Genomic DNA, 57,671 nt, shown 5'->3' with positions numbered 1-57,671 from the left:
GCCGAGGCCGACCACGAAACCGACCACGACCTGGTTGTTGTCCATGTGATACAGGAACGAGCCGCCGTAGGTATCGGACTTCAGCGGCCAGCCGGCCGTGTGGATCACGAGGCCCGGCTTGTGCTTCGCGGGATCGATTTCCCACAGTTCCTTGATGCCGATCCCGTACGCCTGCGGCTCGGCGTTCGCGTCGAGCTTGAACGTCGAGATCAGCTGGCGGCCGAGGTGGCCGCGGCAGCCTTCAGCGAACAGCGTGTACTTCGCGTGCAGCTCCATGCCGAGCTGGAAGTTCTCGGTCGGCTCGCCGTCCTTGCCCACGCCCATGTTGCCGGTCGCGACACCCTTCACGGAGCCGTCGTCGTTGTAGAGAATCTCGGCGGCCGGGAAGCCCGGGAAGATCTCGACGCCCAGCGCTTCGGCCTGCTGGCCGAGCCAGCGCGTGACGTTGCCCAGCGAAATGACGTAGTTGCCGTGGTTCTTGAAGTTCTCGGGCAGCGCCCAGTTCGGCGTCGTCACCGCGCTCTTCTCGGACAGGAACAGGAACCGGTCTTCCGTCACCTCGACGTTGAGCGGCGCGCCCTGTTCCTTCCAGTCGGGGAACAGTTCGGTGATCGCGCGCGGGTCCATCACCGCGCCCGACAGGATGTGCGCGCCGATCTCGGAACCCTTCTCGAGCACGCACACGCCGATCTCGGTGCCTTTCTCGGCGGCCAGCTGCTTGAGCCGGATCGCCGCCGACAACCCGGCGGGGCCGCCGCCGACGATCACGACGTCGTATTCCATCGATTCGCGCGGGCCGTATTGCGCGAGCAAGTCCTGTGTGGTCAAAATCCTGTCTCCTCCAGCGTCCCGACCGTCAACCGGTCAGAACTGGTCTTCCGTCAACGCGAGCACGCTCTCGTTGCCCTTCGCGCCGACGATCGACGCTTCGAGCCCGCCTGCCTGCACCAGAACGTGTTCCGCATAGCATTGCGCGATCGCGATCTTCGCATCGAAGAACGCCGGATCGCTCGCGCGGTTCGCCTGCGCCGCCACCAGCGCGCGCCCCATCTGCCATCCGCACAGCACCACGCCCGCCAGCTTCAGGTACGGCACGCTGCCCGCGAACACCGCGTTCGGGTCCTGCTTCACGTTCGCCACCACGTAGTCCACCACCGACGACAGCGCACGCGCGCCCTTCTCCAGCTGCGCCTTCATCGATGCCGCCGCCGCGCCGTCCAGCTTGCCCAGCGACGCCACCGTCGCGTCGATCTCCGCGATCAGCGCCTTCGCCACCGCGCCGCCGTCGCGCATCGTCTTGCGGCCGACCAGATCGTTCGCCTGGATCGCCGTCGTCCCTTCGTAGATCGCCAGGATCCGCGCATCGCGGTAGTACTGCGCCGCGCCCGTCTCCTCGATGAAGCCCATCCCGCCGTGCACCTGCACGCCCAGGCTCGCCACGTCGTTCACCATCTCCGTGCTCCAGCCCTTCACGACCGGCACCAGATACTCGTAGATTGCCTGATGACGGCCACGCGTCGCCTCGTCCGAATGGCGGTGGGCAACGTCGCTGTGCGCGGCTGCCACGTACGCCAGCGCCCGCGCGCCTTCGGTCAGCGCGCGCATCGTGCCGAGCATGCGGCGCACGTCCGGGTGATGGATGATCGTCACCGACTGCTTGGCCGACCCGTCCACCGGGCGGCTCTGCACGCGTTCCTTCGCGAATTCGGCCGCCTTCTGGTAGGCCCGGTCGGCCACGCCGATCCCCTGCATCCCGACGCCGAAGCGCGCCGCGTTCATCATGATGAACATGTATTCGAGGCCGCGGTTCTCCTCGCCGATCAGGTAGCCGATCGCGCCGCCGTGGTCGCCGTACTGCAGCACAGCCGTCGGGCTCGCCTTGATCCCGAGCTTGTGCTCGATCGACACGCAGTGCACGTCGTTGCGCGCGCCCAGCGAGCCGTCGTCGTTGACCATGAACTTCGGCACGATGAACAGCGAGATGCCCTTCACGCCTTCCGGCGCGTTCGGCGTGCGGGCCAGCACCAGGTGGACAATGTTGTCCGCCATGTCGTGCTCACCCCACGTGATGAAGATCTTCGTGCCGAACACCTTGTACGTGCCGTCGCCCTGCGGCTCGGCGCGCGAGCGCACCAGCGCCAGATCGGAGCCGGCCTGCGGCTCGGTCAGGTTCATCGTGCCGGTCCATTCGCCCGAGATCAGCTTCGGCACGTAGCGCTGCTTCTGCTCGTCGGTGCCGGCCGTCAGCAGCGCCTCGATCGCGCCGTCGGTCAGCAGCGGACACAGTGCGAACGACAGGTTCGACGCGTTCAGCATCTCGATGCACGGCGTCGCGATCAGCTTCGGCAGGCCCTGGCCATCGTACTCGGCCGGATGCTGCAGCCCCTGCCAGCCGCCTTCGACGAACTGGCGGAACGCCTCCTTGAAACCCGGCGTCGCGGTCACGACGCCGTCCTTCCAGCTGCTCGGGTTGCGGTCGCCTTCGACGTTCAGCGGCGCCAGCACCTCGCCGCAGAATTTCGCGGACTCGTCGAGCACGGCCTGCGCCGTGTCGTAACCCGCATCCTCGAAGCCCGGCAACTGCGCAACGGCGTCGATGCCCGCGAGTTCCTTCAGCACGAACAGCATGTCCTTGACGGGGGCGTTATAGCTCATGGTCGATGTTCCAAATCAGGCGGTGAATGGGGCGCGCTGCTGGATCGATGCGGCAAAACCGGTCGACCCAGGCGACGACGTGACCCATCGTAATGCCGGGACGGTCGATTCCCGTTGTCATATCCGGCCCACATAGTGACAAAATCGGCCACGCGATGAGCGGGTGTTGCCGGAAACGGCAGGCCGGATAAGGGTTTGGCCGGAGCCGGTTTCGACGAAAACGGCCAACAATCGGTGTGCCGGCCTATGGGGCCAAAGCGGCGCGGCATGCCGGCGGCGGCTACGGGAGCCGGTTATGGGAATCGCCTATGGGAGCCGGCCATGGGAGCGAACGAAAGGAGCCGGTTATGGGAGAGGTTTGAAAAAAACGCTACGCCTGCCGCCGATACGTCCCCGGCGTACTCCCCGTCCAGTGCCGGAACGCACGATGAAACGCGCTCGGATCGTCGAAGCCAATATCGGCGCCGATCGCCGCGATCGTATCGGGCGTATCGGTCAGCCGCTGGATCGCGATGTCGCGCCGCAGTTCGTCCTTGAGCACCTGGAACGTCGTCCCTTCGGCGGCCAGGTGGCGGCTCAGCGTACGCACCGAGCAATGCAGGTGCTCGGCCGCCTGGTCGATCGCCGGCAGGTCGGGCAGCGCCGCCGACAGGTACTGCCGCACGCGATGGCACACGAGCTGTTCGCTGAACGATTCGAAGATCCAGTCGCCGGGCGCACGCGCGAGAAATTTGCGCAGGTTGCGCTTGCTCTGCCGGATCGGCGCGTCGAGGTAGTCGGCGCTGAAGCGCATCAGCGTGCGCTCGCAGTCGAACTGCACGGAGCCAGTGAAGAAGTACAGATGGTCGACCGCATGCCGCGGCCGCGGGCATGCGAACTCGATCTGCAGCAGCGGGATCTTCTGCCCGATCAGCCAGGAGCACACGCCGTGCACGAGCTTGAGCATCAACTCCTGGCCGAGCGCGCCGATCGGGCCGATGGCATCGTTCGGACGCAACAGCACCTGCGCGACGAGGCCGTCGCGCTTCGATTCGACGAAGAAATCGTCGAGCAGGATATGGAAGAATTGCCCGAAACGATGCAACGTCGTTTCGAGGTTGCGCGCATCGAGCAGGCTCAGGCACAGGTACTTCAGCGTGCCGCCGCGCAGCGGGCGCGAGAAGATGCCGGGCATCTCGTCGTCGAGGTCGATCGCGAGCGTGCGGTACAGCGTCGAGAACTGCTCCTCCGTCACGCGCGCATGCGGCTCGCCGAGCAGCTCGAGCGGGATGCCGGCCCCGCGCAGGTAGCGCTCGACCACGTCGCGCTGCGCGCCCGCGCTCGCGAGGAAACCGTTGACGAGCGAGATCGGCACCGTCGCGCTCGGCGACGGCAGCGCACGCCCGGGCTGGGCGGAAAGTGAATCTGAGCCGGTCATCGCGTCCCCGTCGATCGAACCGCTCGCATTGTACTTGAGCGGCCCTCGCGGAAGCTTCGGGGCCTTCGGCGCGCCGGGCCGCGCAGCCGCGGCCGCGCGGCGCTTCGGCGCCATCAGTCGGTGCGGCTGAGTTCCCGGCGCAGGATCTTGCCGACCGTCGACTTCGGCAGCCGATCGACGAAACGAACGATCTTCGGCACCTTGTACGCCGCGAGGCTTGCGCGGCAATGCGCGACGAGTTGTTCCTCCGTCACGTCGGCCTCCTGCGCCAGCACCACGAACAGCTTGACGGCCTCGCCGGTGCGCGCGTCCGGCACGCCGATGCACGCGCATTCGGCCACGCCCGGCAGCGCGGTCGCGACGGCTTCCACCTCGTTCGGGTACACGTTGAAGCCCGACACGATGATCATGTCCTTCTTGCGGTCGACGATCCGCAGGAAGCCGGCTGCGTCGAACACGCCAACGTCGCCGGTGCGGAAATAACCGTCCACCGTGAACGCGGCCGCGTTCGCGTCCGGCTTCTGCCAGTAGCCGGCCATCACCTGCGGCCCCTTCACGCAGATCTCGCCCGCTTCACCAATTGCCGCCTCGCGATCCTGGTCGTCGAGCAGTTTCACGTCGGTCGACGGCAGCGGCAGGCCGGTGGTGCCCGTGAACGCATCGATCGACTGCGGGTTGAACGACACGACCGGCGACGTTTCCGACAGCCCGTAACCCTCGCGGATGAAATTGCCCGTCACCGCCTTCCAGCGCGACGAGATCACGTCGATCACCGCCGCGCCGCCGCCGGCCGACAGCTTCAGCCGCGACCAGTCGACTTCCTTCAGCCGCGGATGGCCCGCGAGCCCCGCGTACAGCGTGTTCACACCGACGAATATCGTCGGCCGCGCGGCCTTCAGCACGTCGATGAACCCGTCCATGTCGCGCGGATTCGCGACGAGCCAGTTTTGCGCGCCGATCGCGAAGTAGGACAGGAAGTTCACCGTCAGCGCGAAGATGTGATACAGCGGGATCGCCGTGACGACGACTTCCTCGCCCGGCTCCCGTGCAGCCGGCACGATCGCCGCGAACTGTTCGATGTTCGCGACGAGGTTGCGGTGCGACAGCGCCGCGCCCTTCGACAATCCGGTCGTGCCGCCCGTGTACTGCAACAGCAGCAGGTCCGCGCCGCCCAGCGCGACCGGCTCGCACGCGAGCGATTCGCCTGCTGCAATCGCATCCGCGAGCGGGATCGAACCGGGCGGCAGCGCGTCGCATGTGCCGGCCGGCGCATCGACGACGCCGAGATCGCCGCGCCCCACGCTCAGCACGGTACGCACGCCCGTGCCGCCGACCACGTCGGCGAACGTGCCCATCGACCCGCCGCATACGACGGCGACCTCGACGCCCGCGTCGTTGAGCTGATGCTCGAGCTCGCGCGCGGTGTAGTGCGGGTTCACGTTGACCTGGATCGCGCCGATCCTCGCGACGGCGACGAACACGACCGGAAACGCGAGCACGTTGGGCAGCATCACGGCCACGCGATCGCCCTTGCGGACGCCGACGACCTGCTGCAGATACGCGGCCAGCGCGGTCGACAGGCGGTCGACGTCGGCATAGCTGAGCGTGCGGCCAAACGCATGGAATGCCGGACGATCGGCGAAGCGGCGCATTGCGTCGTCCAGCAGCGCGCTTACGGAAGGATAGAGATCGGCGTCGATCTCGGCGGGGATCGAGCCATACGACCCGGTCCAGTGTCTCTTCGTCATGTCTCACTCCTCGGGGGACGGCACGCGCGGAGCGCGCCGTTCGCACGGCGGCCTGCACGCCGAAGGGCGCGGGCCGTCGCCTGACTGGCGACTATCGCCCGCGCGACGCACTTTGAAAATGATCCGGGCGGCCGAAAAGATGATCGAAACGGACACGGACGCATGCGCTTGTCTAGGCAACTTCGTGCCGCGATGGATCACACAGGGCCCGGGCGGCAGCGGATTCGTCGAGTTCGCCGACGCGATTCTGCGCACCGATCCGGACAATCGCGGCTGACCACTCCGGCGTATCGACTATCGGCCCATCAACATGAACAACATACGGATTCCGGCGATTCCTGCCGACGGTCGCGCCTGATACGATCGCTTCGCTTCCGGTTCGCCGCAGCCGAACCTGCCGCGCACCACCGCGAATGAAGCCGACACACACGCATCCGCACGACGGATCATGTGTGCAACGTTGTCTGGACACACCGGTTGATCCTGCCACCCATTAATCAGGATTACTTCCGATATGCCGCCGATCGCGGCAGCACGCCGAACCGGTACAAGCAACACCACCCATCCACCCAACGATCCTATCCCGCTCTCTCAAAGGTCAGTCGCCATGCCAGAACGCATCTCGTTTGGACAACTTCCCGCCCGGCTGCTCGACGTCGTGCTCAATGTCGAGGAATACGCGAACAACACCGGCCACGATTTCAGGCTCGTCGAACTGGTGCGCGCACGCGTCTCGCAGTTGAACGGCTGCGCGTACTGTCTCGACCGTCATATCAAGGAAGGCATCCACGCGGGCGAGGATCCGCTGCGCTACCACTTGCTGCCCGTGTGGCACGAAACGCCCGATCTCTACAGCCCGAAGGAACAGGCCGCGCTGCGCTGGGCCGAAGCGCTGACGCTGATCAGCGAAAACGCGATCGGCGATGAACTCGTCGACGCGACGCGTGCGCATTTCGATCGCGACGAACTCGCGACGCTCACGTTGATCGTCGCGCAGATCAACACCTGGAACCGGCTCGCGAAACCGTTCGCGTGGCAGGCCGGCGTATTCCAGGCCGGTTGAAACCGGTCGAAGCCGGCTGACGCAGGCCGTCGGGCCGGCCACGCCGGGCGGCGCCGGCGCGCGTATCAGGGTGAACCCTGTGGCGCATGGGACCGATCCCGATCAGAATTGCGTGCCGTAAACGATATCGATTCGGACGCAGGATCCAGCCATGCCGCGCAGTGCGCTCTTGAACCCGACGGCCGCCCGCGCAGCCCGCCTGCCGGACGCCACGCCCATCCACACGTTGCGCGAACAGCGTTTCTCGCCGGCCAAGCTGGCCGTGCTGGTCGACGTGGCGACGCAAGCCGGCCTCGATCCGGCCGCGGTGCTCGACGGCACCGGCCTCACGCCGGCCGCCGTCGCGGACCCGTTTACGCTCACGTCGCCGCTGCAGTTCCTGACGGCCGCGCGCAATGCGATCGGCCGGTACGACGGTTCCGATCTCGGCGTGCGCGTCGGCCGCCTGCTGCATGCGTCGAGCTACGGGATGTACGGTTACGCGATGCTGTGCTCGGCATCGCTCGCGCACGCGTTCGATTCGGCCGTCAAATATCACCGGCTCGCGAACGGCATGCTCCCGATCCGCTGGGTCGTACAGGGCGATACCGCGTCATGGCTGTTTCCGGACCGGCACGAAGTCGCGCTGCCCGATCTCGACGTGCCGCTGTACCGTTTCCTGATCGACATGCAGTTCGCGCTGCACGTGACGATCATCAAGGACGTAATGGGTGCGTGGTGCGTGCCGGCGCGCGCGCAGTTCGCGCAGCCGCAGCCGGCACACGCGGGATCGCTGGCCGACGCACTTGAATGCCCGATCGCGTTCGACCAGCCGCATCATGTGCTCAGCTATCCGGCCGCGTGGCTCACGCGCGCGCCGCAGCTCGCGAATCCGATTACCGCCGCGCAGGTGTCGTCGCACTGCGCGCAATTGCTCGACGAACTGCGCAGCCAGCCGGGCATCACGCGACGCGTCTACCAGGAGCTCACGCGCACGCCGGGACACTTCCCGGACATCGACGCGATCGCGGACATCCTCTGCATCACGTCGCGCACGCTGCGCCGCAAGCTCGAAGCCGAAGGCACGTCGTACAGCGAACTGCTGACGAGCGTGCGCAAGGCGCTCGCGATCGATTACCTCAGCACGACGACGCTCAGCACCGAGGACATCGCGCTGACGCTCGGCTTCAGCGATGCGGTCGGGTTCCGTCACGCGTTCAAACGCTGGACCGGCACGACGCCGAGCGACGTGCGGCGCAAGCGCGGCGGGTAAACACAGCGCGGCGAGTGGCCGACCCGACCGGCTTCAGCGCGCGTCGCCGGCCGCCGGCGCCGCGACCGCCAGCGCAAACTCGAATACCGCACCACGCCCGGCCCGGTCGACGAGCCGGATGCCGCTGCCGTTGAGCGCCAACATCCGGTGCACGATCAGCAGGCCGAGCCCGCCGCTCGTCGCCGCGCCGCCGCTCATCGGCCGCTGCGGCCGCTGGAACAGCCCTTCGCGGCGCGCCACTGGAATCCCTTCCCCGGTATCCGACACCCTCACGAGCACGCAGTCGCCCTGCGGCTCCAGCGCGACCTCGACTTCGCCGTGCGACGGCGTGTGCCGCAGCGCGTTGTCGAGCAGGTTGGTCAGCACGCGCTCGATCATCCCGAGATCGGCCCACACGACCGGCACGCGCGGCGGAATCCGCGCATGCAGTGCGACGCCGCGCGCCTGCGCAGTCAGCTCGAATTTCTGGAACACGTCCTGCACGAGATCGACGAGCGAGAACGGCTCGCGCTCGGCCTGCACGCCGCCCGATTCGAGCCGCGCGAGCTCGAACAGCGCCTGCGCGAGGCGGCCGACCTTCGCGCTCTGCGCGAGCGCGATCGACAGGTAGCGCCGGCGTTCGGGCTCGGCGAGCGAGTCGGACTTCAGCGACAGCGTCTCCAGATAGCCGTGCAGCGACGTGAGCGGCGTACGCAGGTCGTGCGAGATGTTCGTGATCAGTTCGCGCCGCTGCTGGTCCTGGCGCGTCAGCGCGCGCCACTGGTCGCCGATCCGGTCGGCCATCTGCGCAAACGCGGATTCGAGCACCGCGATGTCGTCGCCGCGCTGGCCCGGCAGCGAGCGCGGCATCGGCGGTTGCGTATCGGGCGCGCCGTTCGCGTCGAAGCGGCGCAGCGCGTCCGTCAGCCGACGCAGCGGCCGCGTGATGAAGCTGAACGCGGTGAGGCCCGCGAGCAGGCCGAGCAGCGCGACGACCGCCATCGACCACAGCGTCGTGCGCAGCACGTTGCCGGCGTCGACGCGCGCGGCCAGCCGGTCATGCGCCTCGCCGAGCAGCACCACGTAGATGTAGCCCGACGGCGGCTGCCCCGCGCGCTGCAGCGGCGCGGCGCTGAACACCTTGCGTGCGTCGGGGCTGCGCGGATCGTCGCCGAGGATCGGCAGCGGCTGGCCCGCGATGAAGCGCTGCACGGGCGCGAGATCGACGCGGTCGCGCTTCACGTGGCCGGGCGGCGCATCGTCGCCCTTGATCCGCCCCGCGTTGTCGAGCAAGTACACCTCGACGCTCGGGTTCACGCCCATCAACTGGCTGAACAGCGTGCGCACGGCGTCGGGGCGCAGCCCGTTCGCGTCCATCAGCGGCGCGCTGTTGGCGATGTTGGCGGCGAGGTCGCGCGACAGCGCCTGCACGACCTCCTTCTCGCGCATGTCGTTCGCACGGATCTGCAGCCACGCGGATGCGCCGGAGCACGCGAGCAGCAGGATCGAGAACACGAGCGACAGCCGCTGGGTGAGCGTGAGTTTCATCATCCGTCCCGCTGGCCCGGTGCGGCGAGCTTGTAGCCGCGTCCCCACACGGTGAGGATTCGCACGGGCTCGGCCGGATCGGCCTCGATCTTCGCGCGCAGCCGGTTGATGTGGGTGTTGACCGTGTGTTCGTAGCCTTCGTGCTGATAGCCCCACACGGCATTGAGCAGGTCCATCCGCGAGAACACCTTGCCCGGGTGCCGCGCGAAGAAATACAGCAGGTCGAATTCGCGCGGCGTGAGGTCGATGCGCGCGCCGTCGACGCTCGCCTCGCGCGCGATCGGGTCGATCGACAGCCCGGCGAGGTCGAGCGTGCCCGCGTCGATCCGCGAATCGCGCGCGAGCGCGTCGACGCGCCGCAGCAGCGCCTTCACGCGTGCGACGAGTTCGAGCACCGAGAACGGCTTCGCCAGATAGTCGTCGGCGCCGAGCTCAAGGCCGAGGATCCGGTGCACCTCGCTCGATCGCGCGCTCGTGATGATGATCGGCGTGTAGCGCGTCATCGCGCGCGCGCGCCGGCAGATTTCCAGGCCGTCGACGCCCGGCAGCATCAGGTCGAGAATCAGCGCGTCCCAGCCGCCCTGTTCGAGCAGACGCAGCCCTTCCGTGCCGTCCGCGCTATGCACGACCTCGTAGCGCTCGTCGCGCAGGTGCAGGCTCAGCACGTCGGCGATGTCGGCGTCGTCCTCGACGATCAGGATGCGTTTGGGGTGGTCCATGGCGGTGGGCGGCGGCACATTGGGCTCGGTAATGATGGTCAGTGATCGGTGGCCGGTTCGGGCCGACCCCGGTCCGGACGGCCGGTGGCCGGGGTCAAATCGCGGCGAAAGGCCGCGCTGCCGCCATTGTGCAAAATTTTGCGGCGGGGAGTGATCACATTTAGTTTAACTTTGGACGACCCGCGCGCCGCAAGCCAATGCTGACACGGCTTTCCGCTTCAAACAATCGCGTCGACAGCCTCCGCATCACCCGCAAGCCAGCCATTCATCACGCGCGCATCCGCCAGCCGGTCCAGCGACAGACACACGTCGCTCAGCGCATCGGCACGCGCTCCGTCGAGCGCCATCCCCGCCAGCACACGATATTTCGCCAGCAGCGCCGCGTCCGACAGCGGATTGCGCGGGTCGCCGAGCGCGATCGGTACGTGACACAATTCCCGCCCGCCATCCGGGCGATGCAGGATCACCGTCGGCTCGTCGAGATCGCCGAGCGCCGGATCGACGTCGACGACGATGCGCGCGAGCAGCGCGGTCACGCGCGGATCGTTGCGCCGGTCCGCGCGATACGCGCCGATCCCCGTGTCGCCAAATGCAAGCGCCGCCGCCACCGCGTATGGCAGGCTCATCTGCGTGGACGACAGCGTCGACAGGTCGCGACCGCCGCACATGCGGGCAACGAACCCGCTCGACCGCACGACCACCCGTTCGATCTCGCCCGCCGTGAACGTGCGACCGTCCGCGAGTTGCAGCGCCGCGTCGACGGCCGCATGTGCGCTGCGGCACGATGCGTGCGGCTTGATCGAACAGCGCATCAGCTTCCAGTGCTCGCCGAGGCCGTCGGTCAACGCGTCGGGCGCATGCGATTGCGCGGCGAAGGTGCTGAAAAAGCCGCCCCACACATCGTCGAACACGTGCGCGGGGCCGCTCACGCCTTCGCGCGCGAGCAGCGCCGCGAGCACGCCGCCCTCCGCCGCCCGCCCGGCGTGCAGCCGCTTCGTCTGCGATCCGTCGTGGATGAAACCCCACAGGCCGCCCGCGAAACTCGCCGCATGGCCCAGTGCGTCGCGCGTGCGCGCGGCGTCGAGCCCGAGCACGCGCGCGCTCGCGGCCGCCGCACCGAACACGCCGCAACTGAGCGTCGAGTGCCAGCCCGCACCGTTGTGCACCGAGTACCCGCCCGCTGCCTCGAGCACGCGCCGGCCGACGTCGTAACCGAGCACGATCGCCGCCACGCATTCGCGGCCCGTCACCGGGCGTCCCGCGCACGACAACGCGGCGAGCACGGCCGGCAGCACCACCGCACCCGAATGATCGCAGCCGCCGGAATCGTCGAGTTCGAGCGCGTGCGCGGCAATCCCGTTGACGAACGCCGCATCGCGCGCGCCTGCGGCCCGTCGCGTACCCCACAGCGCCGCGCCGCCATGTACGTCGTTGCCGGTCAGCGCACGGGCGCTACGCGTCTCGACGGCCGACGCGCCCGCCAGCGCCGCACCGAACGTGTCGAGCACATGACGCTTGGCCTTCGCGACGACGTCGTCCGGCAATGCGACGGCGGGCGTCTGCGCGACGAACGCCGCAAGCCGCGTTGCGCGCGTTTCCGTATCCATCGTCATCGCGCCGACTCCTCTGCCACGCAACGCGCGAACACGTCGACCGGATGTCCCGGGGCATTGACGGGCGCCTGTGCACGCCACCAGCGCGCGATGTCGCGCCCCGTCGCGAACCATGCGTCGCCGGCGTCCCGCAAATACGTGAGCAACGCGTGCAGCAAGTCGATCCGCCCTGCCGTGCCGATGATCTCGGGATGCAGGCGCAGCACGCAGCACAGCCCGAAGCGCCGAAACCCGTTGACGTCGCGCCGCCAGTTGTCGAGCACGTCGCGGTATGCCGCGATGCGCGGTTGCCCGGCCGGCACGGGCGGCGACAGGTTGAACTCGAAGTACGGCTCATCTTCGAGTTCGTAGTGCAGCGGCAGCTCGACGAGCCGCGCGCCGTCCGCGCCGCCGTCGCCGCGTGGATGCACATACGGCAGATCGTCGCCGCGCCACGACGACGACCACGTGAAGCCCTCCGCGACCAGGCAATCCGCAAAACCGTCGGCCCAGTTGCCGGTGAACGAGCGGAAGCCTTCCACGTCGCGTCCGATCGTGTCGGCGAGCGCCGCCCGCCCGGCGCGGCATGCATCGACCTGCGCCGCAAGCGGCAACGCGTCGAAGTCTTCGCAGCGATAGCCGCTCACGCCGAGCTCGTGGCCAGCCGCGGCGATCGCGCGCACCGCGTCCGCATGCGTTTCGGCGACGATGCCCGGGACGAACCAGCTCGCCGGGACGCCGAACGCGTCGAATGCCGCGAGCAGCCGGTCGACGCCGCGCGTCGCGCCGTAACGCCAGACCGACAGCGATTTCTCGCGGCCGACGATCCGCGGCTCGCGGGTCTGGATACCGTGAATGTCGTTGAAGTCGACCGTGATCGCGACCGCGCATCGCGCGCCGCCCGGCCATGAAGGAAGTGTCGTCACCGGCCGCTCCGTTGCGTGGGTTGCGTGGGTTGCGTGTCGCGTGCGTGCTGCGCAAGCCACCAGTCGGCCACTTCGCGGCAGCGCGCGAACCATACGCCGTCCTGCGCGCGCATATGGCCGAGCCACGCCTCGAGCAGCGCGATGCGGCCAGGCTTGCCGCAGACCTTCGGATGCAGCAGCGTCGTCAGGCACAGCCCGTCCCGCACCACGCCGTCGAATTCGCGTGTCCAGTTGTCGAGCGTCGCGTCGTAACCCGCGATCCGGTCGAGTCCGGCCGGGTAATCGGGGTTGCGGTGATACGCAAGCGACGCGTAGTCGTCGGTCTCCCAGCGGCCGGGTATCTCGACGAGCGGCGGCTCGCCGTCCTCGCCGTGCAGCAGGTACGGCCGGTCGTCGCCGCGCATCGAGCTCGAATAACGCACGCCGGCCTCGCGCAGCACGGCCACCGTCGCCGCGCTCCAGTCGCCGGATGGCGTGCGGAACCCGACCGGCCGCACGCCGAGCGTACGTGCGAGGATCTCGGCCGACTGCGCCATGATCTCGCGCTGCCGCTCGGGCTCGAGCGTCCAGAACGCTTCGTGCCGATAGCCGTGGTAGCCGATCTCGTGGCCGCGCTCGACGATCGCCGCGCATTGCCCGGGCCACGTCCGCGCGACCCACGCGGGCACGAAGAACGTCGCCGGCAGATCGAACGCCGCGAGCATGTCGAGCAACCGGCCGAGCGCGCGCCACGGCCCGTAGCTGCCGAGCGTGAAATACGCGGGGTTGCGCCAGATCGACCCGTTCAGCATCGCGTCGCCGGTCGGGCCGTCGAGATCGAACGCGAGCGCGACGCACGCGCGCTTCGCGTCCGGCCAGCGGGGAGCCAGGTCCGTCATCGCGCGCTCAGTGCGTGCCGTTGATCATCGCCTTCGCCACCGCGTGTTCCTGCAGCCCCCACTTCGCGAGCAGCTTGTGGTACGAGCCGTCCGCGATCATCTGGTTGAGCGCCGTCGTCAGCGCGCTGCTGAGCGCGGTGTTGCTCTTTGCAACGCCGATGCCCGTGTATTGCGACAGGAACGGCTTGCCGACCGGCGCGTATGCGTTCTGCTCGAGGCTGTTCTGGTAGGGCAGCGTCTCGCCGCCCTGCACGGCCGCGTCGATGCGGTTCTGGCGCAACTGCATGCGCGCATCCGACGAGCCGTCGGTGCCGACCACGACGATTGCCGGCTTGCCGGCCTTCACGCAGTTCTCCGCGCTCCACGCGGTCGTGTTGTCCGGGAACGACGTGCGCCGGCTCGACCCGACGCGCTTGCCGCACAGCGCGCTCATCTGCGCGAACTCGCCGGCGCGCGTCTTCAGCGTGTAGAACTGCGGCCCCGTCTCGATGTAGTCGACGAACGTCACCGCGTCGCGGCGCGTCGGCAGGTCGGTCATGCCGGACAGGATCATGTCGACGCGTTGCGTCGCGACCGCGCTCATCATCTGGTCGAAGCTCGTCTCGACCCAGTTCACTTTCGCGCCCATCTTCGCGGCGAGCGCTTCGCCGAGATCGACGTCGAAGCCCGCGAGCTTGTCGGTCGCCGGGTCCTTGTATTCGAACGGCGGATAGTTCGGCACGATCGCGACGTTCAGCGTGCGCTTCGCGCTCGCGGCCTGCGCGACTGCGAAGGAGGCATGCAGCGCGAGCGCGCCGAATGCGACGGCGGCCAGCGTGCGGGTCAGGACGGATGCTTTCATGGGGGTGTCGCCTTGTCGTAGTGGAGTAATGGGGTGCTGCGCCGGTCTGGTTGACGGCTCCATCGATCGGGCGCGGCGATACGGGGCGCCCGGCCCGTTTACGCAATCACGGCCGAGATGAAATCACGCGTGCGCGCGTGCGTCGGCGCGGACAGCACCTGGTCGGGCGGCCCGCTCTCGACGATCCGGCCGCCGTCCATGAACACGACGCGGTCGGCCACCTCGCGCGCGAAGCCGAGCTCGTGCGTGACGACGATCATCGTCATGCCGCTCTTCGCGAGATCGCGCATCACGGCCAGCACTTCACCGACGAGTTCGGGATCGAGCGCCGACGTCGGCTCGTCGAACAGGATCAGTTGCGGATGCATCGCGAGCGCCCGCGCGATCGCGACGCGCTGCTGCTGGCCGCCCGACAGCTCGACCGGAAACGCGTCGCATTTGTGCGCGAGCCCGACCCGCGCGAGCAGCGCACGCGCTTCCTCCTCCGCTTGCGCGCGGCGGCGCTTGAGTACCTGCACGGGGCCCTCGATCACGTTCTCGAGCGCGGTCTTGTGCGGAAACAGGTTGAAGCGCTGGAACACCATGCTCGTCGCCAGCCGCTGGCGCGCGACCTGGCGCTCCGACAACTCGTGGAGCCGGTTGCCGGTGCGCCGGTAGCCGGCCAGTTCGCCGTTGACCCACAGCGCGCCCGCGCTGATCGTCTCGAGCTGGTTGATGCAGCGCAGGAACGTGCTCTTGCCCGAGCCCGACGGCCCGATGATGCACAGCACTTCGCCCTGCGCGACGTCGAGCGTGATGCCGTGCAGCGCCTGGAAATCGCCGTACGACTTGCGCACGTCGACTGCGCGAACGACCGCGTTCGTCATGACGTTCTCCCGATGGTTGAGGGTCGTGCCGTTCATGCGCGCCCCGCCGCACGACCCGCGCCGCGTGCAAAGCGCCGTTCGACGCGTGCCTGCGCGAGCGACAGCACGGTGACGACCGCGAGATACCAGATGCCCGCGACGATCAGCAACTCGATCACGCGGGCGTTCGCGTAGTAGATGTTCTGCGCGTTGTGCAGCATCTCCGCGTACTGCACGACACTCGCGAGCGACGTCAGCTTGACCATGCCGATCAGCTCGTTGCCGATCGGCGGCACGATCACGCGCATCGCCTGCGGCAGGATGATCCGGCGCAGCGCCTGCAGGCGCGGCATGCCGATCGATTTCGCGGCCTCGTACTGGCCGGTGTCGACCGACAGCAGCCCCGCGCGCACGACTTCCGACGTATACGCGCCCTGGTTGATGCCGAGCCCGAGCACAGCCGCGAGAAATGGCGTCATCACGTCGACGGTCCGGAATTCAGCAATGCCCGGAATGCCGAGCGTCGGAAACACCAGTGCGAGGTTGAACCACAGCAGCAGTTGCAGGATCACCGGCGTGCCGCGGAACAGCCAGATGTAGCCTTGCGCGATCGCGCCGAGCACCGGGTTCGACGACAGTCGCATCACCGCGGTGACGACGCCGAGCACGATGCCGAGCGTCATCGCGAGGACGGTCATCACGATCGTGTTGCCGAGCCCCGTCAGGATCGAGCGCGCGGTCAGGAACTGGCCGACGACGCGCCACTCGATCTGTCCGCGCGCGAACGCGGCGACCACGTAGGCGAGCGCGGCAATGATCGCGATCGACGCGACATAACGACCCCAGTAGCGCCGGCGCACGCGCACGAGGCCTACGGTGTCGTCTGCCGCGGCGTCAGCCGGCCCTGGTGCGCCGTCGAGACGGTGCGAATCGGATGCGCTCAGCATGACGGCCCCCGGTAGTCGGCCGCCCATGCGGCCTGGCGTTCGATCGCGTGACTCAGGCGGCCGATCTGCTCGCGCACGCGCGCGGGCGACGTGCCGCCCGCACCACCGCGCGCGGCGACGGCCGCGTCGAGCGTCAGATGCGCGCGCACCGCCGGCGCGAGGCGCGGGTCGACGGCCTGCAACTGTTCCGCACTCGCGTCCGCGAGCTCGATGCCGTCGCGTTCGCACGCCCGCACGAGCGCGCCGGTAATTTCATGCGCTTCGCTGAACGGCACGCCCGTCAGCGCAAGCCAGTCCGCGACCTCGGTCGCGAGCGTGAAGCCGAGCGGCGCCTGGCGACGCATCTCGTCGACATTTACGCGCATCGTGCGGATCATCCCCGCCATCGCCGGCAGCACGAGTTCGAGCGTGTCGATCGAATCGAACGCGGCGATCTTGTCTTCCGCGAGATCGCGGTTGTACGCGAGCGGCAGCGACTTCAGCGTCGCGAGCAGGCCCGTCAGGTTGCCGATCAGGCGCCCCGCCTTGCCGCGCGTCAGTTCCGCGATGTCCGGGTTCTTCTTCTGCGGCATGATCGAGCTGCCCGTCGCATAACCGTCGTCGAGTTCCACCCAGCGGAATTGCCGCGACGTCCACAGGATCACTTCTTCCGACAGGCGGGACAGGTTCACGGCCAGCATGCTCGCGACGAACGTGAATTCGGCGACGTGATCGCGTGCGGCCACGGCGTCGATCGAGTTCTCGCACGGCGCGTCGTAACCGAGCTCCTGCGCGGACAGGTCGGGCCGCACGCAGATCGCCGAACCCGCCAGCGCGGCTGCGCCGAGCGGCGAACGCGCGGTGCGGCGGTCCCAGTCGACCAGACGGTCGGCGTCGCGATACAGCGACTGCGCGTGCGCGAGCAACTGATGGCCGAACACGATCGGCTGCGCGGGCTGCAGATGGGTGAAACCGGCGGTTACCGTGTCGACGTGCCGGCTCGCCTGGCCGATCAGCGCTTCCTGCAGGTCGAGCACGCCGCGCACGAGCTGGCGCGCCTTGTCGCGCAGGTACAGGCGCAGGTCGTTCGCCGCCTGGTCGTTGCGCGAACGCCCGGCACGCAGCTTGCCGCCGAGCGCCGGCAGCCGCTGCGTGAGCACGCGCTCGAGGAACGTATGCACGTCCTCGTCGGCGAGCGACGGCGCGATCGCACCGGCCGCGTAGTCGCGCGCCATGCCGTCCATCGCGGCCAGCAACTGCGCGAGTTCGTCGTCGTTCACGATGCCGGCGCGATTCAACTCGCGTGCATGCGCACGGGAGCCCGCCAGGTCGTACGGCACGAGTCGGTAGAAACTCGGATCGGAGCGGGACAGGTTCTGCAGCGCATCGGACGGTTGCGACTGGAAGCGGCCGCCCCACAGACGTTCGATCGGTTCGGTAAGGCTCATTGCGGTCGACCTCGACTCGGTTGGATTGCCCCCACTGTAGGCATTCAATTTTTTTTGTTGTAGCGAGAAATTGACTCCGCTTAAATGGAATTTTTCTCAGCACCGTCGCCTCCGACGCCCCCGCCGATGCGCAACCGCCTGCCCCCGCTGAACCCGCTTCGCGCATTCGAGGCCGCCGCCCGGCGTGGCACCGTGTCGGCGGCGGCCGACGAACTGCACGTGACCGCGAGCGCGGTCAGCCACCAGATCCGCATTCTCGAAAGCACGCTCGGTGTCGCGCTATTCGTCCGATCAAAGGCGCGCGTTAAGCTCACGCCCGAAGGCGAGGCGCTGCTGGAGCCGGTCGGCGCCGCGTTCGACATGATCGCGAACGCCACCGTCAGGCTCGATTCGCCGGTCGCCGTCGGCGACCTCGTCGTGTCGACGCCGCTGTCGCTGACGTCGCGCTGGCTCGCGCGGCACATCGGCGATTTTCTCGAGCGTTATCCGGGCATTCATCTGAAGGTGATTCCGTCGAACGACGATCGCGAGATCTATTCGTCGGACGTCGACGTCTGCATCCGCTACGGGGAAGGCAACTGGCGCAACCGGCGCGTCGAGCTGCTCGAGCATCCGGCGCTGTTCCCGGTCGTAAGCCCGGCGTTGATGAACGGGCCCGATGCGATCCGCAAGGTGCAGGATCTCGCGGGGCGCACGCTGTTCTGCGAGCATGCGGGCTCGTGGATGCGCTGGCTGGCGGAAGCGAACGCCGACAAGCTGCCGGGCATCCGCATCCTCGAAATCGGCAACGCGCACATCGGCGTCGAAGCCGCGGTGCACGGGCAAGGCGTTGCGCTCGGCGACAGCCTGTCGGTGCGCGACGACCTGATCGACGGCACGCTCGTGCGGCCGTTCAGCGCAACGGTGCCGTCACGTCATGCGTACTATCTCGTCACGCGTCACGAGCTGACCGAGACGCCGCTCGTGACCGCGTTCACGTCGTGGCTGCGCGCGTGCCTTGCGTGATGCGCATCGTCGGGCAGGGTTAAGCGGGGTTGGGGTCAGCCGATGAGATTCGTCAGATCGTCCCACACCATGACGATATTCTGCGACCGCCAGATCGGCCCCGCATCGACGTACTCGCCTGCAAGCCGCCCATTCAGCGCCTCATAGAAGGCGATTGCTGACGCGTTTCCCTTGACGACACTCAACGCGGCGCCCTGATACCGCAACTTTCCCAAATGCGTCGCGAGCTGTGCGAGCAGCGTGCGGCCGATGCCGCGACGCTTGAATTCAGGATCGACATACAGGAATTTGATCTCGCCCCGGCCGCCGAAGATCGGTTCCGACGGCGCGCCGGCCGCGCCGATTCCGACGATCCTGTCGCCGGACTCCGCAATGAGCACCAGCTGGTTGCCGTCGTTCGACGCCAGCTTTTCCTTCCATGTCCTGCCGCGATAGTCCTCGTCGAGGACCGCATGCGCTTGCGCGGGTGCGAGATCCCGATAGGTATGCCGCCAGACCTTGACGTGAAAATCGGCGATCGCCTGCGCGTCGTCCAGGTTGGCGGACCTGATGGATATTGCGGTCATGGGGAGACTCTCTCGGGCGGGCCTAGCACGCGCGGGCGCGGTGCACACGCCGGATTGTCGGCGATCCGGCCAGCGATGTCGAATGACTCGCTGGCCAGCGCCGGCCCGTCCGGCGAGCGGGATCGACCGGTACAAACGCGGAGCAGCCGAACGATTTTCTGACGGCGACGAACCCGCCGCCGGTCGGGCGCTCGCTTCGATGGAGGACCACCATCTACGGTGCGACACGCCCGTCGGTCAGCATCCGGATCGCGAGCGGCTCAATTCCACGCATGGCGCGCCGGACGCACGCCGTTCAGGTAGTAGTTACCGACCAGGTGATATTTCCAGCGCACCGGATCGTGCAGCGTATGTGTGCGCGCGTTGCGCCAGTGCCGGTCGAGGTTGTGCTCGGCGAGCGTCGATTGCGTGCCGGCCAGCTCGAACAGCTTTTCGCCCGCGAGCAGTGCGATCTCGGTCGTCAGCACCTTCGCTTCGCCGACCGCGACGGATGCGCGCGCAACATCGTCCTCGGTCACCGTGCCGCGCGCGCCGATCTCGTCGAGCGTGCGCGCCGCCCGTTCGAGCAGCGCTTGCGCCGCGTGAAGCCGGACGTGCAGACTGCCGATCTCGCGAAGGATCAGCGGATCGTCGGCCGCCCGCTCGACGCCGCTGTCGACCCACGGCCGCGTGCGGGTACGCACGAACGCCAGCGTATCGTCGATGGCCGCCTCGGCAATGCCGGCATCGATCGCCGCCTGGATGATCTGCGACAGCGGGCCGTTGAGCGTCGGCTCGTCCGACACGCGCTGCGCGGACAACACGTGCGATGCGGGCACGCGCACGCCGTCGAGCACCACCGTGCCGCTCGCGGTCGTGCGCTGGCCGAACCCCGACCAGTCGTCGATCACGGTCAGCCCCGGCGTCGGTTGCGGCACGTAGGCAAGCCACGCCTGCTGCGCGTCGTCGAGGCCGAGCACCGGTACGTAATGCGCGAACAGCGCGCCCGTCGAGTAGAACTTCGTGCCGTCGACGACATAGTCGCCGCCGTCGCGGCGCACGCGCGTCTTCAGATCGAGCACGTGCTTCGTGCCCTTCTCCGAGAAGCCGTTGCCGAACCGCTTGCCGCTCAGCACTTCCGCGAAGAAATGGCGCTTCTGCGCATCGGTGCCGGTCAGCGCGATCACGTCAACCAGCCCGAAATGATTCTGCGGCAGCTGTCCGAGCGACGGATCGGCGGCCGCGATGATCCTGATCACCTCGGTGAGCGTCACGTGCGAGACGCCCGCGCCGCCGTATGCCTTCGGCACCGTGATCGCCCAGAGCCCCGACTGCGAAAACCATTCGATCTCGTCACGCGGCAACCGGCGCTCCCGATCCCGCTCGGCCGCGCCCTCCGCGAGCCGCTGCGCAAGCGCATGCGCGGCGTCGATCGCCTGCGCGTCGTCGGCGATCACCCGGGCCACCTGCGGTTTCGTATCGGCCGGCCGCGCCTGAATCGTGGTGCTCGTCTCTGACATCGAACTCTCCTGTCGAATGGCGAAAGCGTTCAATCTAGCAGCGCGTCGCGGGCCGGCAAACCGAGCGATTCTCGTAACGATATTCCTTCGGATGACAAATGACATCGCGATTCCCGCCTGGCAACAGCACGCTTCGGCGTCGCAATCGATGCCCGGGCGCCGATGCGTCCCCGGCCTGCTCGCGTAATGCCGATCGACGATAACGATCTGCGAATCGGTTATTGGAACGCCCGCGCCGCACTTCCTATACTGGCCTGCCCGGCAAACGGCCCCGCCCTTCGAGGAAAACCGCATGACTTCGTCGCACGCAGACTCCGACCTTTCCACCGGCACCGACTACGACGCACTCGCGAGCCGGTTCCGGCCGATATTCGACCGCATCGCCGCAGGCACCGCCGAACGCGAACGCCGCCGCGAACTGCCGCACGAAGCGATCGGCTGGCTGAAGGCAGCCGGCTTCGGCGCGGTACGGCTGCCGGTACGAGACGGCGGCGCCGGCGCATCGCTGCCGCAGCTGTTCCAGTTGCTGATCGAGCTCGCCGCCGCCGATTCCAATCTGCCGCAGGCGCTGCGCGGGCACTTCGCGTTCGTCGAGGACTGGCTGAATGCACCACCCGGCCCGCAACGCACGACCTGGTTCGACCGCTTCGCAAGCGGCCAGCTCGTCGGCAACGCATGGTCGGAGGCCGGCGACGTGCCACTCGGCCAGACCGTCACGAAGGTGTCGGAGCAAAACGGCCGCCTTGTGCTGAACGGGCGGAAGTTCTACAGCACCGGCAGCCTGTTCGCCGACTGGATCGACGTGTTCGCGCAGCGCGCGTACGACGGCAGCGACGTGATCGTCGCCGTCGCGACCGCGCAACCCGGCGTGATCCGCGAGGACGACTGGGACGGCTTCGGCCAGACAACCACCGGTAGCGGCACGACGCGCTTCGAGAATGCCGCGATCGACGCCGACAACGTGATCGATTTCTCACGCCGCTTCAAGTACCAGACCGCGTTCTACCAACTGTTCCACGTCGCGACGCTGGCCGGCATCGGCCACGCGATCGTGCGCGACGCGGGCGAACTCGTGCGCACGCGCACCCGCGTGTACAGCCACGGCAACGCGTCGCGCGCGGGCGACGACGCGCAGCTCCAGCAAGTGATCGGCGAGATCGCGTCGTGGGCCTATGCGGCCGACGCGCTCGCGCTGCGCGCCGCACAGCCGCTGCAGCTGGCCTACGCAGCGCGCTTCGGCGGCAACGAAGCGGCCGAGCAGACGGCGAACGTCGCCGCGGAAATCGAATCCGCGCAGAGCCAGCTCGTCGTGTCCGAACTCGTGTTGCGCGCCGCGACGCGCCTGTTCGACGCACTCGGCGCATCCGCCACGCGCAGCACGACCGCGCTCGATCGCCACTGGCGCAACGCGCGCACGGTGTCGTCGCACAATCCGCTGGTCTACAAGGCCCGGATCGTCGGCGACTGGATCATCAACGGCCGCACGCCGCCGTTCGTCTGGCGCGTCGGCAGCGGCGCACACGCGAGCACGGAACCGGGAGTCGCACAATGAGCAAGGCCATCCGCTTCAACGCGTTCGAGATGAACTGCGTCGGCCACCAGTCGCCCGGCCTGTGGGCGCACCCGCGCGACCGTTCGTGGCAATACAAGGATCTCGACTACTGGACCGACCTCGCCCGCGTGCTCGAGCGCGGAATCTTCGACGCGATCTTCATCGCGGACGTGATCGGCTATTACGACGTCTACCAGGGCAGCAACTACCACGCGCTGCACCAGGCCGCGCAGATCCCGGTCAACGATCCGCTGCAGCTCGCCGCGCCGATCGCGATGGCGACCGAGCATCTCGGCATCGGCATCACCGCGTCGACGACGTTCGAGCACCCGTACACGTTCGCGCGCCGGCTGTCGACCGCCGACCATCACACCAAGGGCCGGCTCGCCTGGAACATCGTCACGTCCTACCTGGAAAGCGGCGCGAAGAACGTCGGCGATCACGGCTTGCGCACGCACGACGATCGTTATGCGGTCGCGGCTGAATACGTCGAGGTGCTGTACAAGCTGTTCGAAGGCAGCTGGGAAGACGGCGCGGTGGTGCGCGATCGTGACGGCCGCGTGTTCACGCATCCCGGGAAGGTGCACGAGATCGGTCACAAGGGCCGCTTCTTCGACGTCCCCGGCTACCATCTGTGCGAACCCTCGCCGCAGCGCACGCCGGTGCTGTTCCAGGCCGGCGCGTCCGGCCCCGGCAAGACGTTCGCCGCGCAGCACGCGGAATGCGTGTTCGTCGCCGCGCCGTCCCGCGAGCAGCTCGCGCGCTACGTCGCCGACGTGCGCGCGCAGGCCGCCGCCGCGGGACGCGATCCGCGCAAGGTGCTGATCTACAACCTCGTCACGGTGATCGTCGACGAAACCGACGAGAAGGCGCAGGCCAAGTTCGACGAGTACCGCCGCTATGTGTCGTACGACGGCTCGCTGGTGTTCATGTCCGGCTGGACCGGCATCGACTTCGGCGAGTATGCGCCGACCGATCCCGTCAGGCGCGTCGAAACGAACGCGATCGTTTCGGCAGTCGAGCACCTGTCGGGCGGCGACACCGCATGGACGATCGAGGCGCTGGCGGCATGGGGCGGCATCGGCGGACTGGGCCCGGTGTTCGTCGGGTCGGCGGCGACCGTGGCAGACATCCTCCAGGAATGGGTTGCCGAGACCGACGTGGACGGTTTCAATCTCGCGTACGCGGTGGCCCACGAAACGTTCGAAGACATCGTGCGCCACCTCGTTCCCGAACTGCAGCGCCGCGGCGTCTATCCGACGCAGTATGCGCCGGGCACGCTGCGCGAGAAGCTGTTCGGCGGCGCGGCGCGCTTGCCGGACGAACATCCGGCCGCACAATTTCGCGATATCGAGCAGGTCAAGCGCGATGCCGGGCAGGTGACAGCCTGCACGTGACCGCAATGCGGCGGCCGGCCGCCTCGGCGGGCCGGTACGACGCGTCGCCGATCCTTGCGGGAACGGCGGCGTGCGACCGGACGATGCGACATGCATCTTTCGAAGGATGACCGATCCCGACAGCGTTCACGCACCGCCCTCGTCGTCGACGTCGCGCGCCGTCGGTTCGTAACGCACGATCAACAGGAACACGATCGGCGTGGCCGCGCTGATCGCGACGACCCAGAACATGTCCGTGCCGAGACGGGCCTGCAGGATCGGCAGCACGAACAGCGCAAGCGCCTGGCCGATGCCGCACAGCGAACGCCCGAACCCGACGCCGGTGCCGCGGATCGCCGCCGGATAGGACAAGGCGGGGTAGATCATCATCTGCGCGCCCGGTCCGAAACCCTCGGCGAACAGCCAGGTGCCGAGCATCAGCAGCACGACGCCGATCGCGAGCGCGCCGTGCGGATGCCCCGCCAGCGCAAGCGCGACGAGCGCGACGAACTGCAGCGCGAAGCCCGCGATCGCCACATGACGCGACGGATATCGATACGCGAGGCGCATGCCCAGCAAGCCGCCGGTCAACGCGAACAGGACGTTCAGCGCGAGCGACGCCGCGATCGTCTCGAACACGCCCGCGCCGAGAAACTGCGACAGGATCGACGGCAGGAAGAACGCAATCGCCGTGTATTCGAACGGGATGCACAGGTTCATCACGCTGGCGACGATCGTGCGCCCGAGATACGGACGCTGGAACAGTATGCTTATCCGCACGGGCGGCTGGCCCGGTTCACACGGCGCATCCTCCGCTTCGTGTGCGTGAATGCCGTACGACTCGCGAAGGATGCGCGCGGCATTGGCGAGGTCGCCCTGGTTCGCCGCCCACAGCGGCGATTCGTTCATGAAGCGATTCCGGAACAGGATGATGACGAGCGCGGGCACGGCACCGAAGATCAGCGACGCGCGCCACAACCATCCCGCATGCTCGGCCGGCAGCAGGAAATACAGGCCGAAGATCAGCAGGAAGCAGACCGACGACGCCACGTACCACATCGGGCACCACGCGGCGAGCCGCGACGCCTTGTTGCCGCGGCCGTCGAACCGGGAGAATTCCGCGAGAAACGCCATCGCGACGGGCAGATCGATGCCGACCCCGAGCCCCATCACGAAGCGCGCGCCGATCAGCACCCACACGTTCGGCGCAAGCCCGGCCGCGATCGCCGCGATCACGAAAAACAGCATGTCGGCCATGAACACCTGGTAGCGGCCGATCCGGTCGGTCAGCCATCCGCCGATCAGGCTGCCGAAGATCGTGCCGATCATGATCGCGGAACCGACCAGTCCGGTCAGTGCGGGCGTCAGGCCGAATTCACGCGCCACGTCGTCGATGCCGTAGGACAACGTCGTCAGGTCGTATGCATCGAGAAACACGCCGCCCAGCGCCAGCAACACGATCATCCGCGCATGGCTGACGGAACTGTCCGTCGTATTGATCAGGCGCGCCACGTCGCTTGCGGAGCGGATGGGCGCCGATACCGGCGTAACCGCGTTCAGATCGATCGAACTCATCGGATTCCTTCGTTGCGCCGAATGCCCGGCGATATCCAGGGAACCCGGAACGCGGCACGCGCATCGGCCATCGTCACCGCGCGGCGCGGATGGTCAACCCCCGGCATGCGCTGTCGCCGCGTTCCGGCAAATCTTGCGGAGCGTGTGCCCCGGCACGTCACACACGGGTGTGTCGCAGTTCGCCGTCGATGGTCTGCGGCAACCTCAGCAGGTTGAAGATCGGGCAGACCGCTTCGACCGCCTGATGCAGCGCGCGAATCGCGTCGGGTGGCTCGGGCGACACGATATCGAGCGTATAGCGCAGGTTGTGCGGAAACACCGGCACATGCTCGAAACCCGGCTGCTGCGCCAACGGATGCTGATCGCCGGTCACCTCGACCTCGATCGCATCGATCTTCAGGCCGCGCTCGGCGGCCTGGATCAGCGTGATGTGCGTGAGGCAGCTGCCCAGCACGCCGAGCTGCAGCTCCGGCGACGCAGGCCCGAGGTTGTAGCCCGCGAAATCGGGCGGACTGTCGCTGATCACCTGGAAGTCGCGAATGCGGATCTCGCGCACGCCGCTGCGGCCGAGCGCACGCACGGTCGCCCTCAGCGGCGTCGCCTTGAAATCGGGATCGTTGCGCGCCGCTTCCTGCTTCGCGCGCCAGGCGGCGCGTTTTTGGGCGAGATAGTCGTTCAGGGTCGTCATGGCCGGGTCGTCGGTACGTCAGTCTGTCGGTTGTGCTTCGTCCAGGGCGGCGTCTGCCGCCCGCTGCCGGCGGCGCTCAGTCCGCCTTCGGAATCCATGCGGCGCTCGCCGCGTCGCTCGCGCGGAACGCCGGGAATTTCGCGCCGAGTTCGGCCACGGTCCGGATATCGTTTTTCACGAGATCGTCGCGCGTGATCAGCGTCGGCTTGACGACGATGCGCGCGCCCGGGTCCTGGCCGGCGACGAGCAGCGCGGCGGCCCGCACCGACACGGCGCCGACCACCGCGGGATTGGTCGCGGCCGTCGCCACCCACGCGCTGTTCGGCGCGCGAATGGCCTCGATGTCGGAGGTCGAGATATCCGCGCTGTAGATGCGGATCTTCGACGACAGCTTCGCTTCGTCCGCGGCGAGCTTCGCGCCGCGCGCGAACTCGTCGTAAGGCGCGAACACGACGCGGATGTCGGGATGCGCGCGATAAGCCGCCGCCGCCTGATTCGCGACCGATTGCGCGATCGGATTGTCGACGGTGCCCCAGCGCGCCTTTTCCTGCACATTCGGGTGCACGCGCTTGAAGTCGCGCCATGCGGCATCGCGCCGGTCGAGCGGCGCAAAGCCGGCGACATACACATAACCGGCCGCGAATGCGTCGCCGTTGTCCTTGACCGCCTGGCCGAGCAACAGGTTGGCCAGGTCGCGATCGCTCTGCTCGATTTGCGGCACCTTCGGATTGCCGAGATCGACGTCGAATGCGACGACCTTGATCCCCTTGTCCAGCGCGCGCTGGACGACGTCCTTCAACGATTCGGGCAACCCGTGATTGACGATGATCGCGGACACGCCGATGCTGACCGCCTGCTGGATCTGCTCGCGCTGCTCGGCCGCATCCTGCCGACCCTCGTAGATGCGCAGATCGACGCCGAGCGCCTTCGCCTGCTTCTGCGCGCCGGCCTCGTAGGCCTGGAAGAAGTCGCCGGTCGACAGATAGTTGACGAGCGCGATCTTCACGCCGCCCTTGTCGAACGGCGCGGGCGCGCCAGTCAGCGGGCCGGCGTGCGCCGCGGGTGCGAGCGCGGCCGATGCGGCGGCGAAAAACAGCGTGAGCGCGCCGACCGTCCGGTCGATGCGTGACTTGCGGCGAAGCGACGATCGCATGGTCTGCTTGTCTCCGTGGGGGACGATATCCGCACAATCTATCAGCGCGACCGGCACGCTCAAACCGAGCGATTCTGAAATGGATATTCCTTCGGATATCAAACCGATTGCAGCGGCGGCGCTTCGATGCGGGAACCCGCAATCGGGCGCACGCGTGATAACCGCCGCGGGAATCGATGGTCCGGAACGACGCCCCGGATTGACTGCGGACGCCGCGCCGTACGCCCTGCTCCGTCACCCACGCGCGTCGGCACGGCGGCCGATGCCGAACGTGAACGCCAGCGCGAGCACCAGCAACACGCCCTTGATGAAGTCCTGCATGTAGTACGGCGCGTTCAGCATCGTGAGCCCGTTGAGCAGCACGCCGACGAATACCGCGCCCACGACCGTGCCGAACACGTTCGGCCGCTTGGCGCCCCACACCGCGTAACCCACCAGCGCGGCGGCCACCGCGTCGAGCAGCAGCGAGTGCCCGGCGCTCACGTCGCCGCGTCCGACCCGCGCGGCGATCAGCACGCCGCCCAGCGACGCGATCGTGCCCGACACGACATACGCGGCGACCCGGTAGCGCGCGGCCGGCGCGCCGGCGAGTCGCGCGGCCGTTTCGTTGCCGCCGATCGCGTAAATCACGCGGCCCCAGCGCGTCGCTTCCATCGCGACGCAGGCGAGTACCGTCACCGCCGCGAGCAGCAGCACCGGCAACGGCACGACGTCGAACACGCGCAAGCGCCCGAGCGCGAGAAATGCGGCGGGGAACACGCCCGTTGCGTCCGTGCCGTCGGGCAGCACCGAACCGGTTGCGAGCGACCGGCCGCCGGTCGGGATCAGTTGCAGGCCCGCCAGCAGGAACAACGTGCCGAGCGTCGCGAGCTGGTCGGGCACGCGCAGTCGCGTAATCAGCAAGCCGTTCAACAACCCGGCAGCCACACCGAGCGCGATGCAGGCGGCCACCGCCGCAAGCGTGCCGCCGTGCCAGACGACCAGCACGTAGCTGGCGGCCATCTGCGCGGACGCGGCCACGCTGCCCACCGACAGGTCGAAACCGCCGGCCGCGAGCGTGATCGTCACGCCGATGCCGAGCAGCGCGACGATCGACACCGCCTGAAGAATGCTGAACAGGTTGTCGAGGTTCAGGAACGCCGGCTCCCTGAGCGCGAACACGGCGACGAGCACGGCCAGCACGAGCAGGATGCCCGTGCGTTCGAGCGCCGCGCGAATGCGGGCCGGCGCGGGGCGGCGCGCTCGTTCGCCAAGCAATGCATCGTGGGCCAGGGAAGAGGAAACGGGTTTCATGGGAGGCACGGTCACTCAGGAGGAAGACGAAAACGGACGGTCGAGCGTGGCGCGATCGAACCGCACGATGCGATCCGCGATTTCGGCCGCCTCTTCGAGATCGCTGACGAACACCAGCGTCGCGCGCTCGTGCGCGTGGCGCCGCAGCGTATCGACGATATCGGCGCGCGCGCCGGCATCGATGCCCTGAAACGGCTCGTCGAGCAGCAGCAGCGTTGCGCGCTCCGCGTGCCAGCGCGCGAGCACGACTTTCTGCTGGTTGCCGCCGGACAGGCGCACGAGCCGATCGTCCGGGCCCGTGCAGCGGATGCCGAAGGCAGCGATCGCGGCCGCGGCGGCAGCGCGTTCGCGGGCCGGCCGCACCGCGCCGCCCGCAAACCAGCGCGACAGGAACGGAAAGCTGATCGTGCCGGCGATCGACGCGAACGGCACGCTGTCGGGAAACAGCGATGAGCGCCAGCGATCCTCGCCGGCCATGAACACACCGGCGCGAATGGCGTCGGCCGGCGAGCGCGGCCGCCACGGCCGGCCGTCGAGCGTCATCTCGCCGGCGGCCGGGCGCGCGGCGCCGAAGATCGCGCTGGCCAGGCGCGACTTGCCGCCACCGACCGGGCCCGCGATCGCGACGATCTCGCCGCGCCGGACGTCGAGGTCGAACGGGACGCTGGTCGGCATGAGCCTGAGGTTCCGCAGGCCGAGGCCGGCTTCGGACGACGGCGCGGCACGGCCCGCGTCCGCCGCGTGCGCCTTCGGCAACGGCCGCCCGATCATCGTTTCCACCGCGGCATCGAAATCGACCGGCGCGGCCAGGTCGGCGACGATCCGGCCGTCGCGGACGATCGCGACGCGATCGGCGATGCGGCGCAAGTCGCCGAGCCGGTGTGACACCAGCAGGATCGCGACGCCGTCGTCGCGCAACGCGTCCAGCAGCGCGAAGAGCCGCTCCGCTTCCGGCGCGGACAGGCTCGCGGTCGGCTCATCGAGAATCAGCAGGCCGGGCTGCCCGGCGAGCGCGCGCGCCAGGGTCACGCGCTGCTGGTCGGCCAACGACAGCGACGCAAGCGGCGCCGACAGGTCGGCGTCGAGCCCGACGCGCCCGGCGAGCGGTTGCGCCGCGGCACGCCGCGCAGCCGGCGGCACGCGCCACGGCGAGGCCGGATCGCACAGCCGGTCGAGCAACAGGTTGTCGGCGATCGACAGCGTCGGCACGACGGCGTCGGCGACCGACTGGTGCACGGTGGCGACGCCGAGCCGCTTCGCCGCGTGCGGCGAAGCCGGCCGATAGGGTTCGCCGCGCAGCGTCAGCGTGCCGCCGTCGGGCCGGATCACACCGCTCAGGATCTTCACGAAGGTCGATTTGCCCGCGCCGTTCGCGCCCATCAGCGCGACGACCTCACCGGCGGCGATCGACAGGTCGAGCGACACCAGCGCGACGGTTGCGTCGAACCGCTTCGCGATGCCGACAGCGCTCAGGACGGGCTGCGACGGCGCTCGATGTGCTCGATGTACGCGTACTGCGCTCATGATTGCGTCCGCCCGTTCACACCGGCGCGAACTCGCGTTGCCACGCGGGCAGTTCGAGATTCGCGCGAAAATCCCCGCCGACATAATCGGTATCGAGCAGATCGCGCCGGCGCAACTCGGGCAGCAACCCGTTCAGCAGCAGATCTTCCTGGTCCGGCTGGCCGAGCCCGTGCAGCGACAGCACGTCGACGAGCCCAGCCCGATAGCGCGTTTCGATCGCATCGGCGAGTTGCTCCGGCGTGCCGGCGGCGAACCAGTGACCGGTCTCCTGCGCGCGGATGATCAGCTCGCGCAGCGTCAACCGCTGTCGCGCGTAGCTAACGAAAATCGCCACGCGGCCGCGCCGGCGATGCACGCTGTCGATCGTCGGCAGCAGCGCTTCCGGCAGCGGCTGGTCGAGCGGCAGGCCGCGCAGGTCGACGCCGCCGCCGAGCATGTCGGCGAGTTTCAGCCGGCCTTGTTCGTCATCGATGCGTTCGTGCTTCTCGTGCAGCCGCCGCGCGACGTCGGCGTCGGATTCGCCGATCACCGAGTGAAACGAGTTCATCACGAGCGGCAAGCGGTCGCCGCGACCGAACGCGGTGGCCTGCCGGTGCAGGTCGGCGACGAACGCGCGCGCATCGTCGAGCGTCGGCTGCGACGTGTAGACGACTTCCGCGTAACGCGCGCCGAGCGCCACGCCGCTGGCCGACTGCCCGGCCTGGAACAGCACGGGCCGCCGTTGCGGCGACGGCGGCACGTTCAGCGGCCCCTGCACCTGGAAGTACGCGCCGCGGTAGTCGATCGCCCCGAGCTTGAGCGGGTCGATCGAGATGCCCCCGGTCGGCGTGCGCCGCGTCGCGGCCGGATCGTTCGCGTCGAACAACGCGTTGACGACCTCGACGAATTCGCTCGCACGCGCGTAGCGTTGTTCCGGGTCGGGCAACGCGGCGTTGCCGAAGTTTTCCTCGCCGACCGACGACGTGACCGCATTCCATGCGGCGCGCCCGCCGCTCACGTGATCGAGCGTGCCGATCAGCCGCGCGAGGTTGTACGGGTGGTGATACGTCGTCGACACCGTCGCGACGAGCCCGATGGCCGACGTCGCCTGGCTCAGCGCCGCCAGTGCGACGATCGGCTCCTGGCTGCCGGTGGCACCGGCGAGGCCGGCCGGATCGGCCTGCAGCAGGTCGGCCGTGAAGAGGCCGGTGATCTTCTCGGCTTCCGCCTTGCGCGCGAGCGACGTCGCGCGTCGCATGCCCTGGACCGAGTCCGGATCGCCGGGCGCGTACAGCACGCTCGCCGCGCCGACGAGCGTTTTCAGGCGTCTGCGTCCGCGGCTCATGACGCCACTCCGGCCAACCCATCGTCGCTTGCGGCGCGCGCCGCGCGTCGTCCGCTTCTGTCGTTCATCCGCGTTCCTCGTGATTCGGTTCGACCGGAGGACACATGCTGGCATCGCGCAACCGACGGCGCTCGCGTCGGGTCGTCCGGCATGGCCCGCTGGCACGCGCCGCATGGCGCGCATGCCAGCGACCATAACGCAGCCCCCCTGGTCGGCCGGAACGAATATTTTCGGCTTTCCATATTCTTCTCCGTGCTCCCGGGCCTCGGCTACGCCGCGGTCCTGCTCGTCTGTCCGCCGAGACGCGGCGCGACATGCAGCACGAAATCGGTGAGGATCTGCTCATACTCGTCGGGCGCGAAATCGTACGGCAATTCCAGGCGTAACTCGCCGATCTGCCGTACGACCGGATCCGCGAGCAGGCGCTCGGTGATTTCCGCGGCGCTGCCGACCAGGTCTTGCGCATACAGCGTGCGACGCGGGCCTTGCGGGCCGCGCGTGCGCTCGACGCGTTGCGCGGCGAACGCGCGATAGCGCCGGCGGCTGACCTGATCCGCGCTGTCGATCGGCACGATCACGCGCCCGAGCGCGATGCGCGGTGGATGCGCGCCGCGCCAGTTCGCACGAAACGCGTCGAGGTGGCTGCGCTGCGTGTCGAAGAAGTCGTCCGTGCGCTCGCCGACGTTCAGATTGCCGATCAGCAGGTTGAAGCCGTTGCGACCGGCCCATTCGGCCGAGCGCAGCGAGCCGCCGCCATACCAGAGCCGCTGCGTCAGCCCGGGCGCGTACGGCATCACGCGCGGCCGTTCGCGCCCGGCCGGCGATTCGACGAAACACTGTTCGTCGCCGAGCAGCTCTCCCGTCAGGTTCGCGCGCAGCCGCGCGACGCGTGTGTGCGAAAAGTCGATCTGCTCCGGCGCGCCATCGAACAACCGGTCGCCGAGCAGTGCGCCATGCGGCGGCGCGCCCGCGCTGAGCCCGACGTTCAGGCGGCCGCGCGAGAGGATGTCGACGGTCGCCAGATCCTCGGCCAGCCGGAACGGATTCTCGTAACCCATCTGGATCACGGCCGCGCCCAGCCCGATCCGGGTCGTGTGCTGGCTCGCCGCCGCGAGAAACGTCGCCGCCGACGACACGGCCCGCTCGAGATGGCGTTGACGCACCCATGCACAGTCGTAGCCGAGCGCCTCGCCGATCCGGAACAGGTCGAGCGTCTGCTCGAGGCCCGGCAACGGATCGTCCGCCGTATAGTTGCCCGGCGTCAGGAAGCTGATCCGCGTGATGCACACGCCTTCGGCCGCTTGTGTCATCGTTGCTGCGGCGACCTGGAGACGGGCGCGGCCTTCCCGGCGCCGGCGTCGCGCAGCACGGCGCACGCCGCCGGATCGGCAAACGCGCGCACCTTCGCGCGCACCGGGAGCCGGCGATGCCCGCTTTCCGGCAGCCATATGAGCGGAGGGAAATCCGTGCGGTTGTTCATGATTCGGGGGCGGGCGGGCTGGTTGACGAGACGGGCGTCCGCCCGGGGATTCGATCTTAGCCACCCGGGACCGCGTGCAAAATATCGATTGCTGCAATGCTTCGCTGCGGTGCGCAGATATCGATTCCCGTGTTCGTCGCGCATCGTGCGGCGCCAGGAACAGGCGCCGTGCTCGCCCGACTGTGCCGCAGCGTGATGCGCTCGCCGGGTTCGAGTGTCAGTACCTTCAGCTTGAACGCCTTCGGCAACGCGTCGCCGTCTTGCTTCACGTAGCCGATACGATCATCGACGACGAGCCGCTGCGTCGTCGGACGCGGCACGCTTGTCACCCTGACGAGCAAGAACCTTCGTCGCGACGTGTGAAGGCGAGAGAGATCAGCGACCGGGCTAGCCGGTCGCCTTCAGCGTGTTGCCACGCATCATTTGCCAGACGGGAGACTATTGGCAAACAGGTTCGAATAACCCAGCGTGCCGACGCCGCCGATCGAATTGCACGTTGACGACGCGGCACCGGGCGGACAATCGACGTCACGATCGAACGACCAGAAGTGGATGCCCGCGAGCCCGTTCTGTTTCGCATACGCGGCGACGGTCTGTGCGTCCGCTGGCGTGAAGGTTTCGCCGGCCACATCGTTACCGCCGATCATCGGCGTCAGTTCGATCTGACTGTACGGTACGCCCCAGTGATCGTGCAGGTTCATGGCCGCCTGAATGGCCGATTGCCCCATCTGGCAGAGTCCGCCCGCGACAACGCAGTTTCCCGCTCCGGCCGAACCGTAATCCATCGTCATCAGATTGATGGTGTAGTTTTTCAGTCCGTATGTCTGGATCGCCTGCATGACCCAGTCACCATAAATGTTGAAACTGTCCGGTGCGCTTGCTCCCCAGGAGCCAGCCGTGGTCGCGCCCGGCTGGGAAGGAGCAAGTGTCGCCAGGGTAAAGCTGAAACGCAGATTCGGATAATTCCGCTGCGCCACCACGACGCGTTGCACCAGATCGTTGATCACCTGCTGCGTCTGCCCCGCCTCGATATCGAAATCGATCCCGATGAGGTTATTCGATGCGTAACGATTGATGAAAGTCGCCATGCCCGCATCGGAACTGCACGTGAATGACCCCGCAGCGCCGCCCGTGGAGATCACGTAATTCACATTTGCCGCGGTAAACCGTTGAATATTGGCGGTAGCCAGCGCACCGCCATCGACGCCCGCCCAGTTCTCGCTGCCACATTCGCCGGTCGCAAAAGCGAGGGTCATTGCATGAACACCGACTGGCAACACCGACAGTACAGGGTTCAACTGGCCCGTGACGGCCGATGAAATGACGTTCGTGTTCCAGTCCATCGAAATCGTCGCGTCCTTGTACGGGCTATAAACGAAAGCCGGAGCTGTACCGGTCCCGGAACTACTCCCACCCCCGCTTCCACTCCCACCCCCACCGCCACCGCCACTCCCCGTTCCGGTACAGGAACCTGCAATGGTCCACGGCTGGCCACTATCGGCCGCACCGCTGTTCGACACAGGATTCTGGCCCTGGGTCCACCAGTTAGCCTGATAGTTTGTTGTGCCGACTGATGCGACATTCCCTCGCGTATAGACTTGACCGGCCTTCCACGCTGCCTGACAGGTATTCGACGACGAAGCCGAAGACGGCGCGGCCATGACGGCACTCGTGCCGAGAGATGCCCCTGCCAGCACGGCGGCCCACGCGACGCCCAAAGCCGATCGCAACATCACTCCATATCGCTTTTTATACATTTCCTTGCCCTCTCCACGGTGACGGGTTTATATCGGACACGTGCACATCGGTACGTCAGGTAAGCGCTGATCAATCAGCTTGTCGATGTCATCGACGCTACAACCGGGGACAGCCCAGGTTTTTCCATCCATGCAATTTTCGAAGAGCGCATATGAGAAGGATTACTTAACTAACGACATGATCAGATCCGCCTTGGGACTGCCCCACCCGGTGACCAGATCGTAGCCCTTCACCGCCGGGTAACTCCCTGACGTGCCACTCGCAATATCGTGGAAGTTCGCGGTATATGCGGGTGTCAACGCGCCATTGATCTCGTTCTGCGCGTAGATCACCGGGTTGAAATAGCCAACGGGCGCTTGCCCCAGAGCGGCGGCATGCTGATTGGCCAGCGCGGCGAAGCCGGCCCACATCGGCGCGGCAAAGCTGGTCCCGCCATACTCGTTCGCGGTGCAGCCGCTCTGATTGGCGCACACATAAAAGGTGAAATCGGCGTTGGCGGACACGTCCGGCCCATTGCGATAGGTCCGGGAGCCACGGTTGACGGCATTGATCACGCCACTGATCTTCTGCCAGGACGGAATCGCGACCTGATCGGGCGAGATGCCGCCGCCGCTATCACTCCAGGCCGTTTCCGACTTCCACGCGCCGCCTGCGGAGCCGGTCGTCAGATCGGTCCCGCCAACGGAAATGACATACGCACTGTCGGCAGGCCATGCCTCGTTGGACGTCGACCAGGTCGAGTTGTCACCGGACGCCGCAAAGAACGATTGCCCCTGGGCGGCCATCTTCTTGAAGTACGGGTCCAGGGTGGACGGATCGGCAGGCGTCCACCCCCACGAGCAGCCGATCGTCATCGGCAGTGGCTGGTGGGTCGTCATTGCGCTGAGGATGGCCGTATCCGTGGAGCCGACATACATCGTCAGACTCGCAAGTCCGGGCGCCATGCCGAGCGCCTGGGTCAGGTCAAGCGTCTGTTCGCTGTCGTCGCACGTACTCGGATCGCAGGACGTACTGGTTCCGTCGGTCGAAAGCAGCGTGACCGGGACCCGGTTGGTCTGGCCGCTGTTGGTGAAATAGGTGCCGAGGTCGGCCAGCTCGGTTCCGGCGTATTCAAGCAGGCCCAGGTGTTGCCCCGCGCCCGTCAGGCTGGTGCCGCCATAGTAGGCCGCGCGCATGTCGCTCCCCAGGAACGACGCTGACGGACCCGATCCCGTCGTGGCGCGGGCGACGACCGTATCGGGGCGAACGCCCTGTGCTTTCGCGTCGTTGCCCTTCTTGACGAACAGCGGATGCGGAATCGAATAGTTGTCGAGCCCGGAGACGTGCCAAAGCGGAACGGCCATCGAGGTGGTCGGCTCACGGTCGGGGCCGACGAACAACCGGTGCTCGGTCGGATGCCGATAATAGTGCAGCCGAAGGTTGAAGGCGGCTTCGACGGCTGACGCAGGCCCCGTCACCTGCACGTCCATGCCGTCGAGGCTCCCGCCGGTCACGGTCAGACCGTGTGCGACGAGATATTGCACGGTCGTATCGTAATCCGTTCGTGTCGGTCCGAATCGTGCGCTGAATTCGGCAGGCGTCAAGTAGTGACGGAAGTTGGGACTGAGCGGATTGGTCACGTCCGCGACGAACGCGTCGAGCCCTTTCTGATCTCGTAGCGGCAACACCACGTCGAGCACCATCCGCCGGTCGGCGAGAACGTCGATCACAGGTGCGGCCACGCCGACATCGGCGCCTGCGCGAACGTGGCGGGTCAGCACCTGCGCTGCGTGGCCCGTCGCCACCGTGCCGAACGTGAGCAACAAGGCCAGAGCAAGTGAACACGTACGTGGAATGCGCCCAGTTGTGCTTTCTAAACATTGACTTTCATCGTGTTTGATTCGATTCATGACCGGTTACTCCTTTAATGGACAAGGCTCTGCCAGCGTTGCACCACGAGAAATCGTAAATCGATTTTTTCTGTATATTTTTAAATTACCGCCCGACCACATCCATAAATCATCAACAATCCCGTCAAATCAATATGCGGAAATCAATGATCCATGCGCATCGAACGCATTCAGGATTAGCCATCGTCGGCATGATATGAGTCAGCGCGCACCTGTTTGAATCGACCGGGTATATCGCGCTTGTAGATATGGGGCGTGCCGCCCGTACTGATGCGAGACGGTAGTTGCCTTGTGATACGACCAAAGTCGCCGAGGCAAGCGCGATCCGTAGCCGGTCATCGGGCAATGCCCCTGAAAATTACATATCGAAATATTTCGATCGGATAGTAAATCAATGCACGCACCACGACTAAATAATGCAACATTCGCGACACGGATTTACTCACCCAACCCGGAACAATCAAGAAAACCAGACAGACACCGAATCGTGGATATCCGACGAAAAACTGAAACAATACGAGAAATCTCCGCCGATCCGATTGCTTTTTTCCAGATGGATTACTTGCGCCCCGTGGAAAGCATATAAGGCGAAATTGGAACGTCAAGTGCTATTTTGACCGGCCGCACTCGACTGCATCATGACCGATCGAGCCACGCCGGGTCGGCTCAATTGACGAGGTAGACGAGACTTTTTTATAACAAGCTTCAAATTCCGGAAAATCGTACGCGAACCGCCTCGGGCATCGTGTCCGGCGCGCCCCGGACCTGCATGTTGACCCTGCCAAACGCGCTTGTTCGAGCAGCAAGCCGGCGATGCATGACGCAATACACCCGCCTTGCGTTGACACGCGGTTGGCCCCGCGCGTCCCGATTTCGCCTTAGCGGCGCCCATGCACGCCAATGTGGCCGTACCGCGCGAGGCGCGCCTCGCCGACCTCGCCGCGCCATTGCGCGAGCGAATCTGCGCGTCGCTCGGCTGGCTCGGCATCGATCTCGACCTGTTCACCTGCTCCCAATCCGCCGCCGATAACTGGCGCGCAATCGGATGCCGGTATGCACGGCGTCGCACAAAGCGACCGGCACGACGCACCGCTTCACCGAAACCGCGTGCCGTGTAGGAATCCGCCGACGATATCTGCACGATTCCTACCGCAGCTTCAGAGCACGCTGATTGAATCGCACTGGCGTGGCAACGATACTGACCTCACGGATACCGGCTGCGCGGTACACCGGTTGCAGGCCACCAGGAGAGACGTCATGTCACACGCCATCTATCGTTCCGAATCGGGCAACCAGACCGTCAACCCGGCCGAAAAGTCCGACACGGCCGCACTCGACACGCTGGCGCTCGTCGCGCTCGCCCGCGACGCCGGCATGCTGGTCATACTCGACGGACAGATTGGACGCGAGCGGTACGAAAGCGTGACGGGATCGATCTCTACCCTGGCCCGTTTCGCACAGGCGCTGCAGCTTTCCGCGCTCAAGGCGGCGTGAGGCCGGCAAACGGCCCACTCACACCGCGAGTTCGAAGAACGATCGCGCCACGACCTGGCCGTTGACGATCAGCTCGACCTCATGCCGGCCCGCATAATGCCGGCGCGTCGTGAAATCGCGCATCGCCCGGCTGTGCCGCAGCGTGATGCGCTCGCCGGGTTCGAGTGTCAGTACCTTCAGCTTGAACACCTTCGGCGACGCATCGCCGTTTTGCTTCACATAGCCGATCCGATAATCGACGACGAGTCGCTGCGCCGTCTCGGCCGTGGAGTGCAGCTCGCAGGCGAGCGTGATCGATTCGCCGAGCACCACCTGCGCGGGCGTCACGCCGAACGGGCCGATTCCCAGGCGAGGCGCGCTTTCGGCACCCAGGATCGCGAGCGCCCGCGCGTCGCCCTGCTTCACGAGGGTGCGAAGTGCGTGACGGACGATCCATCGCGTATGCGGATGGTCGTCGCCCCATCGTTCGGCTCGATCGAGCACCCAGGCCGGATGCGTCTTCGCCACGTCGTTCAGGTGATTCGCGACCGAACGGCGCACATAAGCGCTGGAGTCCGCGCGAAGCGTGTCGAGAATCCGCGCGGCCAGCGCCGGGTCGGCCTCGATCTCGCGGAGCCGGAACGACCATGGCAGGCGTGGGCGACTGCCTTCGCTTGCCAGCCGGCGGACTGCTTCGTCCGCATCGTGCGCCCACGTTTCCATGATTGCGAGTGCGCGCGCGCAGTCGATGCGCAGGAATTCACGCACCGCGAATTCCGACGTGCCGAACGGCGTGAAATATTTCAGCGCGTCCATCGAACGGTCGAATGCATGCCGACCGTACTGCCCCACATAGTCGGGCGCGATGAGCGAGACAAACCCGCGGCCGAAGCGTGGCGCCGCCTCCTGCAACAACGCCAGCACGGCCTCGTATCCGCCGGATAGCGACCGCGCGCCCGTGTCGATCGCAACGCTGGCGCGCCTGACGCGCTCCATCAGCGTCAAATCGTCGAAGCCGTCGAGCGCCGTCGCAAGAAACGCCGCCCGGTCGAAGGCAGGCTCGATCGAATGCAGCACGTCGGACAGCGTGTGGAACTGCTGTTCGCCCAGCGATTCCTTCAGCGGGACGGGAACTTGGATGGTGGTCATTGCAAGGAGATGCGGCGGGTGCCGCGGATCGATGGATGCGAAAGCGCACAGTATCGCCGAAGCCCCTGCCAATTCCTGTCAGCAGACTTTGCCCGGCCAGCGCACGTCCGTGCGGGGTTCAGTCGACGCGCGCGGAAGGCGAACCACGAGCGGGCGCGGGCGTGTTCATGCGCCGGTTCACCTTTGCTCGCGGGACGGCGCGCGCACCGCGCCGCTGGAGAGCCGGTTTCGCAATTGACCGCCAACGAAGGCCGCCACAATCAGCGACAGATAACCGGCAACGAGGAGATGCCGCCAGCTGTCGAGCGCGGCGCGGTGCGCAACCAGCGCCGCGTCGGGTGCCGGTACCGCGAGACTTCCCGGCACGACCGCGCGCGTCATCTGCACGAAGCCCGCCGCCGACAACACGGGCAGCAGCACGAGCACGGCCAGCAGCACGAACCTTGCGCGATGCCAAAACGCATGCCGGCGCAAATGAAACCACAGCCCGAGACTGCCGTGCAGCCACCCCGGCGCGAGCAGCGCGATCTGCAGGCCCTGCGTGCCGCTCGTGAGGAGCGACACGATGACCCGTTCGTAGTTCGGTTCAAAGCCGTAGAACGACGTCGCAACCCGTGTGCCGACGACGTGGCGGATCAACAGCATGGGCAGGCTGAGGCCGGCCCACAGACGGAGCCATTCGGCGGGCGGCAGCGCCCAGTGCCGACGGCCGTAGATGGTGCGGATCGCCAGCGCGAAATGCAGGCCGGCCGCGCCATACAGCAGGATCGTTCCGGGCACGCTTCGCCAGAGCCCGATCGCCAGGTGCAGCGCGCGCTCGGCGATATCGATCGACCAGATGCCGAGCGCGTGATTGACCATGTGAATGGAAATATAGAGCCACAACAGGATGCCGGACGCGAGCTGCAGCCTTCGTGCGGTGTTGCGCATCCGGTCATGCGGCGACGCCGGTTTCCCGGCATCGTCGAGATCACGCCGCGATCGACCCGGAAGGGTCCGGGTCTGCCTCCCCTTGTCGTCCATTGGCGCCTCCCCTCGATGCGTCCGGTGCTTGATCGGCATACTGCGGAGCATGCCCGTTTATTCCAGCGACGGGCAACATCCGCGCAAGAAATGCGTGGCATGGCGCCGGGAATAAGCGCCGTGCTTGCCGGGTATAGCGGGTGTGGGCACGACGCATGACGACCGCGATGCGTCGACGCCCTTCACACCGAAACGAACGGGGTCGAGGAGACCATCATGTCCAACGTTCTGTCCCACTGGATTCTGGTCGGCTGCGACGCATACGACGAGTATGTGTTCGTGCCGTGGCTCGATAAATCCGTGTATCTGAGAACGGTCACGTTGCGTCGCGTCTGCTTGCTGTGATGGGAGCCGCTGCGGCGCATGCGATCCGGTGACATCCGGCCATGAGGAACAGGCGCGTCCTGCCCCTTTCGGCAAGTTCGGCGCGGCCGCCAAGTACGGCGGACAGCGCGAACGGCTCTCGCACGGATTTATCGTGGCGCCCCGGTACCTTTCACGTACGCTTCACGCCGCCAGTCCCGCCGACGAAGCGTTTGCGATATCCGGGTTGAACCGCGTCATGCAGTTCAGGTCGAGTGCGCGTATCTGCTCGGTCATGAAGTCGATGAAGATACGAATGCGCGTCGGAAGATGTTGCCGGCTGAGATAGCAGATATAGTGGCCGCGATCTTCCGGCACATGCTTCGCCAGCGCGACAATGAGCTCGTTCGATGCGATATGGTCGCGAATCTGGTAGCCCGCCATCTGCGCAATGCCCGATCCGTTCAGAACTGCGCGCAACACCAGATCCGCATCGTTGAACGTAAGCCGGGACGACGGCAAGTACTTTTGCAAGCGGCCGTCTACATTGAATTCCCATTCGAATACACGACCGCTGGCAAAACGGAAATTGATGCAATCGTGCCGACCCAGGTCCTCCAGACTCTGCGGGAGGCCACGCCTGGCCACATACGACGGTGCGGCGCAGAGCGCCATCTGCATCGGAATCAGTTGCCGCGCAATGATGCTGGAATCCTCGATGCGTCCATTGCGAAACGACACGTCGATCCGTTCCGACACCAGGTCGATCGGCCGGTCGTCGAGCAGCAGATCGATGACGATGTCGGGGTAGGCCCGCGCAAACGTTTCCAGCAAGGGCGCAACGACTTTCCTGCCGAATCCCACTGCCGAACTGATACGAATGAGGCCGCGTGGCGGCCCCTCCCGCAGCTCCAGCATGTCGTTCATGGCTTCCACGATCTGCGCGACACCCTGATGGCAGTTTTCGAAGAATCGCTGGCCTTCGCAAGTCAGTTCGGTCATGCGCGTGGTCCGCTGGAACAGCCGCGTACTCAACTGCGCCTCCAGCTTCTGAACATTCCGGCTCACGGCCGGCCGGCCGACGCCGAGACGTTCCGCGGCCTTGGTGAAACTCCCCTCGCTCGCCACCGCGACGAACGCAAGGATGCCCGCATAGCTCGCACCGAAGCTCGCCGACAGTGCATCGGCGCGACCGGCCAGGTCACGGCGAACGCCATGCTCCGATGTATCCGATTGATTCATTTCCGCTGCCCCCAGACATGCCGCTCATCCCGATTGCTCGCCGCTGGCATTCGCCAGCGAACCGCCACACATGCCAACGCGAATCAGTGTCTTGCGAGCCACGGGTCGAGACCGATGCGGCCGAGTCGCGCATTCCCGAGCGGCACCAGCGATTTCTCCTCGACGCGGCCGCCGTAGTAGCGGGCATCGCGATCGGTCACCACCGCGCGCGTGTCGCCGACCGACTTCAGATAACGCGCGACGATCTCCGCAAACGGCGCGCGATCCGGGCCCGCGATCTCGACCGTGCCGTTCAGCGGCCCGGCGAGCGCGATCTGCGCGATCAGTGCCGCGACGTCTTCCGCGGCGATCGGCTGGAACAATCCGTCGCCGATACGGACGGTACCGCCTTCCGTGCCGAAATCCGCAATTCCGCCGATGAATTCCATGAATTGCGTGGCCCGCACGATCGTGTACGGCACGCCCGCCGCTTCGATCGCCTGTTCCTGCGCGACCTTGGCCGCGAAATAGCCGTTCTCCGGCATCCGGTCGCAGCCGACGATCGACAGCGCGACGTGATGGCGCACGCCGGCGGCCACTTCGGCCTTGCCGAGATTGCGTGCCGACGTGCGGAAGAAATCCAGCACCGCCTGCGGTTCCCATGACGGCGCATTCGCGACGTCCACGACGACGTCCGCGTCCGTCAACGCATCGGTCAGGCCTTCGCCCGTGATGGTATTGACGCCGGTGCGCGGCGATGCCGCGAGCGCCTGATGGCCCGCTTCGCCGAGCAGCGTGACGACACGCGAGCCGATCAGGCCGGAACCGCCGATGACAACGATCTTCATTGCAAATCTCCTGACGAAATGAATGCATTTGAACGTGCGGGGCGTGACGGGCGCCGTAGCGGATGAAGGCTGTCATGACCGTCGCATCGCGTGGCGCAATTGTGGAAGAATCATGTCCTATCCATCAGTGCCAAGAATCGTCGATCGGACTGGTCCATGCCGTGTCTGCTCCCGTTACCCACGAGACCGTGATGTCTACGCAAACACCCACACTGACCATCGAAATCAATCGGCAACATCAGTTGCCGATCTATCTGCAGATTTGCGAACGGTTCAGAACCGCGATCGCCGCGGGACATCTGCGTCCCGGCGATCGCGTGCCCGCGCTGCGCGGTCTCGCGACGCAACTGAACACGGCGCGCGGCACCGTCGAACAGGCTTACACGATCCTCGTCGACGAGGGATATCTGCAGATGCGCGGCGCGGCAGGCACGTTCGTCTCGCCGTCCCTGCCGAAATCGCTGACGCGGTCGCCGCCCGCGCGTGCCGACGAACCGGCACCGCGCACCGAAAACGCCGACTTGCTTCGAACACCGGGCACGTCGCACGACAGTCCGCCTCCACGGCGCCCTCAGCCAATCGCCGTCGCAATGAGCGGCGAGCCGCGTCCGTTGCAACCCGGGCTCCCTGCGTTCGACGCATTTCCTCGCAAGGTATGGCACCGGCTCGTGTCGCTGCGCGCGCGCAGCGGCGATCGCGCACTGCTCGGCTATCCGAATCCGGCCGGTTACCGTCCGCTGCGCGAACATATCGCCACTTATCTGGGGTTGTCGCGCGGCGTCACCTGCGTGCCGGAACAGGTGTTCATCACCAGCGGCTATCGCGCAACGCTGGAACTCGTGCTGCGCAGCCTCGCGCGTCCGAACGACCGTGTCTGGTTCGAGGATCCCGGCTATCTGCTCGCGCGCAGCTTCCTGTCCGAGACCGGCGTGCAGCTCGTCCCGGTACCGGTGGACACCGAGGGCATCGACGTCGAGCGCGGCATGCAACTGGACGCGCACGCCCGTTTTGCGCTGGTGACGCCGTCGCATCAGAGCCCGCTCGGGCACACGCTGTCGCTGGCCCGGCGCATCGCACTGCTGAACTGGGCCGAAACGACGTCGGGCTGGATCGTCGAGGACGACTACGACAGCGAGTTTCGCTATCTCGGCCGCCCGCTGCAGGCGCTGAAGAGTCTGGACCGGCGCGATCACGTGATCTATTGCAGTACCTTCAGCAAGGCGATGTACCCCGGCTTGCGGCTTGCGTACACGGTCGTGCCGGAGCGCGCGGTGGAGCGCGTCGAACGCGTGGCATGCAGCATGAATGCCGGCTCGCCGACGCTCCTGCAGGCGGCCCTGGCGGATTTCATCGAGCAGGGCCACTTTGCCCGGCATCTGAAGCGAATGCGTACGCTGTACGGCGAGCGCCGCACGCTGATCGTGCATGCATTGCGGCAGGCGTTCGGCGAGCGGCTGATCGTCGAAATGCCGCCCGGCGGCATCCAGTTCGCGGTGCGGTTCGCAGAGGGGCCCGACGGGCCGGTCGACGACGTCGCGGTTGCCGCGCGCGCCCGCGACGCGGGACTCGCGGTCTTGCCGCTCTCGATCTGGTACGCGAACAGCCACACGCAACAAACGCCGCGCGGCCTCATCATCGGGTTCGCGAACATCGCCGATGCGGGCGAAGCGCAACGTCACGCACAAACGCTGCGCGCCTGCCTGGGCCGCTGACGCGCGGCACGCAGCAACTGCGCGCGCCGGCGGCCGCTGCTACCGAGCGCCGCGTGGAAATTCTCGGCGGCGCGCATCGCGCCAACGCCCCGATTGGTGTCGAACGGGAAACATACAATCGCCCCCCACGGCTATACCGGCGTCATTCGCGCTCCTCTAGCATGGAAACGTCTTTCTTCCGTAGACGAACAGGAATCGGGCTGCACCGGAAAACTGCCGCATTCCTCATACGATCGTCCGCTACACACTCTCCCTTGAAGACGCCAATTGCCGGGGCAGTGCAGCCCTCTTCGCAAGACGCTTCGACAATTGATCGACTGAGGGTCGGAGCGCGTCGCTGAACTCGAGCATGCATCATGGATGACAAGAAGCTGCAGGCCCCTCCGCTGTCCCTCCTCGACAGGTATCGGGGCCGGGACTTTCAACCGCTTTACACGACGACCGTCACCGTATCCGGCGGCGAGACAGGACACGGCCGCGCATCCGGCGTGGTCCGTTCGGACGACGGGAATCTCGCCGTCGATCTGCGCCTGCCCGCCGAATTGGGCGGGCCCGGGAACGGGACCAATCCGGAGCAGTTGTTCGCGGCAGGGTTCGCCGCGTGCTTCCATGGTGCGCTGAACCTGCTCGAGAAACGCGCCGACATGGAGATCCCCGACACCGCCGTGGAGGTGCAGGTTTCGTTCGGACGCGATCCCATGGACGGTGGCCATGCACTGCTCGTCGATGTTCGGGTGCGGATGCCTGGCGTCGATCGAAGCATTGCGGAAGAGATGGTTCGAACCGCGGAGCGCTTGTGCCCGTACGCAAAGATGGCCAGGCAAGGCACCGTCAATATCGTGACCGTCGTGGATTGACGCAACGCCTGTCGTGCGGCAGCAGCGTCTTGTCCGTTGCAGACGTTCATCGCCGCTGCCGCGTGCGTGACCGTCCCCGCTGCGCGTCTCGCGACGCGCACACGGGGGCGCCGACCGGTCAGTCGAACGATGCCTGCGGATTGCCCGCTGCCAGCGCCTCGGTACGATTCGGCGCCGGCGGGTAGATCCACTGCGTGTTGATCATCTGCTTGCGCACCTTTCCTTCCGCGTGCGTCAGCTTGATCTGTCGATCCCAGCCTTCCGAGTAAACAGCGCCCCATTCGCCGAGGTCGACGCACGTCGCATAGAACGGTTGCTTGTACTCGAGCGTCGGCACGCCGATCAGATCCGCGGCGACGTTGTGCCCGCCGAATTGCCCCATCACGATTGCGTGCTGGCACGACATCAATGCGAAGTGCCCGTCATCGTCGCTCCGCGCCCGCGCCACATCTCCCGCCACGAACACATGCGGTGCTTCGGCCACACGAAGATCTGGCGTGACCTCGACACGTCCGAGTGGGTCGAGATGCGACGAAACTTGTGCCGTCAGCGAGCTGGCATGCATTCCGCCCGCCCAGATCACGGTCATCGCTTCGATATGCGCGCCCGACGCAGTGCGAACGCCGTCGGCCGCGACCGATACGACGCGCGAGCCGAGCACGGCCTCGACGCCGAGCGACGCGAAGGCTTCAGCGACAAACGGTCGAGGATTGGGGCCGAGATCGGGACCGATGTCGTCCTGCGCCCCGATCACGACAACCCGACTCGTCACGTCCGCGCCAAACCGCTCGCGCAATCGCCTGGGCAACTCAGTGGCGACCTCGATACCCGTAAAACCGCAGCCGACCACCGCGACCGTGTTGCGCGCCGGCGAATCCGGCAGCCTGGCCAGCGCCGCGAAGTGGTCATCGAGCGCGACCGCGTCTTCGATACGATCGACCGAGAACGCGTGTTCCGCCAGCCCCGGCACCGGCAGCCTGCTCAACTTGCTGCCGCTGGTCAACAACAGCCTGTCATACGCGAGCAATTGCTTCTGGCCGCTGGAACACGCGACACTCACCGTCTTCTCGCGAACGGAAATCGCTTCGACACTACCCTCGAGAAACTTCACGCCAACGGCATCGAGCAGCGGCAGCAGCGGTGCGGCCATTTGCTGCGGCTCGCTTTCGTACAGCCTCGGCCGGATCTGCAGTTCCGGTTTCGGAGAGATCAACGTGATCTCGACGTCACCGCTCGTCACACCGGCACCATCGAGCACGCGGGCTGCACCCAGTGCGCCCCACACGCCGGCAAAGCCGGCACCCACTATCAGGATTTTCTGCGACATGATCATTGCCCTCGGTTGATGTCGATAGCGGCAATCCGCCGCGCGAAATCATCGTAGGTCGACGCGGCATTGCGCAGTAGATCCGCAACCGTGCTCACGATGTTGCCGCTTCGACACCAATCGATCACACGCCGCCCCAATCGATCGCAGGCATGATGCGTGACGGAAGAACGCACGTTACCCAAACACCGTCTTCGTCACCTACCTGAATTGTCGATGAGGCAAATGAAATGCATCTCGGAAAATCGTACAAGCTGTCGGAATTCCTGATCTGGACGCGCTGGAAAATCTACGAGCTTCTTGTTTTCGGTTCCGTGCCGGTCGTTCTGTATCAATTCTTTTCCGTCACATGGCTGTCGATACCCCTGACGATCGTGGCGCTGCTCGGAACCGCAACGTCGTTCATCGTCGGCTTCAAGAACGTTCAAACGTACAACCGCGCAATGGACGCGCTGGAAATCTGGACCGATATCCTGAGCAAAAGCCGCCGCTGGGGCCAAATTGCCCGCGACTTCGTTGCGGACGAAGAGATGTCCCGCAAGCTCGTATATCGACACCTGGCCTGGCTGACCGCGCTGCGATACGACCTGCGTCGCCCCCGGATCTGGGAAAGCACGAACAAACGCTACAACGCGGAGTACCGCCGGTTCTATCGCGTTCCGGAGTGGGAAAAGGACATCAAGGAGTTATTGCCCCAATACCTGTCTCCCGCTGAAACGGCACAGGCGCTCTCTTCCGCTTCCATCGCAACGTGCGTGTTGAGCCTGCAAGGCATTTCGCTCAAGACACTTCACATGGCCGGCCATCTGAATTCGAACTTCTATATGGAGCTTCAAAAAACAATCGGAGAATTCATCGATCTCCAGTCAAAAACGGAACGTTTCAAGAACTTCCCCTATCCGCGTCAGTACGCGACCGTCAGCTCCCTGTTCGTACGGTTCTTCTGCCTGTCGCTTCCGTTCGGTCTTCTGAACGAATTCAACCGACTGAACGATAGCGTGAGCGGGTTCATGCACGGCAACATGGTGTGGCTCGTCGTGCCATGCAGCGTCGCGGTGTCGTGGATGTACACATCGCTCGAGCAGGTTGGCGAAAGCACCGAGAATCCGTTTGAGGGCGGCGCAAACGATGTTCCCATTTCGACGCTGTGCAGCACGATCGAGCGCGATCTGAAAGCAATGCTCGGCGAACAGGCGTGTGATCCGTCGAGCCACACGGTCATTGCGCTGTAGGGCACTCAGCGTTCTTTTGCACGGCACAGTTTCCCCTGCCTGGATCATTTGCCGCGCACTCCACCCGTCGTCGATTGTTGTCGCAAAGACAACATGGTGAGGTCCTTTGCGGCGCTACTGCCGCACGACCACATCACCTACGCTTGGCGCTGACGGTGGCCGCACATGCTGTCCGATGCAATCCGGCAAACAGACACGACACCGCAAGAAAAGCGTGCGAATCCACGCGGCGAGTCTTCGCCGCGTTGCGTCTTCGCGCGTCATTGGCCGCGGCAGCACACGCTGATGCGATGAGTGTGACTCAACACCTCACCAACCGAGGAACGATCCGTGACAGAAGAAGATATCCGCAACAACGCCTTTGCGATGCCCGTGCACAACCCGGCGTATCCGCGTCCGCCCTTCCGTTTCATCAATCGGGAGTACTTCATCATCTCGTACGAGACGGACATGGATGCCCTCCGGGCTGTCGTCCCGGAACCGCTGACGGTCGACAACGCCATCGTCCATTACGAGTTCATCCGCATGCCCGATTCGTCGGGATTCGGCGACTACACGGAAAGCGGCCAGGTGATCTCCGTGCTGGACGAGGACGGCAATCGGGCCAATTTCACGCACGCGATGTACCTCGACGATGAAGGCCCGATCGCAGCCGGGCGCGAAATCTGGGGATTTCCCAAGAAACTCGCCTCGCCCAGGCTCTGCGTCGACGGCAAGGACACGCTGCTCGGCACGCTCGACTATGGCACGCAACGCATCGCCACCGGAACGATGGGCTACAAGTATCGCCCGCTCGACACGGCGGTCGAGCGCCGCAAGCTCGCCGACACACCCAACTATCTGCTCAAGGTCATTCCGCACGTCGACGGTTCGGCCCGCATCTGCGAACTGGTGCGTTTCTTCCTGCGCGAGGTCGACGTGATCGGCGCATGGGAAGGGCCCGCCGCGCTCGAACTGCATCCGCATGCGCTCGCGTCGGTTGCCGATCTGCCGGTTCGCAAGGTGCTCGGCGCGCGCCACATCATCGCGAATCTCACGCTCGATATCGGCGAAGTGGCGTACGACTACCTCGCCCCCACCGCGTCGTTGAAACTCGCGGTCAACCAATAAGCCCCGGAGGACATATGGCACTGAATGACAAGGTCGCGCTCGTGACGGGCGCAGCAAGCGGTATCGGCGAAATGTGCGCGCGCAAGCTCGCGGCAGACGGCGCGACGGTCGTGATCGCAGACCTGAATCTCGACGCTGCACGCAGGGTTGCCGACGATATCGTTACCCACGGCGGGAAAGCGCTGGCGATCGCCATGGACGTCACCAGCGAGGAAGCCGTCGATGCGGGGCTGGCCGAAACGGTGAACCGGCTGGGCGGAATCGACGTGCTCGTGTCGAACGCAGGCATCCAGATCGTCAACCGGATCGAGGACTACGCATTTTCCGACTGGAAGAAGATGCTGGCCATTCACCTCGATGGCGCATTCCTGACGACCCGCGCCGCGATCCGGCACATGTACGCGTCGAACAAGGGCGGCTCGGTGATCTACATGGGCTCGGTGCATTCGCACGAGGCCTCGCCACTGAAGTCCGCTTATGTCACCGCGAAACACGGGTTGCTCGGTCTCGCACGGGTCGTCGCGAAGGAAGGAGGACCGCGTGGCGTCCGGGCCAACGTCGTATGTCCGGGTTTCGTCAGGACCCCGCTGGTCGACAAGCAGATTCCCGAGCAGGCGAAAGCGCTGGGCATCTCCGAACAGCAGGTCGTCAAGGACGTGATGCTGAGGGAGACGGTCGACGGCGAATTCACGTCGCTGGCCGATGTCGCGAACACGGTTGCGTTCCTGGCCGGCTTCGAGTCGAACGCGCTCACCGGACAATCGATCGTGGTCAGCCACGGCTGGTTCATGCAGTAAGGAGAACACCATGCATTCAAGCCAGCGTAACAAGCTGAAGCAGCCCCATCGCATCAAGCTCCCCGCCTATGACGAAATCGGACTCGTGCTGCAGGGCGGTGGCGCGCTCGGCTCATACCAGGCCGGCGTATACGAAGGGTTGGCCGAAGTCGGTGTGGAACCGACGCGAATCGCCGGCGTTTCGATCGGTGCACTGAATACGGCGATCATCGCCGGCAACGCGCCCGCGGACCGAACCGAGGCGCTGCGCGGCTTCTGGAACACCATCAGTCAGCCGACCGATCCGCTCTCAAGCGTCGGCGCGTACCTGTCGGCGTGGCCCGGGCTTGAAGACGTCGGGCGCAGGTGGTCGAGCGCATGGGCCGCCACGCGCACGCTGATGGAAGGCCAGGACGGATTTTTCTCTCCGCGCATGCACGTGCCTTTCGCCGGATTCGGCAGGAAGCGCCCCGATCAGGTCAGCTATTACGACACGTCGGCGTTGCGTGAATCGCTTTTGCGGTATGCGGACTTCGATCGCATCAATGACGGCAACATTCGCGTCTCCGTCGGGGCGGTCAACGTGCGAACGGGCAACCTCGTCTACTTCGACAATTCGAAGATGCGCCTGGCGCCGGAACATTTCATCGCCTCGGGCGCACTGCCGCCGGGCTTTCCGGCTGTCGAAATCGACGGCGAGTTTTACTGGGACGGCGGACTCGTGTCCAACACGCCACTCACCGAGATCATCCGGGAAAGCCAGCACCGGGACACGCTCGTTTTCCAGCTCGATCTGTGGAGTTCGCGAGGCAAGTTGCCCGGCGATTTCCTCGACGTCAGCGAGCGCACCAAGGACATTCAGTATTCGAGCCGCACGCGCGCCATCACCGCGTTCATGTCGCAGAACCAGAAGCATGCGCAGATGATCAAGGCATTGCTCGAACATATTCCCGAGCACGTGCGGCTTGCCCACCCGATGTTGCAGGAGGCGCAGAAAACGGCGGACGGCAGCGCGGTGAATGTCGTGCACCTGATCTACAAGAACAAGGCGTTCGAGGGGCACTACAAGGACTATGAATTCAGCAAGGACACGATGCGCGAGCATTGGGCGAGTGGTCTCGAGGATATTCGCCGGTCGTTCGGACACCCGGAGTGGTTCGAGATTCCGAGCCGCGAAATCGGCTTCGTTACGCGGGACGTGCATCGCCATCGGCAGGACGTCAACGAATCCGGCGGTTCGGGCAAGGACGCTTTGCCGACAGCGCAACATTCGCCGCAGAAGGAATCGTCCGTCACCAGGTAGCACGCATCGACGCCTGCCGTGGATGAGCAAACCGGTCGTTCCAGGGCCGGCATCGCGTGACATGCGACCCGGCTGGCTCCGTTCCCGACTCGCCGTACCGCGCTTGCAAGACCGGTTCAGGCAGAGCGATGACCGATCTTCGAGATCGGGTATGTGCCAGCCTCAAGGAGAGCACCATGATGTCGCATGAAATGATCGCGCGGTACGGCACGTTGGTCGTATTCCTGAACGTGCTCGGGTCTTCGCTCGGCCTGCCGCTGCCTGCCATACCGACATTGATCACGGTCGGGGCGGGCATTGCGCTGGTCACGCACGTGGCGTCGTCGACGCTGCTGCATTTCTCGACGATACTGGGCGCCGCCGTGCTTGGCGGCTTGCTCGGCGACCTGATCTGGTTTCAGGGCGGCAAACGGTACGGCAAGCGCACGCTTCACACCGTTTGCAAGCTGTCGCAGTCGCGCGACGCGTGCGTCAGGACGACAGAGCGATTTTTCGGGCGCTGGGGCGTTCGCGTGCTCGTCGTTGCGCGGTTCGTACCCGGCCTGTCGCTCGTTGCCGTTCCGCTCTGCGGCGCGATGGCCGTCAGGTTGCGCTCCTTTGTCTTGCACGATTGTGCCGGCATTGCGCTGTGGGCATCGATCGGGCTGGCTATCGGCACGCTATTCGCTTCGCAGATCGACGAGATCTTCGCGCTTGTCGCCCATCTTGGCTGGCGTGCGCTCATCGTGATCGGTATCGCACCGGTGCCGTACTTTCTGTATGGCTACTGCCGCAGACAGATGCTGGCAAACGCGCTCGGCAAGGCGCGGATCAGCGCGGGCGAATTGCATGCGTTGCTCGCGAACAATCCACGGCCCGTTGTGATCGATATCCGCTCCGCCGAACGAAGAACGCTCGATCCGTTCGTCATTCCCGGCGCGGTGATTGCCGATGACCACAAGCCTCGCCAGATCATGAAGCGCTATGGAACGAACCGGACGCTCGTCATCTATTGTGCGTGCCCGCACGAAGTGACTTCGGTGTCGGTGGCCAGGCAGTTGCGGCTGTCCGGCGTCAAGCTGGCGTTGCCGCTCACCGGCGGTATCGATGCATGGCGCGTTGCAGGCTTCGACGTCGAGCCGATGATCGCGATGAACGACGCGGCAATCGGCGAAGAAGAGCGGAAACTTATCACGCATTGACTGCAGTGGCGCCTCCCAGGCGCCGGAGCCACCGGGTATCGCACCGTTGCCGGCCTTTCAGGCCGGCAATTCGCCCGGCAGCGCGCAGCGCCTCCCTTCCCTCGAGCAGCGTGCGTCCGAAATCCTCATCACGAGCTTTGCTGCCCTGGTTTCAAACATCTCTCCGATCGGATCCCTGGCGATCCGGGCATTACGCTCCTCGCAGCAGTTCCGCCGCGCGGCAACGTCGCTTTGCATGAGACGAGGGAAGAAGATCTGGCTACCCCGTCGCGCACCGAACGAACCCGCTCACGAAATGGGTACCGAGATCAGCATGACTGAAGTGCAGACGTCTGCACGAAGGGCGGCTATATCCCCCTCCTTGCGGCGAAAAAGGAGGCGCTCCGGGGCTTCGAACAGCTTGAAAGGCTTGATCGGGCGGCTGAAGTGTCTGGACCAGGGTCGGGTCGTTCGATACGACTACCCGGCCCGTCCGTCGAATCAAAGCAAATGGTGTCCGTCATTTCCAGAATGACGGACACCCTATCGAAGCCGATCCTCACAGGTCTGGCGTATTCCGACTCGACGGCGTACGACCGATCATCACCGTGCGATTGAAAGCGACCTCCTTCAGTGCGCCCCTGCCGCTACGCCGCCGCCTTTGCCGGGCTTGGTGAGCCAGACGAGCGGGATGATCACGATGAAGATGATCGACGACAACCAGAAGATATCGTTCAACGCGAGCATGGCTGCCTGCGCATTCAGCGTGCGCTCGAAGAACGTCGCGGCCTGATCCAATCCGCCGCCGAGCGTCGTGTGGAGCTGCGCGATAGCGCTCACATAGTCGGGGTTGTTCACGCTCGATTGCTCTGCGAGTCGCGCATGGTGCAGGATCGTCCGGTCGTTCCACCCGGTCGCGATCAACGACGTGCCGACGCCGCCCGCGAACACACGCACGAAATTGGACAGGCCGGCAGCCGCCGGAATCTTGTCGGGCGTCAACCCCGACAGGATGATCGCGGTAAGCGGCGTAAAGAAGAGCGCCATCGGAATACCTTGCAGCAGCGTCGGCAGCACCAGCGTATAGGGATCGACGCTCGTCGTGTAATGCGAGCGCATGAAGAACACGCCCGCAAAACCGAGGAAGGCCAGCGTCGCGAGCACCCGCGCATCGGATTTCGGCATGATCTTCGCCATCATCGGCGCAAGCATCACGGCGAAGATCCCGAGCGGCGCCGTCACGAGTCCGGCGTCCACCGAGCGATAGCCCAGATAGCCCTGAATCCATTGCGGCAGGATCACGAGGTTCGAGAAGAACACCGCATACGCGACCGAGATCGCAATCGTGCCGCCGCGGAAATTACGCACCGCGAAGAGGCGAATATCGACGATCGGGTTCTTCTCCGTGAATTCCCAGATCAGGAAGAACAGGAAGCTGATGGCGGCGACGACGGCAAGCAAGCAGATCACGGGCGAGTTGAACCAGTCGAGATCCTTGCCCTTGTCGAGCATGATCTGCAGCGTCGCGACCCACACGACCAGCGACATCAGGCCGACCTTGTCGATGGGAAGCTTGCGCACGGGTGTCTCCCGGTCCCGATAGATCATCCACGTCACGCCGGCCGCAAACAGGCCGACGGGAATGTTGATGTAGAAGATCCACGACCAGCTGTAGCTGTCGGTGATCCAGCCGCCCAGCGCGGGCCCGGCGATCGGGCCGACGGTCGCGGTCATCGACCACAGCGCCAACGCGGTCGAGCTTTTCTCCTTCGAATACGAGCCCAGCAGGATCGCTTGCGACAGCGGAATCAGCGGCCCCGCGACGACGCCCTGCAAGACGCGCGCGGCGAGCAGCACGAGCAGGTTCGGCGCGACGCCGCACAACCACGACGAAAACACGAACAGCACGATGGCGGCCACGAACAACCTGATCTGTCCGACACGCTGCGTGAGCCAGCCCGTCAGCGGAATCGCGACCGCATTGGCCGCCGAGAACAGCGTGATCACCCACGTGCCCTCGTCGACGGATACGCCGAGGTTTCCCGAGATGGTCGGAATCGCCACGTTGGCAATGGATGAATCGAGCACGTTCATGAACGTCGCGAGCGCGACGGCGAGTGTCGCCAGAACCAGCTTTCCGCCCGTCAGCGGCGGCGGCGCAGGTTGCATTGAGGAATTCATTTCGCTTCCACTCTGAAGGTTCGACAGGGCGCGGCGCATCGATCCGGCCAGTCGGACGATTGAATCGCCCGGAGCGCGACAGCAACGTGCACTCCGGGTGCCGATTTAGCTTGCGCGCAGCTTTGCGTCGCGCTTTGCGGAAGTCGTCGACGATACGACGCGCCCCGTCTGTGCCGCAGGTTCGACGACGATGTTCTGCGCGATGATCTTCTCGATCTCGGCATCGGCCTGTGCGCCGTATTCCGCAAACACATCCGTGCGATACGACGTATTCATCGCCGCGCCGAGCTGTGGGCCGGTGTTGTCGTGCGTATCCACATCGACGTCCATCGACAGGCCGATACGCAGCGGATGCGCTTCGAGTTCCTTCTGATCCAGCTGGATGCGCGCGGGCAAACGCTGAACGATCTTGATCCAGTTGCCCGTCGCGTTCTGCGCCGGCAGGCTCGCGAATGCGCTACCCGTGCCCGCCGAGAAACCGACGACCCAGCCGTGGTACTTGACCGTGCCGCCATACACATCGGCTGTCAGCGTGACGGGTTGACCGATGCGCATGTTGCGCAACTGGCTTTCCTTGTAGTTCGCATCGATCCACACGCCGTCGAGCGGCACGATCGCCATCAACGGCGTGCCGGGCGACACCCGCTGGCCGACCTGAACCGAACGCTTCGCGACATAGCCCGTGACAGGCGCGGGCAATACGTTGCGCGCGTAGGCGAGATACGCATCGCGCACTTTCGACGCGGCGGCCTGCACGTTCGGGTGCTGGCTGATCGTCGTGTTGTCGGTCAACGCGCGGTTGGCTTGCGCCTGTTGACGCGCGGCGTCGAGCGCGGCCTGCGCGGCCGTCACGGTGTCGCGTGCGTGCGCGATGTCTTCGGCCGACACGGCGCCCGTGTCGGCAACGGCCTGGCGGCGGCGCAAATCGTCCTGGGCGCGAGCCAGGTCGGACTGCTTCTGGGCGACGTTCGCGGCATAGAGATCGTTGTTCACGTAAAGACTGCTCACCTGCCGCACGGTCTGGCCCAGCGTCGCTTCGGCGTTGCCGAGCGCGACTTTCGCATCGGCATTGTCGAGCGTGACGACCGGGTCGCCCGCCTTCACGATCTGCGTATCGTCGGCGTTCACCGCAACGACGGTACCCGCCACCTGTGGCGTCAACTGCACGAGGTTGCCGCTGACGTACGCGTCGTCAGTGGACTCGTGGTAGCGCGCAACCGTCAGGTAGTACACGCCATATGCGATCGACGACGCGACCACCGCCACGCCGAGCAGCGCCAACAGCATCCCGCGCCGCCGCGTCGCGGGTTCGCGTCCGACCTCGTCGCCTCCCGACGGCGACGGATCGTGACTCACGTGGGCAGCATCGACTGGCTTGCGAACCAGCGGGTTGATTTCGCTCATTTCAATTCTCCGGGCAGATTCGATAAGTCGCCGCTCAGCGCGCGGCGACGGCAGGCGTATCGGATGCGGACACGTCGGCACGCACCGCGGCCTCCGAATCCGCGAACGACGTGTCGACGAAGCCGCCGCCAAGCGCGGACGCGAGTGCTATCTGCTGATCGCGACGGGTCATGCGCAGGTTCGCGACGCTCTGATCGGCGGAAAGCGCATTGACGTCGGCGTTCAACACGGTCAGTTGATTCGTGAGACCGGCCTTGTACTGCGCGAGCGCCAGTTCGGCGGCTTTCAGCGCGGCTTGCCGCGCAGTCTGCGCATCGACAAGCTGCGCGTCCGTCGAACGCACGCCGGCGATTTGCGTGGCGACTTCGCTCAACGCGGTCACGAGCGCCTGGTTATAGGTCGCAACGGCATAGTCGAAGTCGGCGTAGCGCCCCTTCAGTTGCGCGCGGAGCTCGCCCGCGTCGAAGATCGGCAGGTGGATGGCCGGGCCGACCGATGCCGTGCGGCTCGCCGCCGTCAGGAAGCGACCGAAGCCGAACGCGTCGAGTCCGATCGCGGCGCTCAGGTTGATGTCGGGATAGAACTCGGCCTTCGCTTCCTTCACGTCGTGCGCGATCGCATCGACGTTCCACCGGGCAGCCACGATATCGGGGCGCCGGCTGACGAGATCCGCGGGCAAGTTGTCGGGTAGACGAACGTCGTCGCCCATGCCGAGCGCCGGGCGCGCGATCTGCAATCCGCGATCGGGACCGGCGCCCAGCAGCGCCGCGATCTGATAGCGCGTCGCGAGAAGCTGACCGTCGAGTGATTTCATCGCGGCGCGGCTCGTCGCGAGATTCGCGCGTGCGGTCTCGCGCTCGACCTGCGTGTCGAGCCCTGTCGCGATACGGCCGGCGGTGATGCGATCGATCTGCTCGCGCCGAGCGATCTCCTGTTCCGCGATGTCATGCAACACATACAAGCGCGCGAGCTGGTTATAGGTACGCGCGATCGACGTCGTGAGCGTCAGCCTGACCGTTTCCTCGTCAGCGCGGTTCGCCTGAAGCCGGGATACCGACGCCTTCAGCGCCTCGCGCTTCTTGCCCCAGAGGTCGAGCTCGTACGAAGCGCTGAGGATGCCGCGGTTCTCCGTCTGCCATGACCCGCCATAAGGCGGCGGAACGAGCGCCGTTCCCGAAAACTGCTGGCGTGCGAGCGCGTAGCTGGCATCGACGCGCGGCATCGTTCCCGCGTGCGCGGATTCGCGATAGGCCTGCGCGGCCGCCACGCGCGCACGCGCCTGATCGAGCGTCGGGCTGCTTCTCAGCGCCTCGTCGATCAGCGCCTTCAACTGGCCGTCGGCGAACTGATCGGCCCAATTGGCGGTGGGCCAATGGCCGCGCTCGAATGGAAGGCTCTGTTGCGTCGCATACTGCCGCGGCGCATTCATCGCCGCATCGCCATGAATGCCTGCGTAATTCACGCACGCCGACAAGCCGGTCGCGACAATCACCGGCACGCCGGCCTTGAACACGCGTGACGTGTATCGCCCGGCGATTGAAAAAATATTCATTACTCGTCTCGTCACGTAGTAGGCAAAGAAAACCGTTTGCAGAAAAATCGCCATGCAGGTCTGGCCCCGTATCGGCAAACGCGCAGCATGTTTCGAGCACCTTTTTTCACGAGGACTCGAAGTTACGTGCGCGCGACAAGCAAGCACCTCGTTCGCGAACGCGAACAATGTTCTGATGCCCATCCATGGATTCCTCAAACCGCGGCGTACCTGCTCGCTGCGCCCGACACCCCGTACGCACCAGGTACAGAAGTGTTCGCAGTTGTTCGTCAGAAGCTGGTATCGGTCTTCACCCAGGCGTGACCGTGCCCGCTCGACGACGGTCATCCCGGTATAAACGGCATCCGGTTCCGGTTGGACACGGACGCCCTTGTTTGCCGCGAAGCGACACAACGGGATGCATTCCACTGGACACCGCCTGGCGGAGCGATGAAAACCGCCATAGTGAATAACCCGCCCGTTCCCCGCGTAGATTCCGTGGTGCGCATACCCTTCGCGCTCGCTGACGAGATGAGCGCCTG

Annotated in this window: 48 protein-coding genes (2 of these 48 cut by a window edge); 15 read left to right on the top strand and 33 right to left on the bottom strand. The window is 66.0% G+C overall.

Features of this window, described 5'->3' with window-relative positions; translation table 11 throughout:
* From ACTRWB_RS36300 to ACTRWB_RS36285, 4 genes are all read right to left on the bottom strand, one after another.
* The coding region annotated (locus ACTRWB_RS36300) for an NAD(P)/FAD-dependent oxidoreductase (protein WP_446904746.1) crosses the window boundary (this coding region is incomplete at its 3' end): on the bottom strand, positions 1-783 show 783 of its 1,265 nt. Its footprint begins 482 nt before the window's first position.
* An 81-nt stretch (positions 784-864) separates the two neighbouring features.
* Positions 865-2,655 (bottom strand): acyl-CoA dehydrogenase, encoded by a 1,791-nt coding sequence (locus ACTRWB_RS36295; RefSeq protein WP_446904741.1) that lies wholly within the window; start codon positions 2,653-2,655, stop codon positions 865-867.
* Between the two features lie 370 nt (positions 2,656-3,025).
* Positions 3,026-4,186: an AraC family transcriptional regulator gene (locus ACTRWB_RS36290; protein WP_446904740.1), complete on the bottom strand. Its 1,161-nt coding sequence runs from the start codon at positions 4,184-4,186 to the stop codon at positions 3,026-3,028.
* Positions 4,186-5,820, bottom strand: a complete 1,635-nt coding sequence (locus ACTRWB_RS36285; RefSeq protein WP_446904739.1) for an AMP-binding protein — start codon at positions 5,818-5,820, stop codon at positions 4,186-4,188. The genes ACTRWB_RS36290 and ACTRWB_RS36285 overlap by 1 nt, the downstream gene beginning before the upstream one ends.
* Between ACTRWB_RS36285 and ACTRWB_RS36280 the strand changes: the two genes are divergently transcribed.
* From ACTRWB_RS36280 to ACTRWB_RS36270, 3 genes are all read left to right on the top strand, one after another.
* A complete protein-coding gene (locus ACTRWB_RS36280; RefSeq protein ID WP_446904738.1) occupies positions 5,819-6,097 on the top strand; it encodes a hypothetical protein in 279 nt (92 codons plus the stop codon). The genes ACTRWB_RS36285 and ACTRWB_RS36280 overlap by 2 nt on opposite strands.
* A 330-nt stretch (positions 6,098-6,427) precedes the next feature.
* Positions 6,428-6,883, top strand: coding sequence for a carboxymuconolactone decarboxylase family protein (locus ACTRWB_RS36275; protein ID WP_193102991.1), 456 nt, complete (start codon positions 6,428-6,430; stop codon positions 6,881-6,883).
* A 151-nt stretch (positions 6,884-7,034) separates the two neighbouring features.
* A complete protein-coding gene (locus tag ACTRWB_RS36270) occupies positions 7,035-8,135 on the top strand; it encodes an AraC family transcriptional regulator (protein ID WP_446904737.1) in 1,101 nt (366 codons plus the stop codon).
* Between the two features lie 33 nt (positions 8,136-8,168).
* On the opposite strand, the gene ACTRWB_RS36265 is transcribed toward ACTRWB_RS36270, so the two are convergent.
* The 9 genes from ACTRWB_RS36265 to argH form a co-directional block, all read right to left on the bottom strand.
* Positions 8,169-9,662, bottom strand: coding sequence for a sensor histidine kinase (locus ACTRWB_RS36265; RefSeq protein WP_193102993.1), 1,494 nt, complete (start codon positions 9,660-9,662; stop codon positions 8,169-8,171).
* On the bottom strand, positions 9,662-10,381 hold the full coding sequence (locus ACTRWB_RS36260) for a response regulator transcription factor (RefSeq protein ID WP_048249873.1): 720 nt from the start codon (positions 10,379-10,381) through the stop codon (positions 9,662-9,664). The genes ACTRWB_RS36265 and ACTRWB_RS36260 overlap by 1 nt, the downstream gene beginning before the upstream one ends.
* Before the next feature lie 218 nt (positions 10,382-10,599).
* Entirely contained in the window at positions 10,600-11,994 is a 1,395-nt protein-coding gene (locus tag ACTRWB_RS36255) for an MmgE/PrpD family protein (protein ID WP_446904736.1), read from the bottom strand.
* Positions 11,991-12,899 (bottom strand): polysaccharide deacetylase family protein, encoded by a 909-nt coding sequence (locus ACTRWB_RS36250; RefSeq protein ID WP_446904735.1) that lies wholly within the window; start codon positions 12,897-12,899, stop codon positions 11,991-11,993. Before ACTRWB_RS36250 ends, ACTRWB_RS36255 begins: the two co-directional genes overlap by 4 nt.
* Positions 12,896-13,777, bottom strand: coding sequence for a polysaccharide deacetylase family protein (locus ACTRWB_RS36245; RefSeq protein ID WP_446904734.1), 882 nt, complete (start codon positions 13,775-13,777; stop codon positions 12,896-12,898). Before ACTRWB_RS36245 ends, ACTRWB_RS36250 begins: the two co-directional genes overlap by 4 nt.
* A 7-nt stretch (positions 13,778-13,784) precedes the next feature.
* Positions 13,785-14,618: an ABC transporter substrate-binding protein gene (locus ACTRWB_RS36240; RefSeq protein WP_129517716.1), complete on the bottom strand. Its 834-nt coding sequence runs from the start codon at positions 14,616-14,618 to the stop codon at positions 13,785-13,787.
* A gap of 98 nt (positions 14,619-14,716) precedes the next feature.
* The gene (locus tag ACTRWB_RS36235; protein ID WP_048249866.1) at positions 14,717-15,520 is read right to left on the bottom strand and encodes an amino acid ABC transporter ATP-binding protein; all 804 of its coding nucleotides are present in this window, start codon (positions 15,518-15,520) and stop codon (positions 14,717-14,719) included.
* Positions 15,517-16,410, bottom strand: coding sequence for an amino acid ABC transporter permease (locus ACTRWB_RS36230; RefSeq protein WP_343495252.1), 894 nt, complete (start codon positions 16,408-16,410; stop codon positions 15,517-15,519). The genes ACTRWB_RS36235 and ACTRWB_RS36230 overlap by 4 nt, the downstream gene beginning before the upstream one ends.
* Positions 16,404-17,837, bottom strand: coding sequence for an argininosuccinate lyase (gene argH, locus ACTRWB_RS36225; RefSeq protein ID WP_343495251.1), 1,434 nt, complete (start codon positions 17,835-17,837; stop codon positions 16,404-16,406). Before argH ends, ACTRWB_RS36230 begins: the two co-directional genes overlap by 7 nt.
* 126 nt (positions 17,838-17,963) lie before the next feature.
* Between argH and ACTRWB_RS36220 the strand changes: the two genes are divergently transcribed.
* Positions 17,964-18,842, top strand: coding sequence for a LysR substrate-binding domain-containing protein (locus tag ACTRWB_RS36220; protein ID WP_048249863.1), 879 nt, complete (start codon positions 17,964-17,966; stop codon positions 18,840-18,842).
* Positions 18,843-18,877: 35 nt separating this feature from the next.
* Here ACTRWB_RS36220 and ACTRWB_RS36215 read toward each other — a convergent pair whose 3' ends face one another.
* Positions 18,878-19,408, bottom strand: a complete 531-nt coding sequence (locus tag ACTRWB_RS36215; RefSeq protein ID WP_446904733.1) for an N-acetyltransferase family protein — start codon at positions 19,406-19,408, stop codon at positions 18,878-18,880.
* Positions 19,409-19,668: 260 nt separating this feature from the next.
* Complete coding sequence (locus tag ACTRWB_RS36210) at positions 19,669-20,907, bottom strand: SfnB family sulfur acquisition oxidoreductase (RefSeq protein ID WP_446904732.1); 1,239 nt, start codon at positions 20,905-20,907, stop codon at positions 19,669-19,671.
* 292 nt (positions 20,908-21,199) lie between these two features.
* Here ACTRWB_RS36210 and ACTRWB_RS36205 point away from each other — a divergent pair, with 292 nt between their 5' ends.
* Together ACTRWB_RS36205 and ACTRWB_RS36200 are read left to right on the top strand one after the other, a co-directional pair.
* Positions 21,200-22,459: an acyl-CoA dehydrogenase family protein gene (locus ACTRWB_RS36205; RefSeq protein ID WP_446904731.1), complete on the top strand. Its 1,260-nt coding sequence runs from the start codon at positions 21,200-21,202 to the stop codon at positions 22,457-22,459.
* The gene (locus ACTRWB_RS36200) at positions 22,456-23,856 is read left to right on the top strand and encodes an LLM class flavin-dependent oxidoreductase (RefSeq protein WP_446904730.1); all 1,401 of its coding nucleotides are present in this window, start codon (positions 22,456-22,458) and stop codon (positions 23,854-23,856) included. The genes ACTRWB_RS36205 and ACTRWB_RS36200 overlap by 4 nt, the downstream gene beginning before the upstream one ends.
* Positions 23,857-23,982: 126 nt before the next feature.
* Here the strand turns inward: ACTRWB_RS36200 and ACTRWB_RS36195 are convergent, their stop codons facing one another.
* The 10 genes from ACTRWB_RS36195 to ACTRWB_RS36150 form a co-directional block, all read right to left on the bottom strand.
* A complete protein-coding gene (locus ACTRWB_RS36195; protein WP_446904729.1) occupies positions 23,983-25,410 on the bottom strand; it encodes an MFS transporter in 1,428 nt (475 codons plus the stop codon).
* A 157-nt stretch (positions 25,411-25,567) separates the two neighbouring features.
* Positions 25,568-26,098, bottom strand: a complete 531-nt coding sequence (locus ACTRWB_RS36190; protein WP_048249855.1) for an OsmC family protein — start codon at positions 26,096-26,098, stop codon at positions 25,568-25,570.
* A gap of 76 nt (positions 26,099-26,174) precedes the next feature.
* Positions 26,175-27,251: a substrate-binding domain-containing protein gene (locus ACTRWB_RS36185; RefSeq protein ID WP_446904728.1), complete on the bottom strand. Its 1,077-nt coding sequence runs from the start codon at positions 27,249-27,251 to the stop codon at positions 26,175-26,177.
* 234 nt (positions 27,252-27,485) lie between these two features.
* Positions 27,486-28,544, bottom strand: a complete 1,059-nt coding sequence (locus ACTRWB_RS36180; protein WP_446904727.1) for an ABC transporter permease — start codon at positions 28,542-28,544, stop codon at positions 27,486-27,488.
* Between the two features lie 15 nt (positions 28,545-28,559).
* Complete coding sequence (locus ACTRWB_RS36175) at positions 28,560-30,068, bottom strand: sugar ABC transporter ATP-binding protein (RefSeq protein ID WP_446904726.1); 1,509 nt, start codon at positions 30,066-30,068, stop codon at positions 28,560-28,562.
* Positions 30,069-30,084: 16 nt separating this feature from the next.
* Positions 30,085-31,392 (bottom strand): NtaA/DmoA family FMN-dependent monooxygenase, encoded by a 1,308-nt coding sequence (locus ACTRWB_RS36170; protein WP_446904725.1) that lies wholly within the window; start codon positions 31,390-31,392, stop codon positions 30,085-30,087.
* Between the two features lie 269 nt (positions 31,393-31,661).
* Complete coding sequence (locus ACTRWB_RS36165) at positions 31,662-32,702, bottom strand: LLM class flavin-dependent oxidoreductase (protein WP_446904724.1); 1,041 nt, start codon at positions 32,700-32,702, stop codon at positions 31,662-31,664.
* Positions 32,703-32,928: 226 nt separating this feature from the next.
* On the bottom strand, positions 32,929-33,213 hold the full coding sequence (locus ACTRWB_RS36160; protein ID WP_446904723.1) for a hypothetical protein: 285 nt from the start codon (positions 33,211-33,213) through the stop codon (positions 32,929-32,931).
* Between the two features lie 78 nt (positions 33,214-33,291).
* Entirely contained in the window at positions 33,292-34,215 is a 924-nt protein-coding gene (locus ACTRWB_RS36155) for a glycosyl hydrolase (protein ID WP_446904722.1), read from the bottom strand.
* A gap of 576 nt (positions 34,216-34,791) precedes the next feature.
* Positions 34,792-36,519 carry a S53 family peptidase gene (locus ACTRWB_RS36150; RefSeq protein WP_446904721.1) on the bottom strand — a complete coding sequence of 576 codons (1,728 nt, stop codon included), beginning with the start codon at positions 36,517-36,519 and terminating at the stop codon, positions 34,792-34,794.
* Between the two features lie 1,257 nt (positions 36,520-37,776).
* Here ACTRWB_RS36150 and ACTRWB_RS36145 point away from each other — a divergent pair.
* The gene (locus tag ACTRWB_RS36145) at positions 37,777-38,013 is read left to right on the top strand and encodes a hypothetical protein (RefSeq protein ID WP_446904720.1); all 237 of its coding nucleotides are present in this window, start codon (positions 37,777-37,779) and stop codon (positions 38,011-38,013) included.
* 18 nt (positions 38,014-38,031) lie between these two features.
* Here ACTRWB_RS36145 and ACTRWB_RS36140 read toward each other — a convergent pair whose 3' ends face one another.
* Positions 38,032-39,141 (bottom strand): DNA alkylation repair protein, encoded by a 1,110-nt coding sequence (locus tag ACTRWB_RS36140; protein WP_446904719.1) that lies wholly within the window; start codon positions 39,139-39,141, stop codon positions 38,032-38,034.
* 177 nt (positions 39,142-39,318) lie between these two features.
* A complete protein-coding gene (locus tag ACTRWB_RS36135) occupies positions 39,319-40,203 on the bottom strand; it encodes a hypothetical protein (protein ID WP_446904718.1) in 885 nt (294 codons plus the stop codon).
* 177 nt (positions 40,204-40,380) lie between these two features.
* Between ACTRWB_RS36135 and ACTRWB_RS36130 the strand changes: the two genes are divergently transcribed.
* Complete coding sequence (locus ACTRWB_RS36130; RefSeq protein WP_264299697.1) at positions 40,381-40,509, top strand: hypothetical protein; 129 nt, start codon at positions 40,381-40,383, stop codon at positions 40,507-40,509.
* A gap of 162 nt (positions 40,510-40,671) precedes the next feature.
* Here ACTRWB_RS36130 and ACTRWB_RS36125 read toward each other — a convergent pair whose 3' ends face one another.
* A complete protein-coding gene (locus ACTRWB_RS36125; protein WP_446904717.1) occupies positions 40,672-41,709 on the bottom strand; it encodes a LysR family transcriptional regulator in 1,038 nt (345 codons plus the stop codon).
* A gap of 83 nt (positions 41,710-41,792) precedes the next feature.
* Positions 41,793-42,536 (bottom strand): SDR family oxidoreductase, encoded by a 744-nt coding sequence (locus ACTRWB_RS36120; protein ID WP_446904716.1) that lies wholly within the window; start codon positions 42,534-42,536, stop codon positions 41,793-41,795.
* Between the two features lie 191 nt (positions 42,537-42,727).
* Here ACTRWB_RS36120 and pdxR point away from each other — a divergent pair, with 191 nt between their 5' ends.
* Together pdxR and ACTRWB_RS36110 are read left to right on the top strand one after the other, a co-directional pair.
* Positions 42,728-44,248 (top strand): MocR-like pyridoxine biosynthesis transcription factor PdxR, encoded by a 1,521-nt coding sequence (pdxR, locus tag ACTRWB_RS36115; RefSeq protein ID WP_446904715.1) that lies wholly within the window; start codon positions 42,728-42,730, stop codon positions 44,246-44,248.
* A 356-nt stretch (positions 44,249-44,604) separates the two neighbouring features.
* Positions 44,605-45,105, top strand: coding sequence for an Ohr family peroxiredoxin (locus ACTRWB_RS36110; RefSeq protein ID WP_446904714.1), 501 nt, complete (start codon positions 44,605-44,607; stop codon positions 45,103-45,105).
* A 118-nt stretch (positions 45,106-45,223) separates the two neighbouring features.
* Here ACTRWB_RS36110 and ACTRWB_RS36105 read toward each other — a convergent pair whose 3' ends face one another.
* Positions 45,224-46,432, bottom strand: a complete 1,209-nt coding sequence (locus ACTRWB_RS36105; RefSeq protein WP_446904745.1) for an NAD(P)/FAD-dependent oxidoreductase — start codon at positions 46,430-46,432, stop codon at positions 45,224-45,226.
* A 230-nt stretch (positions 46,433-46,662) separates the two neighbouring features.
* Here ACTRWB_RS36105 and ACTRWB_RS36100 point away from each other — a divergent pair, with 230 nt between their 5' ends.
* The 5 genes from ACTRWB_RS36100 (at position 46,663) to ACTRWB_RS36080 (ending at position 52,034) form a co-directional block, all read left to right on the top strand.
* Positions 46,663-47,664, top strand: a complete 1,002-nt coding sequence (locus tag ACTRWB_RS36100) for a bestrophin family protein (protein WP_446904713.1) — start codon at positions 46,663-46,665, stop codon at positions 47,662-47,664.
* A gap of 330 nt (positions 47,665-47,994) precedes the next feature.
* Entirely contained in the window at positions 47,995-48,774 is a 780-nt protein-coding gene (locus ACTRWB_RS36095) for an acetoacetate decarboxylase (RefSeq protein WP_446904712.1), read from the top strand.
* Positions 48,775-48,788: 14 nt separating this feature from the next.
* Positions 48,789-49,571, top strand: a complete 783-nt coding sequence (locus ACTRWB_RS36090) for a 3-hydroxybutyrate dehydrogenase (RefSeq protein WP_343495225.1) — start codon at positions 48,789-48,791, stop codon at positions 49,569-49,571.
* Between the two features lie 10 nt (positions 49,572-49,581).
* Entirely contained in the window at positions 49,582-50,853 is a 1,272-nt protein-coding gene (locus ACTRWB_RS36085) for a DUF3734 domain-containing protein (RefSeq protein WP_446904711.1), read from the top strand.
* Between the two features lie 128 nt (positions 50,854-50,981).
* On the top strand, positions 50,982-52,034 hold the full coding sequence (locus tag ACTRWB_RS36080; protein WP_446904710.1) for a VTT domain-containing protein: 1,053 nt from the start codon (positions 50,982-50,984) through the stop codon (positions 52,032-52,034).
* Positions 52,035-52,643: 609 nt separating this feature from the next.
* Here the strand turns inward: ACTRWB_RS36080 and ACTRWB_RS36075 are convergent.
* From ACTRWB_RS36075 to ACTRWB_RS36065, 3 genes are all read right to left on the bottom strand, one after another.
* Positions 52,644-54,194 (bottom strand): DHA2 family efflux MFS transporter permease subunit, encoded by a 1,551-nt coding sequence (locus ACTRWB_RS36075; RefSeq protein WP_446904709.1) that lies wholly within the window; start codon positions 54,192-54,194, stop codon positions 52,644-52,646.
* Between the two features lie 105 nt (positions 54,195-54,299).
* Positions 54,300-55,598, bottom strand: coding sequence for an HlyD family secretion protein (locus ACTRWB_RS36070; RefSeq protein ID WP_446904708.1), 1,299 nt, complete (start codon positions 55,596-55,598; stop codon positions 54,300-54,302).
* A gap of 34 nt (positions 55,599-55,632) precedes the next feature.
* Positions 55,633-57,671 carry the 3' portion of an efflux transporter outer membrane subunit gene (locus tag ACTRWB_RS36065; protein ID WP_446904707.1) on the bottom strand. 70 nt of this gene lie beyond the right edge of the window, so only the last 2,039 of its 2,109 coding nucleotides appear in the window; the start codon falls outside the window, past its right edge; the stop codon is at positions 55,633-55,635.

The organism is Burkholderia sp. YIM B11467 (assembly GCF_052952715.1).
The sequence above is the reverse complement of the archived record's forward strand: the minus strand, read 5'-3'. Positions and strand labels throughout refer to the sequence as shown.

Coding starts and splice junctions, on each gene's coding strand:
- ACTRWB_RS36235 (WP_048249866.1), bottom strand. CDS start 15,520: ATGAACGGCACGACCCTCAACCATCGGGAGAACGTCATGACGAACGCG.
- ACTRWB_RS36130 (WP_264299697.1), top strand. CDS start 40,381: ATGTCCAACGTTCTGTCCCACTGGATTCTGGTCGGCTGCGACGCATAC.
- ACTRWB_RS36220 (WP_048249863.1), top strand. CDS start 17,964: ATGCGCAACCGCCTGCCCCCGCTGAACCCGCTTCGCGCATTCGAGGCC.
- ACTRWB_RS36285 (WP_446904739.1), bottom strand. CDS start 5,820: ATGACGAAGAGACACTGGACCGGGTCGTATGGCTCGATCCCCGCCGAG.
- ACTRWB_RS36200 (WP_446904730.1), top strand. CDS start 22,456: ATGAGCAAGGCCATCCGCTTCAACGCGTTCGAGATGAACTGCGTCGGC.
- ACTRWB_RS36230 (WP_343495252.1), bottom strand. CDS start 16,410: ATGCTGAGCGCATCCGATTCGCACCGTCTCGACGGCGCACCAGGGCCG.
- ACTRWB_RS36080 (WP_446904710.1), top strand. CDS start 50,982: ATGACCGATCTTCGAGATCGGGTATGTGCCAGCCTCAAGGAGAGCACC.
- ACTRWB_RS36090 (WP_343495225.1), top strand. CDS start 48,789: ATGGCACTGAATGACAAGGTCGCGCTCGTGACGGGCGCAGCAAGCGGT.
- ACTRWB_RS36140 (WP_446904719.1), bottom strand. CDS start 39,141: ATGACCACCATCCAAGTTCCCGTCCCGCTGAAGGAATCGCTGGGCGAA.
- ACTRWB_RS36135 (WP_446904718.1), bottom strand. CDS start 40,203: ATGCCGATCAAGCACCGGACGCATCGAGGGGAGGCGCCAATGGACGAC.
- ACTRWB_RS36085 (WP_446904711.1), top strand. CDS start 49,582: ATGCATTCAAGCCAGCGTAACAAGCTGAAGCAGCCCCATCGCATCAAG.
- ACTRWB_RS36165 (WP_446904724.1), bottom strand. CDS start 32,702: ATGACACAAGCGGCCGAAGGCGTGTGCATCACGCGGATCAGCTTCCTG.
- ACTRWB_RS36075 (WP_446904709.1), bottom strand. CDS start 54,194: ATGAATTCCTCAATGCAACCTGCGCCGCCGCCGCTGACGGGCGGAAAG.
- ACTRWB_RS36260 (WP_048249873.1), bottom strand. CDS start 10,381: ATGGACCACCCCAAACGCATCCTGATCGTCGAGGACGACGCCGACATC.
- ACTRWB_RS36145 (WP_446904720.1), top strand. CDS start 37,777: ATGTCACACGCCATCTATCGTTCCGAATCGGGCAACCAGACCGTCAAC.
- ACTRWB_RS36280 (WP_446904738.1), top strand. CDS start 5,819: ATGTCTCACTCCTCGGGGGACGGCACGCGCGGAGCGCGCCGTTCGCAC.
- ACTRWB_RS36100 (WP_446904713.1), top strand. CDS start 46,663: ATGCATCTCGGAAAATCGTACAAGCTGTCGGAATTCCTGATCTGGACG.
- ACTRWB_RS36205 (WP_446904731.1), top strand. CDS start 21,200: ATGACTTCGTCGCACGCAGACTCCGACCTTTCCACCGGCACCGACTAC.
- ACTRWB_RS36120 (WP_446904716.1), bottom strand. CDS start 42,536: ATGAAGATCGTTGTCATCGGCGGTTCCGGCCTGATCGGCTCGCGTGTC.
- ACTRWB_RS36210 (WP_446904732.1), bottom strand. CDS start 20,907: ATGTCAGAGACGAGCACCACGATTCAGGCGCGGCCGGCCGATACGAAA.
- pdxR (WP_446904715.1), top strand. CDS start 42,728: ATGTCTACGCAAACACCCACACTGACCATCGAAATCAATCGGCAACAT.
- ACTRWB_RS36185 (WP_446904728.1), bottom strand. CDS start 27,251: ATGCGATCGTCGCTTCGCCGCAAGTCACGCATCGACCGGACGGTCGGC.
- ACTRWB_RS36175 (WP_446904726.1), bottom strand. CDS start 30,068: ATGAGCGCAGTACGCGTACATCGAGCACATCGAGCGCCGTCGCAGCCC.
- ACTRWB_RS36195 (WP_446904729.1), bottom strand. CDS start 25,410: ATGAGTTCGATCGATCTGAACGCGGTTACGCCGGTATCGGCGCCCATC.
- ACTRWB_RS36245 (WP_446904734.1), bottom strand. CDS start 13,777: ATGACGGACCTGGCTCCCCGCTGGCCGGACGCGAAGCGCGCGTGCGTC.
- ACTRWB_RS36275 (WP_193102991.1), top strand. CDS start 6,428: ATGCCAGAACGCATCTCGTTTGGACAACTTCCCGCCCGGCTGCTCGAC.
- argH (WP_343495251.1), bottom strand. CDS start 17,837: ATGAGCCTTACCGAACCGATCGAACGTCTGTGGGGCGGCCGCTTCCAG.
- ACTRWB_RS36150 (WP_446904721.1), bottom strand. CDS start 36,519: ATGAATCGAATCAAACACGATGAAAGTCAATGTTTAGAAAGCACAACT.
- ACTRWB_RS36125 (WP_446904717.1), bottom strand. CDS start 41,709: ATGAATCAATCGGATACATCGGAGCATGGCGTTCGCCGTGACCTGGCC.
- ACTRWB_RS36105 (WP_446904745.1), bottom strand. CDS start 46,432: ATGTCGCAGAAAATCCTGATAGTGGGTGCCGGCTTTGCCGGCGTGTGG.
- ACTRWB_RS36215 (WP_446904733.1), bottom strand. CDS start 19,408: ATGACCGCAATATCCATCAGGTCCGCCAACCTGGACGACGCGCAGGCG.
- ACTRWB_RS36240 (WP_129517716.1), bottom strand. CDS start 14,618: ATGAAAGCATCCGTCCTGACCCGCACGCTGGCCGCCGTCGCATTCGGC.
- ACTRWB_RS36270 (WP_446904737.1), top strand. CDS start 7,035: ATGCCGCGCAGTGCGCTCTTGAACCCGACGGCCGCCCGCGCAGCCCGC.
- ACTRWB_RS36295 (WP_446904741.1), bottom strand. CDS start 2,655: ATGAGCTATAACGCCCCCGTCAAGGACATGCTGTTCGTGCTGAAGGAA.
- ACTRWB_RS36290 (WP_446904740.1), bottom strand. CDS start 4,186: ATGGCGCCGAAGCGCCGCGCGGCCGCGGCTGCGCGGCCCGGCGCGCCG.
- ACTRWB_RS36190 (WP_048249855.1), bottom strand. CDS start 26,098: ATGACGACCCTGAACGACTATCTCGCCCAAAAACGCGCCGCCTGGCGC.
- ACTRWB_RS36255 (WP_446904736.1), bottom strand. CDS start 11,994: ATGACGATGGATACGGAAACGCGCGCAACGCGGCTTGCGGCGTTCGTC.
- ACTRWB_RS36180 (WP_446904727.1), bottom strand. CDS start 28,544: ATGAAACCCGTTTCCTCTTCCCTGGCCCACGATGCATTGCTTGGCGAA.
- ACTRWB_RS36155 (WP_446904722.1), bottom strand. CDS start 34,215: ATGGACTGGAACACGAACGTCATTTCATCGGCCGTCACGGGCCAGTTG.
- ACTRWB_RS36170 (WP_446904725.1), bottom strand. CDS start 31,392: ATGAGCCGCGGACGCAGACGCCTGAAAACGCTCGTCGGCGCGGCGAGC.
- ACTRWB_RS36110 (WP_446904714.1), top strand. CDS start 44,605: ATGGATGACAAGAAGCTGCAGGCCCCTCCGCTGTCCCTCCTCGACAGG.
- ACTRWB_RS36070 (WP_446904708.1), bottom strand. CDS start 55,598: ATGAGCGAAATCAACCCGCTGGTTCGCAAGCCAGTCGATGCTGCCCAC.
- ACTRWB_RS36265 (WP_193102993.1), bottom strand. CDS start 9,662: ATGAAACTCACGCTCACCCAGCGGCTGTCGCTCGTGTTCTCGATCCTG.